The sequence below is a fragment of the Acinetobacter johnsonii genome, assembly GCF_048551975.1.
In the GTDB taxonomy this organism is placed as follows: domain Bacteria; phylum Pseudomonadota; class Gammaproteobacteria; order Pseudomonadales; family Moraxellaceae; genus Acinetobacter; species Acinetobacter johnsonii_A.
In genome coordinates this window covers 1-57,671 of the sequence record NZ_JBIMCF010000011.1, presented here as the reverse complement: position 1 = coordinate 57,671, position 57,671 = coordinate 1, and the positions used below count along the sequence as shown (strand labels likewise).

The 57,671-nt window shown below is 43.2% G+C and carries 43 protein-coding genes and 1 pseudogene; 20 read left to right on the top strand and 24 right to left on the bottom strand.

Annotation, left to right across the window (positions count from 1 at the left end; genetic code table 11):
- The first annotated feature begins 51 nt into the window (after positions 1-51).
- The 4 genes from ACG9ZB_RS10245 (at position 52) to ACG9ZB_RS10230 (ending at position 3,106) form a co-directional block, all read left to right on the top strand.
- Positions 52-837 (top strand): ABC transporter substrate-binding protein, encoded by a 786-nt coding sequence (locus tag ACG9ZB_RS10245; RefSeq protein ID WP_004691819.1) that lies wholly within the window; start codon positions 52-54, stop codon positions 835-837.
- An 84-nt stretch (positions 838-921) separates the two neighbouring features.
- The gene (locus ACG9ZB_RS10240) at positions 922-1,611 is read left to right on the top strand and encodes an ABC transporter permease (RefSeq protein WP_419325639.1); all 690 of its coding nucleotides are present in this window, start codon (positions 922-924) and stop codon (positions 1,609-1,611) included.
- The gene (locus ACG9ZB_RS10235) at positions 1,608-2,321 is read left to right on the top strand and encodes an ABC transporter permease (RefSeq protein WP_004691821.1); all 714 of its coding nucleotides are present in this window, start codon (positions 1,608-1,610) and stop codon (positions 2,319-2,321) included. Before ACG9ZB_RS10240 ends, ACG9ZB_RS10235 begins: the two co-directional genes overlap by 4 nt.
- Before the next feature lie 8 nt (positions 2,322-2,329).
- Positions 2,330-3,106 carry an ABC transporter ATP-binding protein gene (locus ACG9ZB_RS10230; RefSeq protein WP_184117883.1) on the top strand — a complete coding sequence of 259 codons (777 nt, stop codon included), beginning with the start codon at positions 2,330-2,332 and terminating at the stop codon, positions 3,104-3,106.
- Between the two features lie 159 nt (positions 3,107-3,265).
- Here the strand turns inward: ACG9ZB_RS10230 and ACG9ZB_RS10225 are convergent, their stop codons facing one another.
- From ACG9ZB_RS10225 to ACG9ZB_RS10215, 3 genes are all read right to left on the bottom strand, one after another.
- Positions 3,266-3,616 (bottom strand): Lrp/AsnC ligand binding domain-containing protein, encoded by a 351-nt coding sequence (locus ACG9ZB_RS10225; RefSeq protein WP_419325637.1) that lies wholly within the window; start codon positions 3,614-3,616, stop codon positions 3,266-3,268.
- A 107-nt stretch (positions 3,617-3,723) separates the two neighbouring features.
- Positions 3,724-5,001: a replication-associated recombination protein A gene (locus ACG9ZB_RS10220; RefSeq protein ID WP_419325636.1), complete on the bottom strand. Its 1,278-nt coding sequence runs from the start codon at positions 4,999-5,001 to the stop codon at positions 3,724-3,726.
- Between the two features lie 99 nt (positions 5,002-5,100).
- On the bottom strand, positions 5,101-5,553 hold the full coding sequence (locus tag ACG9ZB_RS10215; RefSeq protein WP_419325635.1) for a YcgN family cysteine cluster protein: 453 nt from the start codon (positions 5,551-5,553) through the stop codon (positions 5,101-5,103).
- Positions 5,554-5,768: 215 nt separating this feature from the next.
- Here ACG9ZB_RS10215 and ACG9ZB_RS10210 point away from each other — a divergent pair, with 215 nt between their 5' ends.
- The 8 genes from ACG9ZB_RS10210 (at position 5,769) to ahr (ending at position 10,935) form a co-directional block, all read left to right on the top strand.
- Positions 5,769-5,927: a DUF1328 domain-containing protein gene (locus ACG9ZB_RS10210; RefSeq protein WP_004647174.1), complete on the top strand. Its 159-nt coding sequence runs from the start codon at positions 5,769-5,771 to the stop codon at positions 5,925-5,927.
- Between the two features lie 165 nt (positions 5,928-6,092).
- Positions 6,093-6,833: a dienelactone hydrolase family protein gene (locus ACG9ZB_RS10205; protein ID WP_419325634.1), complete on the top strand. Its 741-nt coding sequence runs from the start codon at positions 6,093-6,095 to the stop codon at positions 6,831-6,833.
- 74 nt (positions 6,834-6,907) lie between these two features.
- Positions 6,908-7,270 (top strand): HIT family protein, encoded by a 363-nt coding sequence (locus ACG9ZB_RS10200; RefSeq protein WP_004691832.1) that lies wholly within the window; start codon positions 6,908-6,910, stop codon positions 7,268-7,270.
- Positions 7,271-7,378: 108 nt separating this feature from the next.
- Positions 7,379-8,413, top strand: coding sequence for an A/G-specific adenine glycosylase (gene mutY, locus ACG9ZB_RS10195; RefSeq protein ID WP_419325632.1), 1,035 nt, complete (start codon positions 7,379-7,381; stop codon positions 8,411-8,413).
- An 84-nt stretch (positions 8,414-8,497) separates the two neighbouring features.
- Positions 8,498-9,040 carry a M23 family metallopeptidase gene (locus ACG9ZB_RS10190; RefSeq protein ID WP_279687109.1) on the top strand — a complete coding sequence of 181 codons (543 nt, stop codon included), beginning with the start codon at positions 8,498-8,500 and terminating at the stop codon, positions 9,038-9,040.
- A 15-nt stretch (positions 9,041-9,055) separates the two neighbouring features.
- Entirely contained in the window at positions 9,056-9,301 is a 246-nt protein-coding gene (locus tag ACG9ZB_RS10185) for a hypothetical protein (RefSeq protein WP_004691836.1), read from the top strand.
- Between the two features lie 19 nt (positions 9,302-9,320).
- Positions 9,321-9,875, top strand: coding sequence for a DNA-3-methyladenine glycosylase I (locus tag ACG9ZB_RS10180; RefSeq protein WP_419325630.1), 555 nt, complete (start codon positions 9,321-9,323; stop codon positions 9,873-9,875).
- Between the two features lie 37 nt (positions 9,876-9,912).
- Complete coding sequence (gene ahr / locus ACG9ZB_RS10175; protein WP_419325628.1) at positions 9,913-10,935, top strand: NADPH-dependent aldehyde reductase Ahr; 1,023 nt, start codon at positions 9,913-9,915, stop codon at positions 10,933-10,935.
- 29 nt (positions 10,936-10,964) lie between these two features.
- Here the strand turns inward: ahr and ACG9ZB_RS10170 are convergent, their stop codons facing one another.
- A complete protein-coding gene (locus ACG9ZB_RS10170; protein WP_419325626.1) occupies positions 10,965-12,416 on the bottom strand; it encodes a PLP-dependent aminotransferase family protein in 1,452 nt (483 codons plus the stop codon).
- Positions 12,417-12,515: 99 nt separating this feature from the next.
- On the opposite strand from ACG9ZB_RS10170, the gene ACG9ZB_RS10165 reads away from it, so the two are divergent.
- Positions 12,516-12,917 (top strand): hypothetical protein, encoded by a 402-nt coding sequence (locus tag ACG9ZB_RS10165; protein WP_419325625.1) that lies wholly within the window; start codon positions 12,516-12,518, stop codon positions 12,915-12,917.
- A gap of 49 nt (positions 12,918-12,966) precedes the next feature.
- On the opposite strand, the gene ACG9ZB_RS10160 is transcribed toward ACG9ZB_RS10165, so the two are convergent.
- Positions 12,967-13,614, bottom strand: coding sequence for an START domain-containing protein (locus ACG9ZB_RS10160; RefSeq protein ID WP_419325624.1), 648 nt, complete (start codon positions 13,612-13,614; stop codon positions 12,967-12,969).
- Positions 13,615-13,673: 59 nt separating this feature from the next.
- On the bottom strand, positions 13,674-14,495 hold the full coding sequence (gene dapB, locus ACG9ZB_RS10155; RefSeq protein ID WP_419325623.1) for a 4-hydroxy-tetrahydrodipicolinate reductase: 822 nt from the start codon (positions 14,493-14,495) through the stop codon (positions 13,674-13,676).
- A 197-nt stretch (positions 14,496-14,692) separates the two neighbouring features.
- On the opposite strand from dapB, the gene ACG9ZB_RS10150 reads away from it, so the two are divergent.
- Positions 14,693-14,932, top strand: a complete 240-nt coding sequence (locus ACG9ZB_RS10150; RefSeq protein WP_218288663.1) for a hypothetical protein — start codon at positions 14,693-14,695, stop codon at positions 14,930-14,932.
- 63 nt (positions 14,933-14,995) lie between these two features.
- Here the strand turns inward: ACG9ZB_RS10150 and dnaJ are convergent, their stop codons facing one another.
- The 4 genes from dnaJ to ACG9ZB_RS10130 all read right to left on the bottom strand — a co-directional run bounded on the left by dnaJ (position 14,996) and on the right by ACG9ZB_RS10130 (position 20,967).
- A complete protein-coding gene (dnaJ, locus tag ACG9ZB_RS10145; protein WP_178904873.1) occupies positions 14,996-16,114 on the bottom strand; it encodes a molecular chaperone DnaJ in 1,119 nt (372 codons plus the stop codon).
- Positions 16,115-16,218: 104 nt separating this feature from the next.
- A complete protein-coding gene (locus tag ACG9ZB_RS10140) occupies positions 16,219-16,596 on the bottom strand; it encodes a hypothetical protein (RefSeq protein ID WP_004691852.1) in 378 nt (125 codons plus the stop codon).
- Positions 16,597-16,726: 130 nt separating this feature from the next.
- Positions 16,727-19,864, bottom strand: coding sequence for an efflux RND transporter permease subunit (locus ACG9ZB_RS10135; RefSeq protein ID WP_419325621.1), 3,138 nt, complete (start codon positions 19,862-19,864; stop codon positions 16,727-16,729).
- A gap of 2 nt (positions 19,865-19,866) precedes the next feature.
- A complete protein-coding gene (locus tag ACG9ZB_RS10130) occupies positions 19,867-20,967 on the bottom strand; it encodes an efflux RND transporter periplasmic adaptor subunit (RefSeq protein WP_419325620.1) in 1,101 nt (366 codons plus the stop codon).
- A 149-nt stretch (positions 20,968-21,116) separates the two neighbouring features.
- Here ACG9ZB_RS10130 and ACG9ZB_RS10125 point away from each other — a divergent pair, with 149 nt between their 5' ends.
- From ACG9ZB_RS10125 to ACG9ZB_RS10110, 4 genes are all read left to right on the top strand, one after another.
- A complete protein-coding gene (locus ACG9ZB_RS10125; protein ID WP_419325619.1) occupies positions 21,117-21,743 on the top strand; it encodes a TetR/AcrR family transcriptional regulator in 627 nt (208 codons plus the stop codon).
- A gap of 205 nt (positions 21,744-21,948) precedes the next feature.
- On the top strand, positions 21,949-24,633 hold the full coding sequence (ppc, locus tag ACG9ZB_RS10120) for a phosphoenolpyruvate carboxylase (RefSeq protein WP_419325618.1): 2,685 nt from the start codon (positions 21,949-21,951) through the stop codon (positions 24,631-24,633).
- 300 nt (positions 24,634-24,933) lie between these two features.
- A complete protein-coding gene (locus tag ACG9ZB_RS10115; RefSeq protein WP_419325617.1) occupies positions 24,934-26,235 on the top strand; it encodes a solute carrier family 23 protein in 1,302 nt (433 codons plus the stop codon).
- Positions 26,236-26,384: 149 nt separating this feature from the next.
- Positions 26,385-27,290, top strand: a complete 906-nt coding sequence (locus ACG9ZB_RS10110) for a LysR family transcriptional regulator (RefSeq protein WP_419325615.1) — start codon at positions 26,385-26,387, stop codon at positions 27,288-27,290.
- On the opposite strand, the gene ACG9ZB_RS10105 is transcribed toward ACG9ZB_RS10110, so the two are convergent.
- The 5 genes from ACG9ZB_RS10105 to ilvD (ACG9ZB_RS10085) all read right to left on the bottom strand — a co-directional run bounded on the left by ACG9ZB_RS10105 (position 27,287) and on the right by ilvD (ACG9ZB_RS10085) (position 35,741).
- On the bottom strand, positions 27,287-28,024 hold the full coding sequence (locus ACG9ZB_RS10105; RefSeq protein WP_395474976.1) for a sulfite exporter TauE/SafE family protein: 738 nt from the start codon (positions 28,022-28,024) through the stop codon (positions 27,287-27,289). The two genes, ACG9ZB_RS10110 and ACG9ZB_RS10105, sit on opposite strands and share 4 nt — an antisense overlap.
- Positions 28,025-28,185: 161 nt before the next feature.
- The gene (locus tag ACG9ZB_RS10100) at positions 28,186-30,288 is read right to left on the bottom strand and encodes a TonB-dependent siderophore receptor (protein WP_419325614.1); all 2,103 of its coding nucleotides are present in this window, start codon (positions 30,286-30,288) and stop codon (positions 28,186-28,188) included.
- A gap of 130 nt (positions 30,289-30,418) precedes the next feature.
- The gene (locus tag ACG9ZB_RS10095) at positions 30,419-31,717 is read right to left on the bottom strand and encodes a hypothetical protein (protein WP_419325613.1); all 1,299 of its coding nucleotides are present in this window, start codon (positions 31,715-31,717) and stop codon (positions 30,419-30,421) included.
- 71 nt (positions 31,718-31,788) lie between these two features.
- Positions 31,789-33,474: a dihydroxy-acid dehydratase gene (gene ilvD / locus ACG9ZB_RS10090; RefSeq protein WP_419325612.1), complete on the bottom strand. Its 1,686-nt coding sequence runs from the start codon at positions 33,472-33,474 to the stop codon at positions 31,789-31,791.
- A gap of 437 nt (positions 33,475-33,911) precedes the next feature.
- Positions 33,912-35,741: a dihydroxy-acid dehydratase gene (gene ilvD / locus ACG9ZB_RS10085; RefSeq protein WP_419325611.1), complete on the bottom strand. Its 1,830-nt coding sequence runs from the start codon at positions 35,739-35,741 to the stop codon at positions 33,912-33,914.
- 471 nt (positions 35,742-36,212) lie between these two features.
- On the opposite strand from ilvD (ACG9ZB_RS10085), the gene fmt reads away from it, so the two are divergent.
- Both fmt and rsmB read left to right on the top strand, forming a co-directional pair.
- Positions 36,213-37,172: a methionyl-tRNA formyltransferase gene (gene fmt / locus ACG9ZB_RS10080; RefSeq protein WP_419325610.1), complete on the top strand. Its 960-nt coding sequence runs from the start codon at positions 36,213-36,215 to the stop codon at positions 37,170-37,172.
- The gene (gene rsmB / locus ACG9ZB_RS10075) at positions 37,172-38,476 is read left to right on the top strand and encodes a 16S rRNA (cytosine(967)-C(5))-methyltransferase RsmB (protein ID WP_419325608.1); all 1,305 of its coding nucleotides are present in this window, start codon (positions 37,172-37,174) and stop codon (positions 38,474-38,476) included. The genes fmt and rsmB overlap by 1 nt, the downstream gene beginning before the upstream one ends.
- Before the next feature lie 160 nt (positions 38,477-38,636).
- Here the strand turns inward: rsmB and ACG9ZB_RS10070 are convergent, their stop codons facing one another.
- The 9 genes and pseudogenes from ACG9ZB_RS10070 to ACG9ZB_RS10030 form a co-directional block, all read right to left on the bottom strand.
- Positions 38,637-41,531 (bottom strand): hypothetical protein, encoded by a 2,895-nt coding sequence (locus tag ACG9ZB_RS10070; RefSeq protein ID WP_419325606.1) that lies wholly within the window; start codon positions 41,529-41,531, stop codon positions 38,637-38,639.
- Complete coding sequence (locus ACG9ZB_RS10065; RefSeq protein WP_419325604.1) at positions 41,528-42,214, bottom strand: hypothetical protein; 687 nt, start codon at positions 42,212-42,214, stop codon at positions 41,528-41,530. The genes ACG9ZB_RS10070 and ACG9ZB_RS10065 overlap by 4 nt, the downstream gene beginning before the upstream one ends.
- A 1-nt stretch (position 42,215) precedes the next feature.
- Positions 42,216-48,236, bottom strand: a complete 6,021-nt coding sequence (locus ACG9ZB_RS10060) for an SdrD B-like domain-containing protein (RefSeq protein WP_419325602.1) — start codon at positions 48,234-48,236, stop codon at positions 42,216-42,218.
- 79 nt (positions 48,237-48,315) lie between these two features.
- Positions 48,316-51,084, bottom strand: coding sequence for a DUF7619 domain-containing protein (locus ACG9ZB_RS10055; protein WP_419325600.1), 2,769 nt, complete (start codon positions 51,082-51,084; stop codon positions 48,316-48,318).
- Between the two features lie 37 nt (positions 51,085-51,121).
- Positions 51,122-51,592 carry a hypothetical protein gene (locus ACG9ZB_RS10050; RefSeq protein WP_419325598.1) on the bottom strand — a complete coding sequence of 157 codons (471 nt, stop codon included), beginning with the start codon at positions 51,590-51,592 and terminating at the stop codon, positions 51,122-51,124.
- A gap of 989 nt (positions 51,593-52,581) precedes the next feature.
- A complete protein-coding gene (locus tag ACG9ZB_RS10045) occupies positions 52,582-52,725 on the bottom strand; it encodes a methionine/alanine import family NSS transporter small subunit (RefSeq protein ID WP_081313279.1) in 144 nt (47 codons plus the stop codon).
- A gap of 10 nt (positions 52,726-52,735) precedes the next feature.
- The gene (locus ACG9ZB_RS10040) at positions 52,736-54,214 is read right to left on the bottom strand and encodes a sodium-dependent transporter (protein WP_419325596.1); all 1,479 of its coding nucleotides are present in this window, start codon (positions 54,212-54,214) and stop codon (positions 52,736-52,738) included.
- Between the two features lie 951 nt (positions 54,215-55,165).
- Positions 55,166-55,726 (bottom strand): annotated as a pseudogene (locus ACG9ZB_RS10035) (DUF4256 domain-containing protein).
- A gap of 143 nt (positions 55,727-55,869) precedes the next feature.
- Positions 55,870-57,228: an MFS transporter gene (locus ACG9ZB_RS10030; protein ID WP_419325595.1), complete on the bottom strand. Its 1,359-nt coding sequence runs from the start codon at positions 57,226-57,228 to the stop codon at positions 55,870-55,872.
- Between the last annotated feature and the right edge of the window lie 443 nt (positions 57,229-57,671).

Here is a 57,671-nt window from a genome sequence, read left to right as displayed (position 1 = left end):
ATCTTCGTCTTATTTCCTAGATTTGATTTTTTATGGATGGCTATATTTAAAATGAAAAACTGGCAAAAAAAATTACTACTTTCCACTACATTCGTAGCCGTAGCACTAAGCAGTACTGTCCAAGCAAAAGAATGGAAAACCATTCGTTTTGGCACAGAATCTGCGTATGCGCCTTTTGAATATAAAACACCAGACAATAAGCTGGTCGGTTTTGACATCGACTTGGGCAATGCCATTTGTGCCAAATTAAAAGCTAAATGTGTCTGGGTAGAAAACTCCTTTGATGGGATGATTCCTGCACTCAAAGCGAAGAAATTTGATGGCATCTTGTCTTCAATGACGGTCACTACGGATCGCGCAAAACAAATCGCGTTTAGTAATAAAATTTACAACACGCCTACTCGCATGGTTGCAAAGAAAGGCTCTCCTTTACTCCCTACTCCTGCATCCCTAAAAGGCAAACGTGTGGGTGTACAACAAGGTACGATTCAAGAAGGCTATGCAAAAGCCTATTGGGCGCCTAAAGGTGTGAATGTGGTTCCTTATCCAAACCAAGACGTGCTTTACCAAGACATGGTTTCTGGGCGTCTAGATGCAACATTACAAGATGCGATTATGGTCGATGCTGGTTTCCTAAAATCGGCGAAAGGTAAAGGCTTTGCTTTTGCAGGCAATAATGTTGTCGATGCCAAAACACTTGGTGTAGGCGCTGCAATCGGCTTGCGTAAAGAAGATGTCGATCTTAAAAAGAATATTGATAAAGCGTTAGCTGAAATTATTGCCGACGGCACCTATAAGAAACTCGAGAAAAAATACTTCTCCTTCAGCATTTATTAATTTATAGCGTGTCGGTTCAACACCGACACTCTTTATATACTGCTGATTTATAAAATATTATATTTTTACTCGGAGAAACTGAGTATGTTTCTGTCTGGCTATGGTCCCGTATTACTCAGTGGCACTTGGATGACCATACAGCTTGCTTTGTTATCACTGCTACTTTCGATCATTATTGGATTGTTTGGAGCAAGTGCCAAACTCTCTCGTATTCAAATCTTACGTCATATTGCAACCCTCTATACCACGCTCATTCGTAGTGTTCCTGATCTGGTGATCATGTTGTTGTTGTTCTATAGCCTGCAACTTGGATTGAACTCTATTACCGAATCGATCCATATGGAGCAAATTGACATCAACCCCTTTGTGGCAGGGGTGATTACTTTAGCCTTTATTTATGGGGCCTATTTTACGGAAACCTTCCGTGGCGCATTTCAAGCCGTCCCCAAAGGTCAACTTGAAGCTGCATATGCTTATGGCATGACCCCATTTCAAGTCTTCAGGCGTATCCTCTTTCCACAAATGATGCGCTTTGCCTTACCTGGGATTGGTAACAACTGGCAAGTCCTCATCAAAGCTACTGCCTTGGTGTCCTTAATTGGTTTAACCGACATCGTCAAAATTACCCAAGATGCAGGTCGAAGCAGCATGCAAGTGTTCTATTTCAGTATTGTTGCAGCCGTCATTTATCTGGCCATCACCACCCTTTCGAATTTGATTCTCATGTGGTTGGAACGTCGTTATTCTGCTGGTGTGAAAAAGGGACAACTATGATTGAAATTATTCAACAATACTGGCAGTCCTATCTGTGGACCGATGGTTTTCAAATGACTGGGGTCGCCATGACCGCATGGCTACTGGTCTTATCGATTGCGATTGGTTTTGTTCTGGCTGTGCCTTTGTCAATTGCTCGAGTTTCTGAGCATGCTTTTGTACGTGGACCTGTTTGGTTTTTTACCTATATTTTCCGTGGTACGCCCTTATATGTGCAGCTACTGATTATTTATACCGGGATTTATAGTCTCGAATTTGTGCATGCCCATGAACGGCTCGATGAGTTTTTTAGAGAAGGGCTTAATTGCACCATTTTAGCGTTTGCACTCAATACAGCAGCTTATACCACTGAAATTTTTGCAGGGGCGATACGTTCGATTCCCTACGGCGAAATCGAGGCAGCAAAAGCCTTTGGAATGTCGCCTTGGAAACGCTATACCCGTATTATTATTCCCTCGATGCTACGCCGAGCATTGCCGTTTTATGGCAATGAAGTCATTTTGATGCTGCATGCAACCACCATTGCCTTCACTGCAACCGTGCCTGATATTCTCAAAATTGCACGAGATGTCAATGCTGCCACTTATGCCACGTTTGATGCCTTTGGCATTGCCGCTGTGCTGTATGCCTGTCTGGCATTTATCCTCATTTGGATCTTTCGTAAATTGGAACAACGCTGGTTGGCGTTTTTAAAACCATCGAATCATTAGGAGAAACAATGGAAAATTCAGCAAAACTGGTGATTCGAGATCTTTGTAAAAGTTTTGGTGATCATGAAGTCTTAAAAGGGGTTTCACTTGAGGCACATGCAGGTGATGTGATTAGTATTATTGGTTCCTCGGGTTCAGGTAAAAGCACCTTTCTTCGCTGCATCAATTTTCTAGAGCAACCGAGCCAGGGCAGCATTCAGCTCAATGGTGAACAGTTAGAGACTACTTTAGATAAAAATGGCAATCTCAAAGCGACAAACCCCAAACAACTGCAAAAAATGCGCACCCAACTGATGATGGTCTTTCAACATTTCAATTTATGGTCGCATATGACGGTATTAGAAAATATTATTGAAGGACCCATTCATGTCTTGGGGCTAAAGCGGAGTGAGGCGGAAGAGCGTGCACGAAAATATTTAAGGAAAGTGGGGCTCTCAGAAAGTGTCGAAAAAAAATATCCGTCTTTTTTGTCAGGAGGACAGCAACAGCGTGTTGCAATTGCCCGTGCCTTAGCAATGGAGCCGGAAGTGATGTTGTTTGATGAGCCGACCAGTGCTCTAGACCCTGAACTGGTGGGTGAGGTGTTGAAAGTGATGCAAAGTTTGGCTGAAGAAGGCCGAACCATGATTGTTGTCACCCATGAAATGGGCTTCGCACGCCATGTGTCCAATCATGTCATTTTCTTAGATCAAGGCAAAATTGAAGAACAAGGTGATCCAAAAGAAGTTTTAATTCATCCCAAAAGTGAACGCCTGCAACAGTTTTTAGAGGGTAACTTTAAATAATTGAATAGCCTTCAAGAGCGTGATGCAGCAATGATTCAACATTCAATGCTCTGTTGAAAAGATAAAGCGCCTCGTTTGATCTGATCCCTCGAAACTATATGCATTCAGATAAAAAACCGAGCAGTTTCGCTCGGTTTTTTTACCTTTCCACCTAAGCATTTATAGATTGGTGTATCGATTTTTAGTGGTATCCATCACTAAAAAACTGGTGATCGAGCTAATGGATGGAATCGTTCTTAAAACATCAGTATGAAACTTTTTATAAGACTTGATGTCTGCCACTTCAACCCTGAGCAAATACTGAACCGAGCCTGTAATGGTATGACACTCTGTGACTTCATCCGTGTTTAGTCCCGGCATTCCATGTGTCGAGGTTTGGGCTGTCGGTGGTCTTTTCTTACGCAAATATCTGATGAAACCACGCTTTGCCTTGAGCTTTAACATCACGATGGCAATCGCCTTATTGGTAGCTGTGTTACCTGCCGCATTAAAATTGATAAATACGCACATCGGAACATAAAAACGCTACAGTGCTTAGAGAAAATAGCGGTTCATGCTATGTGACTAAATCCTAAGCCCCAAAACAAAAAGCCTGATTTATTTATCAGGCTTTTTTATTACTGCTGCTGTTGCTGTTCTTGTTGCCAACGGCGTTGCTGTAAACGCTCACCCTCAACCTCACGCTTATTGCGTGCCGACTCATACAGTTTGGTTCCTTTGAGCTCAGGGGGTAAATATTCTTGCATCACAAAATGCTCTGGATAGTTGTGCGGATACAAGTAGTCGACGCCATAGCCCTGCTCTTTCATCAACTTGGTCGGAGCATTTCTTAAATGCAGCGGCACAGGTAAATTCGCTGTTTTCTCGGCTAAGTCCAATGCTTTGTTGATGGCAAGATAAGTACTGTTACTTTTGGCACTGGTCGCCAAATACACTGCACACTGTCCAAGAATAATTCGACACTCTGGCATGCCCACCGCTTGAACGGAACGGAAGCATTCTCCAGCAAGCAGCAGTGCATTGGGGTTTGAGTTACCAATGTCCTCAGAGGCAGCAATCAACATCCGACGGGCAATAAAAACAGGATCTTCACCACCTTTGAGCATGCGTGCCATCCAATATAACGTGGCATCAGGATCACTCCCTCGAATTGACTTAATAAAAGCTGACACTAAATCATAGTGCTGCTCACCCGATTTGTCATAACGGGCGATATTTTGCTGTGCAACTTTGACCACCATTGCATTGGTCACGATATTTTCAACGTCAGGCTCGAAGGTGCCCGCAATGAGTTCAATTAAATTCAAGGCTTTGCGGGCATCCCCTGCGGCAAACTGCACCAGTGCTTCAAATTCTTCGATCTGAATGTAACGCTCTTTTAAAAACTTATCGTTCTTAATCGCTTGCAGTAATAAAGTTTGAATCGCATCGGCATCAAGCGCATTTAAGGTATAGACCTGACAACGCGACAACAATGCACTGTTGACTTCAAAAGAAGGATTTTCGGTGGTGGCACCAATGAGGGTAATTTTGCCTTTCTCCACGGCATTGAGTAAGGCATCTTGCTGCGATTTGTTAAAACGATGAATTTCATCAATAAAAACCACAGGTGGCATTAAATCTCCGCCATCAGCAATGATCTCACGGAGCTCTTTAACCCCCGTATTGAGTGCAGATAGACTGATAAAAGGTCGATCAATCGCTTGCGCCAACAATAACGCAATCGTGGTTTTACCCACGCCTGGCGGGCCCCAAAAAATGATCGATGGCAAATGCCCTTGATCGATCATTTGGCGGAGCGGTGCCTGCTCACCCAATAAGTGATCCTGCCCAATAATTTCAGATAAATCACGCGGGCGTAAACGTTCAGGCAGTGGAATATTGCTATCAGACATAGGGCTAGGACTTATCATGCGTTCATCGAATGCTTATGTTATGGCAAATTAAGGCGAATGACACAAGCTTTTCATGCAATTTGATTGTGCTTTTATCGACTAGCGAACCCAACGCACAATATAGCCTTCGATGTCGTCATCCTGAATCTCTTCTTCAGAAATACAGCGTCCTGCAGCAGACTTTTTCGCTTTCAGAATACTTTGCCGTGAACCCGTGTTCAGATAGTGCCATCTGGGCAAATTTTTACCTTCATGCAGACGACGGTAAGCACAGCTCGATGGTAACCAATGAATCGTGTCTAAAAGTTCGGGCGTAAGCTGGATACAGTCGGGCACATGCTGCTTGCGGTTCGGATAATCCCGACAACTGGCTGTTTCACAGTCCAGCAGTTTACAAGCCACTTTGGTATAGGCGACTTCTTGGCTTTCTTCATCTTCAAGTTTCACCAAACAGCACAGACCACAACCATCACATAACGCTTCCCACTCCGCTGAGCGTAGCTCAGTGAGCATATAATGCTTCCAAAACTCTGGTCTTAATTCGTTGGACATAACCACTGCCAATAAAACTGAATGCACTATTATAACCTATAGTCACATGGCTTTCAGAGCTATCTAAAGTGTCAATATTTACATCATATTCATAAACTTAAAATACAAACATAAAATACAAACAGAACATTTTTTAAACAAAAGCAACACAGTGTGTCCGGACCTTTTTTCTATACTAATAGAGTAATAAATAAAAACATCTATGGAGAAAAATTATGTTTCGTTGGGCGATTATCTTTGCAGTGATTGCACTGATTGCAAGTTTACTTGGTTTTGGCGGTGTAGCAGGTTTATCCAAAGACTTTGCCATTATTTTATTAGTGATTGCTGTGATTCTTGCGATTGTCGGATTTTTATCCCGTGGCAAAGTCTAAAGCACATTACGCTTAATCACTAAAAAGAAGGATTCAGATCCTTCTTTTTTATATGTGCCTTTAAAAATAATTTCTCACACTTCTCATGTACATTGGAATATTTTTCAAATCCTTGTAAAAGTTTTTATGCTTTAATCAGAACAGATCATCTATCAGGATTTAAGCATGACAATCAGTATTCAAACTCGAGAAATTCAATATAACGCAGCCGATGGACAACGCTTAGTCGGTTATTTTGCATCACCAAGCGCTCAAACACCACATGCAGGTATCATCGTTGCACCCGAATGGTGGGGCCGAAATGAATATACTGAACAACGTGCTCGCGAACTGGCTGAACACGGTTATGCCGCACTAGCGATTGATATGTACGGCGACAAAAATGTCACCACAGATGCGAAACAAGCCTATGAATGGATGATGCAAACATTTGCCGATGTAGACACCATCGTCAACCGTGCACAAGCAGGTTTAGATACGCTTGCAGCCCAGCCTGAAGTGAATCCCACTCAACTGGCGGCGATTGGTTTTTGTTATGGCGGTAAAGTGGTTTTAGACTTAGCTCGCTCAGGTGCACCACTAAAAGCAGTGGCGACTTTCCACGCAACATTGGCACCCAAAGCCCCTGCGGTCGAAGGTCAAATTCAGGGTGAAATTTTAGTTTTACATGGTGAGTTAGACAGCATGGTCACTTTGGATGATGTTGCCAGCTTCCGTGAAGAAATGCATGCGGCAAAAGTGGACCATGAAGTGATCATTTTTGAAGATGCGAAGCACGGTTTTAGTAACCCATTGGCCGATGAGCGTGCCAAAGCCAATGGTGTAGACTTGGGCTATAACCCAGAAGCAGAAAGACAAGGGCTAGATGCAATGTATGACTTGCTAGAACGCAATCTCAGTGCTTAACTAGAGCTGAGAATTCAACTATTTGATTTTTCAGATCCAACAGGATACATAATTAGATTTTAGAGGAGATAACAATGACTGAGACCCACTGCCAATATTGTAATTTTGATGAATATGACGTGCTTGATAAAAATGACTTTGGGGTGATTTTGCCCGAACCCAATGCATTGTCTAAAGGTCACTGTGTCATTATCCCTCTACGTCATGTGAGCTCATTTTTTGACATTACCGACAAAGAACGTAAAAGCTTAATGTCTTTACTGGAACTGGCACGTAATGAACTCCAATTACGTCATCAACCTTCAGGCTTTCATATTGGTTTTAATGACGGTGAAATATTTGGGAATGTGTCTGAACACTTACATATCCATATTATTCCACGCTACAAAGACCAAGAGCTAAAACTTGATGCACGTTGGGGCATGACGAAAGACTAAATTTTTTAGGTTTTAAATGGCGCGTAAGCGCCATTTTTTATGCGCAAAAAATCAGGCTCAGAAAAGACATTCAGTTATACTAAGCCGAATTTCTTGCTTGTGCCTCAGATGTCTCCTTTCTCTTTTTCAGATGCGTTACTGACTTGGTTCGATGTTCATGGTCGACATGATCTGCCATGGCAAGTCGCCGATGATCCCTACAAAGTTTGGGTGTCTGAAATTATGCTGCAACAGACCCAAGTCAAAACCGTGCTGCAATACTTCGAGCGTTTTATCGAACGCTTCCCAACAGTTGACGCCTTAGGGACAGCATCATGGGATGAGGTCGCACCTTACTGGGCAGGTCTGGGCTACTATGCCCGTGCACGTAATCTACATAAAGCCGCAGGGGTTGTAGCACGTCAAGGACACTTTCCTCAAACGTTAGAGGATTGGATTGAACTACCAGGTATTGGTCCATCAACTGCAGGGGCGCTGATGTCTTTGGGTTTACGTAAGTACGGCGTCATTATGGATGGGAACGTGAAACGTGTGCTCGCGCGTTTTTTTGCCATTGAGGATGATCTAAGCAAACCTGTGCATGAACGCAGTATGTGGCAACTAGCCACTGAACTCTGTCCAACTGAACGTAACCACGACTATACCCAAGCCATCATGGATTTGGGGGCAACCGTCTGTACCCCTAAAAAACCGCTGTGTTTATACTGCCCAATGCAGCAACACTGTAAGGCTCATGCACAAGGGCTAGAAACTGAACTGCCTTTTAAAAAACCCAAGAAAGCTGTGCCTGTGAAGTCAGCCCAAGTTTTGGTACTGCGTCATCACAATCAATGGCTGTGGCAACAGCGTCCCAATAGTGGACTGTGGGGAGGTTTATGGTGTTTACCTATTTTTGAAAATCGTGATGAACTTACGCAACTGTGCCAAAGTCTAGGACTGAAACAAGTCTCGCAACACGCTGAAATTTCGCATAGTTTCACCCATTTCACTTGGCAACTGGAAGCACTTTGCTTTGAAGTGGATGCCGATCAACTCGAACATTTAAGTATAGAGTTGGCCAGCACATGGCTAGACATACAAAATGTCACAGAAATGGGCATCCCAACCGCGATGAAAAAATTGATCTCGGCAATTCAACTGTGACATAGTTGGGTGATCAATTGGGTTCACCCTGAGACTTTAAAATTAGATCACTGAAATAATAAAGGATTGTTCGTGCGTAATTGTTTGCCCCGCCTTTCTGCGCTTGCCAGTTTATGTTTTGTGATTCTGTTACTCGCAGCTTGCCGTACTACGCCGCCTGCGCCGAGTGGAAGCCATTTACCCGCCTCACAAGTCCAACAACTGAAAAACATGCGTTTAGCTAAACAGCTGCCTGTACCCGTTCAAGGCATTAAACGCAATGTCCTCACAGATACTTGGGGAGCGTCACGCAGTAGCGGACGGACGCATGAAGGCATCGACATTTTGGCTCCACGTGGAACAAAAGTTTTTTCTGCCACAGAAGGGCTCGTCGCAGACTTACGCAATAACAATTTGGGTGGTAAAGTGGTTTGGATTATGGGACCAGCAGGCACTTGGCATTACTATGCTCATCTTGATGACCATAAACGTGGCTTAAGTGTGGGCGACTATGTCAAAAAAGGCGACCTGATCGGCTATGTCGGCAATACAGGCAATGCACGGCACACCGCCCCACATTTGCATTATGGACTTTATTTACAAGGTAAAGGCCGTGGTGCAGTAAATCCCTATCCTTATTTACGTTAACTTTAGGAATTTTTCATGTCAGAAGCGTTGATCAACCGTCTGGTCGAATTTGCTGAATCAGGCAATCAACAAAAAATCATCTTGGCTGGACAAAACCACCAAGGTTGGATCATGGAAATTACCGAAGATGCACTTTTAATCAGCACTGGATTTGCTGAAAAAACAGGAAAAGATGTCTGGATTAACTTTTCCGACCTCGAACACGCACAATTGTTTTATTGGGACAATCAACACGACCAATGGGCACCTTTTACCCTATAAAAAGATCAGGAGCATGTTCATGACCACTCAACGCTGCGGATGGTGCTCCTCAGACCCACTTTACATCGACTACCATGATCATGAGTGGGGTAAACCACTACATGATGAAAAGCAATTATTTACAATGCTCTGCCTCGAAGGTCAACAAGCGGGGCTTTCATGGATTACTGTCCTGAAAAAGCGTGAACATTATCATCGCCAGTTTTTTCAATATTCCATTGAACAGATTGCGGCTTTAAGTGATATAGACTTAGCCGAAAAAGTCCAAGATATCGGCTTAATTCGCCATATCGGGAAGCTGACTGCCATTCGTGACAATGCGATTGCATGGCAAGCCCTAAAGCAACAAGGCATTAACCCCGTTGAGTGGCTCTGGAACTTTGTCGAGCAACACGCAATTAACAATGATGTCCCGGACTACCGCACAGCACCTGCACAGACATCTCAAAGCCAAAATATGTCTAAAACCCTAAAAAAACAGGGCTTTAAATTTGTCGGACCCACTACCTGCTATGCCTTTATGCAAGCGGTTGGTATGGTCAACGACCATGAAAATAACTGTCATTTTAAATAAAAGTACATTAAAAAACCGGAAAATAAGGATATAGAATATGACGGATAATACCATTCGTGCCTATGCGGCAATGCAAGCAGGCGCAGCGCTACAACCCTATCAATTCGATGCGGGTGAACTGCAACCCCATCAGGTCGAAGTCCAAGTCGAATATTGTGGACTGTGCCATTCCGATGTTTCAGTCATTAACAATGAATGGAACTCTTCGGTCTACCCCGTTGTCGCTGGTCATGAAATTATTGGCACCATCAGTCGCTTAGGCTCCGAAGCCAAAGGGCTTAAACTTGGACAGCGCGTCGGTATAGGCTGGACAGCAGAAAGCTGCCAACACTGTGACCCCTGTGTGTCGGGCCAACAAGTGCTCTGTACAGGTGGACCGATAGCAACCATCGTCGGTCATGCAGGTGGCTTTGCCGACAAAGTTCGCGCAGGTTGGCAGTGGATTATTCCTTTACCTGAAGAGCTGGATCCTGAGTCAGCGGGTCCTTTATTGTGTGGCGGTATTACCGTTTTTGATCCGATTCTAAAACACCAAATTCAAGCCATTCACCATGTTGGTGTGATTGGCATTGGCGGTTTAGGGCATATGGCTATTAAGTTACTTCGAGGATGGGGCTGTGAAATTACGGCGTTTACCTCGAACCTCGACAAAATGGAAGAACTCAAGGCTATGGGTGCAGATCATGTGGTGAATAGCCGTGATGTGGATGCGCTTAAAACCCAGCGAGGCAAATTCGATCTATTGCTCAGTACGGTGAATGTCACGCTCAATTGGCCTGCCTATATCAGTACACTGGCAGCGAATGGCACGATCCATCTGCTAGGCTTACCTCTAGAGCCCATCAAGTTAAATGCAGGTAGTCTGATTGGTGGAGCAAAATCTATCACGGGTTCACCCACTGGCTCACCTGCGGCATTACGTCAGCTACTCAAATTCGCTGCACGTAAAAACATTGCGCCACAAATTGAACTTTATCCTATGTCACAGTTGAATGAAGCACTGGAACGGTTACATTCTGGAAAAGCCCGTTATCGGATCGTTCTCAAAGCTGATTTTTAATCCATAAGCGCTTCAAAAGAGGCGCTTTTTTATACCGCTTGTTTGACCAACGTCGAACTGCTGAGTTGCGCTTTCACCCAATCGGCCAACAAAGTGACTGCCGCGTGAATATCTGTTGAAATTTCATGACCAGCATTGAGGCGGATACAGTTTTTATAACGCTGCCCTTCACCAAAGACTTCACCCGGCACTATATTGATGCCGTGCTGCTGAGCAAAATAGTACATATCCAAACCATCGATACACTCGGGTAGCTGTAACCACAGTGCATAGCCGCCTAAGGGCTGGTTGATACGTAACGCAACTCCGTTAAAGGCATGCTGAATCATGTGTCGGTATTGCTCAACTTGCTGTTTCAAAATCGGCTTTAACTGCTGTAAATGCTCCCGATAAGCACGACTATAAATGAGATCGGCCAGTGCCAACTGCAAGGGTGTATTCACTGTGATATTTTGCATCAGTAACGTAGCCTTCAAATGTGCTAAGCGCTGCGGAATGCAGAACCAACCTACCCGATACGCAGTTGAAAGTGACTTGGAAACCGAACCACAGAAAATCACATAACCCTGCTGATCCCAATACTTAATCGGCAGCGGACGACTTGAGCTGAAACTACATTCACCATAAATATCATCCTCAATTACATAACATTGATAGCGCGCTGCCAGTTGTGTAATTTTTTCTTTTTCTGCATTACTTAAACAAAACCCCAATGGATTTTGATAATTGGCCGTGAGTAAGCACGCTTTTGCGCCTGAACTTTGCATGACCTGCTCTAAACGTTCAAGATCAAAGCCTTGAGTATCGGCTGGAATTTCAATAATTTTTCGTTTTAACCCCGCCAACATTTGCAACTGACCATTAAAATTCGGGGTCGGCACAATCACGCTGTCGCCTTCCTTGCTGAGGTGTTGAATCATCACCGACAACGCAGGCATACAGCCATTACTGATGTAGATATCATCCTGCGAAATATAGAAGCCATCTTCAGCCCAATGCTCAGACAAGGCCTGCCGCAAGCGAATATGACCTTGCTTATCGCTATATAAAAAGTCTTCAGGTTGGCTGTGTTTTAAGGCACGTTGAATGGAACGGCGGAGTGCTTCTACAGGCACATGTTTTGGCGAAAGCTGAATTGCTCCCAAATGGATGAGACGGCTATTAATGGAAGACTGTTGAATTTCCAACTGTAGCTCTAAATTAGAAATATCACGGGCTTGAGACTGAAAATCAGGATGCTGTGGTACGGGAATAGATGGGCTGGTATTTTTCTGATAACTGACAAAATAGCCTGACTTATTTTTCACATGAATATACCCCTGCGACTCGAGTAGCTCATAACAGCTCTTGGCGGTATTCAAGCTGACCTTTTGTAAGTTAGCAAACTGGCGTAACGACAACAGCTTTTGCCCTGCGGGTAATTCAGCATTTCGAATTTTTTCAAGCAACTGTGCAGCCAAGCTTTGATACTGGAATGCCATTCATCTGTACCCATTTTTCTAATTTTTATGTATCTGTATCCATTATGCCAACAGAATTATGCTTCTGTCATTCTTTCACAACCATAAATAGGCACTTTTATGAAAAAAATAATCATATCTCTGTTTTGCTTATTAAGCTTATCGGCTTGCCAACCGCCACATGTTTCACAGCAGGTACAACAGCAGCATTTTGTTTGTAAAGCCCTGATTGAAGGCTTTCTGAAAACGCAGAATTTAACTGATTATCAGTTTTTAAGTTTAGCACCGAGCTTAACTGAAACCTCGACTCAACGAACTTATCAATATCGGTTGAACAATGAACGTGAAATACAGATGAACTTGCCCCGCCAGAAAAATTTACAGTTCCAATGTGACCAAAGCAGTGCTGAAAACTTCAAGATCTCGCTCGCTGATGAAGGACATGCCATGCTCAGTTTAATCCAGTTAGACCTGCCTAAGGCTTCAACCTTAGAGCTGCTGAACGTTTATCAACAGCCTTAAGTTTTAAAACATAAAAAAGCCTGCATTGCAGGCTTCTTCGTGTTTGGATTTAACGCAAGGCAGTCGGTAAGTGGGCAGGTGTCCCCTCTTGTTCCAACAATTGATTTTTCATTTTTTGCAGCATTTGATAGGGTTGTTGTTGCACAAACATATTTACAAACTTCAGTGGTATCGACCCCTCAGGGTTAGCATAACCCGAGGTCGAAACTTTGACTTTATTTGATCCCAGTTTCTGAAAGGTCCAATCGCCCTCATAATGATTTAGGCGCACATAATCTTGATTTTTAAGGATGTTTTTATCAATCGCTTTATTTTTAATGCTAATGATGCCCTGACTGTCCTTGATCATTTTCCCCTGCACCACCAAGTCGCGGTCTTTTAAAGGAAAAGGAAAATCGAGCACCATATACAGCTGAAACTCGCCTTTTTTATCATCGCGCGACAAGACTTTTGCACTGCCCATATACGGCACCCATTTCACCGCATGGTCAACATCTAAGATCAGTGACACTGCTTTTTCAATCGGTACATCAAACGTGGTTTCGGCCTTATATAACAAGACTGGGTTTTGCGCATTTTGATAGGTCCAAACTTTAATATTATTTTTATGAATACTGAGTTTGGCTTGATCCATAGGTTTGGCCTGTGCTGTCGTCATCACGGCAACAACACAAGCCCTATACATGACTTTTTTCATTCTATTCTTCGTCTTATTTTAGTTTTTTATCTTGTTTTTATGGCGAATGAAGCAGGTTTTTAAACTTGAATGTCGTTAAAACCCAGTACATCTTTCATGTCATATTTACGTGCTTCACGTCCTACCACCCAAGCCGCAGCACGTACCGCACCCGAAGCAAAGTTCATCCGGTTGGTCGCTTTATGAGTAATTTCAACACGCTCACCATCAGCAATAAACATCGCCGTATGTTCACCGACAATGTCGCCGCCACGAATGGTTTGGAAACCAATACTTTGACGCTCACGAGGTCCTGTATGACCTTCACGGCAATACACTGCATCAGTTTTCAAGTCACGCCCTAAAGCACCCGCAATAGCCTCACCCATCATCAACGCTGTGCCTGATGGTGCATCGACTTTATGACGGTGATGCGCTTCAATCACTTCAATATCCACTGTGTCGCCAAAGACTTTAGACGCCAATTCCAATAGCTTAATCGAAACATTGACCCCCACAGAATAGTTGGCTGCATAGACCACAGGAGTCTGTGTCGCCGAATCATCCAAATAGGCTTTTTGTTCGTCATTCAAGCCCGTGGTGCCAATGACAATGGCCACCCCAGCTTCACGACAAATTTTTAAATGCTGAACGGTCGCTACTGGTGCAGTGAAATCAATGATCACATCACAATCTTTCACTATCGCTTCCAGACTACCCACCACCTTCACGCCGAGGCTGCCAATACCTGCAAGCTCACCTGCATCTGTACCAACCAGTGAGCTTTCAGGGCGTTCCACTGCCGCAGCCAGTTGATAGCCTGCTTCGTGTACCGCTTGAATAAGGATGCGACCCATACGGCCGCCGGCACCTAAGACACCAATGCATGGAGCTGCTGACATAACATATTCCTAATCTAGCTTCAAAATTGCTCTTACTATAGCAAAACTGATTGCCCAGACTAAGGTTTGTTGGCCATTTTCATCGAAAAAATCGCTTTATTTTCAAACATGATTTCGCAAGCTTTTCACAAATTTGCAATCAATCTTACGCAGACTAGGTTCGCGTTTAAAAACAACTTTAAAATGAGGAAAATAGAATGAAAGCAAAGGTACTTTTTCTAGCGATGGCATTTGGGGGCAGTTGGGCACAAGTTCAGGCTGAACCCGCTGTTCAAGCGGGCGACACCTTAGAAAGTTTGTCACAGGTAAAGATCACCACCAGCACACATCCCAAAGCACAGGCCGAGCAACAAGTACCAACTGCTGCACCTATGGCTGAAGAAATGGTGTCGGTTGAAGAGATCGATCAACCTGAGCTGCCAACAGAAGCGCAATAACATAAAAAAAGCGGGAAAATCTTCCCGCTCTTTTCAACACCAATTCAGACGTGCCGTATTCAATTAATCAAACAGTCGGTCAAAGAAAGACTTCTTCTTCGGTGAAGATTTGTGATCATCTCCATCCAAGGTCTCTTGTAACTCTTTCAACAATTCACGTTGACGTGCTGTTAAGTTGACTGGCGTTTCAATCACGATACGGCAGAGTAAGTCACCTTGCATGCTGGTGCGTACAGGTTTAACCCCTTTGCCACGTAAACGGAACATTTTACCCGTTTGTGTGCCTTCAGGAATTTTCAAACTCACACGACCTTCGAGTGTCGGGATTTCAATTTCTTTACCCAAAGCAGCATCGGCAATGCTCACAGGGACATCCATATACAGGTCTGCACCATCACGTTGGAAGACTTCGTGCTCACGTACTACTACTTCTACGTACAAGTCGCCTGACTGACCATCACGAATCGCTTCGCCTTTACCCGTTAAACGAACGCGATCACCGTTGTCGACGCCCGCAGGAATCGTCACTTCTAAGGTTTGTTGACGGTCTTTAACGCCTGAACCATGACAGGTGTTACATGGGTTTTTAATGATCTTGCCCTGACCACGACAAGTGCTACAAGTCTGCTGCACAGAGAAGAAACCTTGCTGCATGCGAACCTGACCTGCACCATGACAAGTTTTACAGGTTTCAACATCATTCGGATTTTTAGAGCCTTTACCGTCACAAGTTTCACACGGCGCTGGTGCGGTAAAAGTAATGGTTTTTTTCACCCCTCTTACTGCTTCTTCCAACGTCAGTTCCATCACATAACGTAAGTCAGAACCACGACGTGCACGCTGTTGACCACGACCGCCGCCGCCGCCAAATGCACCACCGAAAATGTCACCGAATTGACTGAAAATGTCTTCTGCGCTGAAACCACCACCGAAGCCGCCTCCCCCGCCCATACCACCTTCAAAGGCTTGATGCCCCATACGGTCATACATGCTGCGCTTTTCGCTATCCGATAAAATTTCATAAGCTTCAGCCGCTTCTTTAAACTTCTCTTCAGCTTCAGCATTGTCAGGGTTGCGGTCCGGATGATATTTCATCGCCAACTTACGGTAGGCTTTTTTAATTTCATCATCACTAGCGGTTTTAGCAACACCTAAAACCTCATAATAATCACGTTTAGCCATGTCTGGCGATGCTCCTCACGGAATTTATTTAATACTCAACTGTGGTCTGAAATTGGGTTCAAACCAAGTTTTACAAGGGGTTGTTTGAAAAAAAATCAGTAGAATTAGAAAACTGCTTTATTTTTCAAAAATTTAGAAAGGCCTTTAAACCATGCATTTAGAAGGAAGAGAAATGCAATACAGCTAAAAACCACACCTGCAACCGTGCATCCAGTCACCCATAATGCGCTGTCCCAAGTGAAGAAAATAAGAGGAATAAACCACAACGCTGCAAATAACGCCAAAATGCTATAAATTACGATATTACGCATGACCCAAAGTGCTTGCGCTTGTAACCACACTTCGGCATGATCAATTTGCGTGACTTTTCGGGCATACCAGTAGGAAAATGCGCCGCTAATCACAGTAAACAAAGCTAAAAACATGAAGACATAAGAAATCGCGATAGAGCGGCGATACTTGGTTACATTGTCTTGCATCATGCGTTTAACCCCATTTGCCACATCGTTTATTTTTTAATGTGTAGCAAAAACTGCTTTATAAAAATGCCATAAATTTCAGGTGCTACTATATTGAAATTTTCAACGTTTCGCACCTGATATTGGCATAAATTTACAGCTTATGGCTAATTTTTTTTACTTTAAACCACTGCGCATACAAGGCCGGTAAAAAGAACAGGGTTAATAGCGTCGCCACAATCAATCCACCCATGATCGCAACGGCCATAGGTCCAAAGAAAATACTTCTAGACAATGGGATCATCGCCAGAACTGCTGCCAATGCCGTCAGCACAATTGGACGACAACGTCGCACCGTCGCATCGATGATCGCATCCCATGATTCATGCCCTGCTTGAATATCTTGCTCAATCTGATCAATCAAGATCAGCGAGTTACGCATGATCATGCCCGACAAGGCAATAGTGCCCAACATCGCAACAAAGCCAAAAGGTTTGTTGAATAGTAGCAAGAACAACACTACGCCGATCAAACCTAAAGGTGCAGTGAGCAAGACAATCGTAGCACGAGACATACTGCGCAGTTGAATCATCAGCAAAGTCATGACCACGGCCAAGAACAAAGGCATGCCCGCTGCAACCGATTTACCCCCACGTGCAGACTCTTCCACTGTGCCGCCGACTTCAACCAAATAACCATTCGGCAGTTCCGCACGCAGCCGATTCATCTGTTCGGCCATTTCATCCACCACAGTGGCTGGCTGTAACTTGGTCCGAATATCTGCACGTACCGTAATAGTCGGTAGGCGGTTACGATGCCAAATCAAACCTTCTTCGAAGCTATACTCAATTTTTGCAATTTGTGCCAACGGTACTGTTCCGCCATTTGAAGTTGGAACGGCAAGACTCGCCAGTGATGCTACTTCAACCCGCTCGGCTTGATCACCGCGTAAACGGATTTCAATCAGCTCACGTTTCTCACGGTACTGGTTAATGGCGGCACCCGAAATTGAGCTGTTCAAGAAATTAGCCAAATCTAAACTCGATACCCCCATTTGGCGGGCACGGTCTTGGTCAATCTCTAAATTGATCATCTTGCTTGGTTCACCCCAGTCCAAATGCACATTGGTGGTGTTAGGATTAGCACTTAGCATCGCCGCGACTTTATCCGCCCAAGCACGCACTTGGGTTAGGTCTTCACCCGACACGCGATATTGAAGTGGATAACCGACAGGGGGACCGTTTTCAAGTAAAGAGACGCGAGTACGCACATCGGGCAATAACTGACGGATTTGGGTGTCTAAGGATTTACGAATTTCATTGCGATCATCTAGTGAAGAAGCCAAGACCACAAACTGTGCAAAGCTGGCCTGTGGTAGCTGCTGATCGAGCGGTAAATAAAAGCGCGGCGAGCCTGTGCCAACATATGCCACATAATTATCTATGCCTTCTTGCTTCGACAGGAACTGTTCAACTTTTTTCACCGCATTTTCAGTTGCCGTTAAAGATGCACCTTCTTCAAGCTTTAAGTCGACCAAAATTTCGGCACGATTCGAGGGTGGGAAAAACTGCTGCGGTACTAACTTAAACATCAACACCGAGAGCACAAAAATAGCAACCGTCGTCGCAATGACCGTTTTACGATAGGTCACACACAGATCGACCCAACGGCGAAAACCTTGATAGAACTTGGTTTGATAAGGATCATGATGCTCACCTGCATGATGCACCATCGGCTGAGGTTCTGGCTGTTTGCGCAAACGTGCCCACAGACGGCTATACCACGGCGCTTTTTGAATCAGCTCTTTATTAAAATCGGGCAGGAGTTTGTCACCCAAATAAGGCACAAAAAGCACCGCTGCAAACCATGACACAATTAAGGCAATGGTCACCACTTGGAAAATAGAGCGAGTGTATTCACCTGTACTTGACGCTGCTGTAGCAATTGGTAAAAAGCCCGCAGCTGTAATCAAGGTTCCCGTCAACATTGGGAAAGCCGTCGTTCGCCACGCATGCCCTGCTGCTTGTAGTCGACTGTAGCCTTGCTCCATTTTGATCGCCATCATTTCCACGGCAATAATGGCGTCATCGACCAAGAGGCCCAGCGCTAAAATGAGCGCACCCAAAGAAATTTTATGTAGACCGACATCAAAAATATTCATGCCTGCAAAGGTCATGGCCAAGACCAGTGGAATGGAAAATGCCACCACCAGTCCAGTCCGGAAACCCAGTGAGAAGAAGCTAACCAGCAAGACAATAATCACCGCTTCAGCCAAGACTTTCATGAACTCGTTGACACTACGCTTCACCGCAACAGGCTGATCTGAAACTTTTTTCAGCTCCATACCTAAAGGCAAAGTTTTTTGTAGCTTGGAAAACTCGGTTTCTAAGTTTTTACCCAAAGCCAAGATGTCGCCACCTTTACGCATCGACACCGCAATGCCAATGCCATTTTCCCCCATAAAGCGCATACGGGGTTGAGCAGGCTCACTAAAGCCACGATAGACATCAGCCACATCGCTCAGTTGGATGGTTTTTCCATTCACCAATAAAGGCATACGTTGCAGTTCTTCAACGCTCTTAATTTGCCCTGTAACTCGGAGTTGAATACGATCCGACTCTGTTTCAAAAAAGCCTGCACTGGCCATGGTATTTTGCTGTTGCAGGGCTTGTTGCACCGCTGTCAGAGGGATGCCTAGCTGCGCCGACTTGGTGTTGGAGATTTCAATCCAAATCTTTTGATCTTGCAACCCAACCAGGTTGACCTTGGCGACATCTTTGACGCGTTGCAGTTGTAACTGTAGACGGTCGGCATATTCTTTCATCACCGCATAATCAAAATCTTTACCCGTCAGCACATAAATGTTGCCGAAAGTATCGCCAAACTCATCATTAAAGAATGGTCCTTGTACCCCATTGGGCAGCTGATGTTTGATGTCTCCAACCTTCTTGCGTACGTCATACCACACATCCGGTATCTCACTGGAGCGCATGGCATCTCGTGCCACAAAAGTCACCATCGACTCGCCGGGTCTGGAGTAGGCCATAATGCGCTCATTCTTACCCGTGGTCATCAGCTCTTTTTCAATACGGTCGGTCACCTGTTCAGACACCTCACGCGCCGTTGCACCCGGCCAATAGGTCTGTACCACCATCACTTTAAAGGTAAAAGGTGGGTCTTCGCTTTGTGCAAGTTTGGAATAAGACACCACACCTACGATGCCCAGTAACAACATCAAATAAAGGACCAAGCCCTTATTCTTTAAGGCCCATTCCGACAGGTTATAGTTCATGCTTAACTCCCTGTCGCAATCTTGACCGTTTTATTGTCACGGCTAATTGGTTGAATTTTTTGTTTTTCACGCAGTAAATGCACCCCACCCACCACGACATAGTCCTTTGGCTGTAAACCTGAACGAATGGTAACGCTGTCTCGACCATACTCCCCCACACTGACAGGGACTTTACGAATGCTGTTATCAGCATTCACCACCCAGACATAAGCATTTTTACCTGCAGCGGAAACACTGGCTAACGGTACACTCAACACATTGCTTTCAGTTGAACTGAAAAACACCCGAGCACTCTGTCCCAGTTGAATCGTATTTTGTCCTTCACGCAAAGCCACTTTGACACTAAAAGTACGTGACTGATCTGCGGCAGGCGAAATTTCACGGACGTAGGCAGCAAAACGTTCATCGGGTTTCGACCACAAGATGACGATTGCATCCTGTCCAACTTTAATCTGAGCAATGGCTTGTTCAGGCACACCAATCACCACCTCACGATCACCTGAAATGGCCAGTTGAAATGCGGGTTGCCCTGCTGAAATCACCTGTCCAATTTCAATATTACGCTCGGTAATCACGCCGTTTTTATTGGCGATCAGTTGGTTATAACTGGTTTGGTTTTGCGTAACGTTATAATTGGCTTGTGCTTGTTTCAAGCTCGATAGTGCAGCTTTATATTGATTTTCAACGCTGTCGTACTGTGAACGACTCACTGCATTACTCGGTAACAATTGCTTAAATCGATTGAGTTCATCCTGCGCATTTTTTTCAGCCGCTTGAGCACTTTCTAACTGTGCTTTGGCTGCATTTAATTGTAGCTGGGCATCTTGCACATCTAAGCGCGCTAAAACTTGTCCGACTTTGACTTGGTCTCCCACATCGACCAGACGCTCCATGACTTGTCCCCCAACCCGAAAAGACAGTGCCGTTTGTTGGCGGGCTTGTACTTCGCCTGCATAGCTTTTTTGTTCTAGATGTGTGGTATTCGGCTGGCTCACCATTACCAAAGGCACCGACTCTGGTTCGGTCGTGTCTTTGCTACATCCCCACAAGGTGATACTACACACCACCATCATACTTGCCACAAGGGTCTGAATTTTGCTCATGAAGTCTGCTCTTCTTCCATAACCACCAATTAATCAGGCACAATATCCAGACTTAATTTGGTTATTTTTTAATTAATATACTACATAGTACACTAATTAAAGATATGCTCAGATGTAAATGACTTTTTGAACTTTTTTTAGGAAAATGTGTGCAAACTTCAGCAGGACGTCCCAAGGATTTAGAAAAACGGCAACGTATTTTGGAGGTGGCACGTCAGTTGTTTTTACAACATGGCTACCACGGCTCCAGCATGGACCATATTGCCAAGGAAGCGCACGTCACCAAACTCACGGTGTATAACCATTTTCAAGACAAAGCCAATCTGTTCAGTTGTGCGATTGAGGAAACCTGTGAAAAGCTGATGCTGGGTCGTTCATTTCAATTGCAACGTGCCGAAGACTTTGTGCCCATGCTCGAACAGATTTGTGCGCTATCGATGCATATTATTAACCTGCCTGAGGCCATCAAGCTGGAGCACCTACTATTACAGCTGGCCGCTGAACAAAACCCATTGCTAGAGAACTTCTATAAAGCCTCCCACCTCAAAATGCGGGCGATTTGGGAACAGTTCTTTGCCCAAGCTCAAGCCTTAGGCGTGCTTCAGTTTGAACAGGTCAATGAGGTCATCACCTTATTAATGTCTTTACTGTTTGGATATCGCCACCAAGAAATGTTGTTGGGAATGAATGAAGTGCCAAATGCCGAACAACGCAAGCAACTGATTCAAGAAGCCATTGCGATTTTTTTATTAAAATACCCCTTACAAAAACCTTAAGACTCGGTTAATTAAATTTATATTTTTTATAATTAATTCAAATGCTTGCAATTAAAAAATCTCTTTACTTTAAAACAATCGCTTGCCCTAAGTTGTTCATTTGATTCTAAAATCAGCAATTAATCCCCTACTTTTGTCTGCCCCTACTTGGATTGTCATCGAATCGGGGTATAGTCAAATTAAGAACAACGAGGGAATAATAATCATGATTCAACAAATTGATGCTCCACTACGTGAAGATGTCCGATTACTCGGCAACCTATTGGGTGAAACCCTCAAGGAGCATGCAGGACAAGATTTGTTTAATCAGGTCGAGCAAATTCGGGCCTTATCCAAAGGGGCGCGGGATGGTCAAGTTGAAGCCGAAAAGCAGCTGGAACAATTGTTTTTCAGCCTTGAAGACGATGAAATTCTGCCGCTGACACGTGCCTTTACCCACTTTTTGAACTTTGCCAATATTGCGGAGCAATACCATGTGGTCCGTAGCCGTCGTCAAAGTGAATTTGATGAGACCGCACCCTCTCCAAATCCGCTCGACCACCTCTTTGCTAAATTTAAAAATAACGACATTTCAACCGATACGCTGTTCCAGCAAATCTGTGATTTAACTATTGAACTGGTTCTGACCGCTCACCCCACTGAAGTCAGCCGCCGTACCCTGATCCAAAAATATGATGGTATTAACGATGCCTTATTTAAAATGGATCAGCAAAAACTAACCCCTCGTGAACGTCAGACAGTTCTTGAAGACTTAAAACAACTGATCTGTTCGGCGTGGCAGACCGATGAAATTCGTCAACACCGTCCAACCCCAGTCGATGAAGCAAAATGGGGGTTCACTACCATTGAGCAAACCTTATGGAATGCCGTACCGAAGTTCATGCGTGAACTAGACGACATGGTGATTGAACACTGTGGCCAACGTCTGCCTTTACATGTAGCTCCTGTTCGTTTCGCTTCATGGATGGGTGGTGACCGTGACGGCAACCCGAATGTGACTCACAATATTACTCAAGAAGTCCTGTGGCTATCGCGTTGGAAAGCGGCTGATCTTTACTTACGTGACATTGAAGACTTGCGTTGGGAACTGTCGATTCAAAGCTGTAGCGATGAACTGCGCCAAGCCTTGGGCCAAGATCATCCTGAACCGTACCGTGAATATTTACGCGATACCCGCGAACGGCTAAAAGCTACGCGCCATTGGCTCGCAGAAAAACTGCGCGGTGCCGATGCCGATGACAGCTTGGTGATTAAAGCCAAAGATGAACTGTTACAGCCTTTACTGCTGTGCTATCGCTCTTTGATTGCCAGCAACCTGCCTGAGATTGCCAATGGCAAATTGCTAGACTTTATCCATCGAGTGAACTGTTTCGGGATTGAACTGCTAAAACTGGATATTCGCCAAGAGTCAGGCCGTCATCGCCAAGCGATTTCAGCCATTACTGAATATTTGGGTCTGGGGAATTTTGAAACGTGGACCGAACAAGCACGTCAAAACTTCTTATTGCAAGAGCTACAAAGCAAACGTCCACTGTTGCCCAAACATTTAAATGAACCTGTGCAAAGTTTAATTGAGCAACCCGAAGTACAAGAAGTGTTTGCCACCATGCGTACTTTGGCAGCGCAGCCTCAAGAAAGTTTAGGTGCCTACATTATTTCGATGGCTGAATATCCAAGTGATGTGCTGGCGGTACTGCTTTTGCAAAAAGAAGCAGGCATCCAACATCCACTACGTGTGGTGCCATTGTTTGAAACATTGAAAGACTTAGATGGCGCGGCAGCCACCATGAATACCCTATTCAATATGCATTGGTATAAACAGCATATTCAGGGCAAACATGAAGTGATGATTGGCTACTCAGACTCGGCAAAAGATGCAGGTTTTATGTCAGCCAATTGGGCACAGTACCGTGCACAAGAAGAATTAACCGCGATTGCAAAAACGCATGGCGTACAACTGACCCTCTTTCATGGTCGTGGCGGTTCCATCAGCCGTGGCGGTGCACCAACGCAACAAGCCCTGTTTTCACAACCACCGGGCTCGATTTCAGGTGCAATCCGAGTCACTGAACAAGGTGAAATGATTCGCTTCAAGTTTGGTCTAGAAGGCATTGCGCTGCAAAACTTAGAGATTTACACCGCTGCCACTTTAGAAGCCACTTTACTGCCACCGCCCGTCCCAAAACCTGAGTGGCGCGAATTAATGCACAGCATGACCGATTTGTCGGTACAAGTGTATCGTCAGACTGTGCGAGAAAACCCGCACTTCGTAAAGTACTTACGTACAGTCACGCCAGAGCTTGAACTGCAAATGTTACCACTTGGCTCACGCCCTGCAAAACGTAAAGTCACTGGCGGCATTGAGTCCCTACGTGCCATTCCTTGGGTATTTGCATGGACCCAGATTCGTTTGATGCTACCCGCTTGGTTGGGTACAGGCGCGGCAATTAACCAAGTGATTGATCAAGGACATAAGACTACCTTAGATGAAATGCTGGTGGCCTGGCCGTATTTCCAAACCCTGATTGATATGTTGGAAATGGTGCTCTCAAAGTCTGATGCTCATGTGGCGCTGTATTATGAGTCGCACCTGACTGATGATGAGGACTTGAAAGTGCTCGGTGAACATCTGCGTCAGCGCTTAAAGTATGCAGTGCAAACCCTGTTAGCGCTTAAAGGTGAGTCTAAACTCCTCAGCAGTAACGAAGTTTTAGATCAGTCGATGAGAGTGCGCAAACCGTATTTATTGCCGCTGCATTTACTCCAAGCAGAGTTAATGAAACGTCGCCGCCGTTATCTAGAAGAGCGTCAGGAAACAAATACACCTGTAGATCATGCACTTATGGTGAGTATCGCAGGCATTGCAGCGGGTCTTCGTAACACAGGATAAAGTTTTAATCCCGCTCCATTTAAAGCACATCACTATGATGTGCTTTTTTATTGAACGCATAGTCAAACCTTTTATAATTTTTTTATCAATCCAATCATAAATATTTATGAATAAGCGATTGGCTAAATTTACCAATTAAACCTTGATTTATCATTGTTTTTGAAAATATAAATTTTTACCATGCGGTAAAAAGCTCTGAAAAGTCATAAGATTAGTTTGAACAATTTTTTGTATCACTGATTAAATCTTCTAAAAAACAAGAGTATGATGTGCACAATTTATCTTTAGAGTGCTCAAAAAATGTCCAATTGGTTTCCCAAATGGCGCTCGTACGAAGGCAATATCGATGCACGTCCTGTTGGCACAAGTGAATATCTCCCTGCTTCACAAAGTGCAATTTTAGGTGTGCAGCATGCCTTTGCCATGTTTGGAGCAACGGTTCTTGCACCTTTCTTGATGGGCTTCGATCCCAACCTTGCCATTTTAATGTCAGGGATTTGTACCATCTTGTTCTTTATTATGACGGGTGGACGTGTTCCAAGTTATTTAGGTTCAAGTTTTGCCTTTATTGGGGTCGTGATTGCAGCAACGGGCTATACCGCATCGGGCACAGGCGCACTCAATCCAAATTTAGCTATGGCGGGCGGTGGTATTATTGCCTGCGGCGTGCTCTATACCTTGTTTGGTTTTATGGTCATGGCAACGGGCACCAAGTGGATTGAAAAACTGATGCCACCTGTGGTGACAGGTGCTGTGGTGATGATTATTGGTCTCAACCTTGCTCCAGTAACGGTCAAAGGCGTTGCGGGCAATTCCTTTAATATGTGGATGGCACTGGTTACCGTATTATGTATGGGCTCGATTGCCGTCTTTACTCGTGGTTTATTACAACGTCTCTTATTATTAATTGGTTTGTTACTGTCTTACTTGGTCTATTTCATCGTGACCAATGTTATGGGCTATGGCACAGCGATTAATTTTGCCCCGATTCAACAAGCTGCTTGGTTTGGTTTACCGACTTTTCATGCGCCTGAATTTAATACCAATGCCATGATGATCATTGCACCAATTGCGTTAATTTTGGTGGCAGAAAACCTCGGTCACATTAAAGCCGTGAGTGCGATGACTGGTGAAAACCTTGATCCGCACATTGGTAAAGCGTTTGTTGCCGATGGTGTCGCAACGACATTAGCGGGCGGTGTAGGCGCTCCAGGCATGACCACCTATGGTGAAAATATTGGGGTCATGGCAGTCACACGAGTTTACTCGACCATCATTTTTGCCATTGCAGGTGTGTTTGCCATTTTCTTAGGTCTATCTCCGAAGTTTGGTGCCATCATCCATACCATTCCGACCGCGATTTTAACCGGTGCGTCGATTGTGGTGTTTGGTTTGATCACCATCGCAGGTGCAAAAATCTGGATTGAAAACAAAGTCGATTTTTCACAGAACAAAAACCTGATGGTCGCTGCAGTCACCATCATTTTAGGTACAGGTGATTTTGCCTTACAAATTGGCAACTTTAACTTGGGTGGTATTGGTACTGCTACGTTTGCAGCATTGTTCTTAAACTGGTTCTTCAGCTTAGGACGAAAAGATTAATCTGCCTGATATATTAATTATCCATTATTGATCGCAGCCTTCGGGCTGCTTTTTTTGGTCTAATGCTCTGACTCCTATTACACCTAAAGGGATGTCTCAAAACACAAAAAGGACTAAGATAAAGCAACATTTTCCGCTTTGACCCTGCCATGCGCCTTGATTTTTTTGATCTGCAATTGTTTATCAATATCCTGAGTACAGGCAGTCTAACCAAAGGTGCAGAACGTTCCGCCATTTCTTTACAGGCCGCCAGTGAACGGATTAAAAAATTAGAACAGCATTTTGAAGTCAGTTTATTTACCCGCCATGCAACCGGGGTAAAAGCGACCCTTGCTGGACAAACCTTTGCAGAACATGCGCAGTACTTGCTGCAACAACAGCAACAATTACAACAGGCTATGCTGCCCTTTGCGCACAGTGCAACGAGTAACATTATATTGTGGTGCAACTCATCGGCGCAGAGTGAGTACTTACCGAATTTATTGCCGCAGTATTTAATGGAAAATCCAAAGATTCATATTGAATTAAAGGAAGCCGAAACCAATGACATTATTCAGGCTCTCAGTACAGGTACGGCGCAGTTGGGACTGATCTCTGGTTTTTTTGATGCAGGGCAGCTTGAAACTCAAGAGTTTGCTGAAGACCCGTTGGTACTGATCTGCCCAAGCCAACATCCACTTGCAACTGCAGCTCAACTAGAACTGGGTGAATTATTGCAACATCCGTTTGTGGGCCTCATGCAATATCACTCCTTACAACAGTCAATAGAAGCGCAAGCCAAACGCTTAGGCTGTGACATCCACTATCGTCTACGGGTGCCGAACTTTGCTGCAATCGCCCAAGTCGTTGCCAATGGCGTCGGCATTGCGATTATTCCCAAACGGGCAGCACTGCGTTTAAAAGCACAGTATGATTTTCAGCAGGTTGAACTCTTAGGCAAATGGGCCAACCGCAAGTTGCTATTAGCAGCACGGTGTTTTGATCAGCTCCCCGCAGATTATCAACGCTTTAGTCAATTCCTCTTGAGCCAACATGACCAACTCATTGCGCATTAAAGCCAGCCCAGTTGATGTAAAACCATATAACTGCCAAATAAGACTAGGCCCACAAAGAACACCTTACGAAAGGCTTGCTCAGGGATGCGATAGCGAATTTTAGTGCCCAACCACATTCCGAGCAATGCAGGCAGCAGTGCGATCAACGACAGTTGATAGTCAATTGGAGTGTCTTCAACAGGATTTAGATGTAAATACACGGCAAGACATAAAGTTGAAACGGTAAAGGCAAGGCCGAGCGATTGTACCAAATCATCCCGTTTCAAATGCAAGGACTGCAAATACGGCACCACGGGAATCACCACCACTCCTGTCGCCACCGTCAAAGCACCGCCCAAATAGCCCATGATCGGTGATAAATATTTTTCATACGGAGCTAAGTGGGGCATGTTTTTGGCAAACAAACCATATAGACCATAAATGGCCAGCATCCCGCCCAACAGCGCTTCACTTTGAAATTCGCCATGTCCGAGCGTAGGAAAAACACTCCAAACTGAACCAATGATCATGCCCACCAGCAACGGCCAAAAGCGCTGTACCAGTCGCAGTACGCGCCCTTCTGCAAACAATTGCCAAAAGTTCGTGACCATGGAAGGGATAATCAGCAAAGTTGCCGCTTGAAATGGGCTAATCACCAAAGATAAAAGTCCCATCGACACGGCGGGCAAACCCAGACCAATGGTGCCCTTAATCATGCCTGCGACAGCAAAAACAAAAATAACAAAAGCAAGCATGACGCTTCTCTCTAAACACTTAGCGCCATGCTATAAAATTTAAATGTGGGCTCATATCATTGTTTTTAGAAGTAAGCCTCAACCAAAGATTGAGGCTTACTGGGAAGAATGGACTGGACTCAACTGTTATTGAATCCAGATGTGATGCAGTGCGATTCTGCTTAGTATTTGAAATTTAGGCTGAAGCGGAAAGTACGTGGATCGCCCCAATTGACCAATTGCGCATTTGGTGTGGTTCCGACTAAATACTCTTTATCAAACAGGTTTTTTACACTGAACTTTGCACCCCAATTTTTCGCTTCATAGCCTACACTGACGTCATACAGCGTATAGCTCGATAGTGGCACATAAGAAGTCCCACGTTGTGCTGTACGCTCGCCTTGATAATTCACAATGGCACCAATATTCCAGCCCAGTTGCTCATCCGCAAAAAAGTATTGGGTTGATAAAGAGGCTGCATTTTTAGGCACATGGTTAATTCGTTTGCCGATATCACTGCTGGTGGTACTTTCTGTCGTTTCCGCAGTAGGAATATAACTATAGGTTGCGGTCAAGTTCCATTGATCCGTCAACGCAGCGGATAACTCAGTCTCAAAACCTTTTGTTTTTTGTTCACCGATTTGCACAGAATAACCGAGGGTAGAATCCGACTCAGTCACGTTCTGACGGGTTAAATCATAATAAGCCACATAACCTTGCAGTCTTTGATTCAGCCCTTGGAACTTAACACCAACCTCAAACTGCTCTCCCTCTTCAGGGTCCAATAGTATTCCGCCAGCGCCAGTGTCGCTCACAGGAAAGAATGAGGTTGCATAACTCAAGTAAGGGGCAAACATATCATTGATTTGATACATCAAGGATGCATTACCCGTAAAAGCATTATCTGAATTTTTGGTCGTTGTATTCGTTAAAATATTATCAATTTCAACTTGCGTCCAATCATGACGACCCGATAAGCCTAAGATCCAATGATCATCAATTTTAAAATTATTACGCAGATATACGCCCATATATTGGGTATCTGTAATTTGATGCGATTTGGTCGTGGTCGCCTTTGCGATAGGCATATAGATCGGGTTATCCGCATCAAATGAAGTCTTCACTTTATCACTTTGACGTTCGTAATCACTGCGTTCATGCATCATGTCCAAACCGACCATCAAATCATATTGGGTTTTGCCCAAATCGAAATGACGCGACAGATTATGATCTAATGCAAAATTCACATCATCTTTAATCTGCCTTTCGACATTCCTAGAGATTTTCGGTAAAGAAGCGCCACTAGCTGCCAATACAGGATTATTATCTGCATCGGTTGTAGTGACTGCAAAATTTTGCTTAAAGGTCCAGCCATTATCAAAATAATGTGCATAGTTCGAACCTAAGCGCAAAACATCAACCGTATTGCTTAAATTCGGCGCGCCAAAAAATAAGGTCTGTGAATAGTTTTTATAAGCACCATTACTATAAGGAATCCCTTGCTGACGAATAAAATCACGATGTTGATAGCTCGCTATCACAGACAACTCATCTTTTTCGCCTAAATCAAAATTATAAGAGGGCGCAATATAATAATTTTTATAATAAACATAATCGGTTGGATCATCTTGGTCAGAGGCATGACCCACCACACGAAACGCCCCTTTTTCGCTGACATTTGGTGCATAGTTAATGTCAAATGTTCCATCAATCAAAGCATTACTACCATAGCTTACACTGCCACGATAAGAAGTCTTTGCCTCAGGACGTTTGGTGGTTAAGTTAACTAAGCCGCCCGGCAAGGCAAAGCCAAAACCAGTCGATGTCGGCCCTTTGACAACCTCAATAGACCGTAAACCACTGATGTCTTCTGAACGTAGGGCATTATCAGAAGTTTGAATACGCAAGCCATCGACATAGGTTTGTGCGCTGGAAACCTGACCACGGATAATAAAGTCATCCCAACCACGGCGACCATACTGTCCTGCGGTGACCCCCGCTACACCCTGCAAGGCTTCTGACAGTGTTTTTGGTTGTTTCTGTTCGAGTTGTTTTTCACTAATCACGCTGATTGATTGCGCAGTTTCAAACAGCGTTGCATCTGAACGCAAAACAGCTGATGCAGTTTTTGCTGCGTATGCTTTTTCATCTGCATCTTGGGCTTCAAATTGCAGAGTCGGTAAAACTTGGGATGATGCTGTTTCCTGTGTCTCGCCCTGAGCAAACGCTGCTGTAGTCATCACGGCCAGAATGGATAAGCTCAAAGAAGAAATATGAAAACGCATAACATCAATCAACATACAGAAAGAATGCCAATTATAATCATTTTCATTTGGAAGCCTATTTATTAATAAAATTTAACAATGAATTTAATTGTTAAACCTCATTAACATTATTAATAAGCACTTCAATGACTCAGCCTTCGCCTTCATCCACAGGGTCAGTTTTATATTGATCTTCCAGCACATTACTGAAAATACTTTCAATCATCCAGACGCGATACAGACTATTAAAGACATAGCTCTGCCCATCCACACGCAGTTCAATCACGGGGAAGTCAGGCTGGGACTTCATTTCACAGAGCATGTCATTTTCTTGAAGCTTGGCCTCTACATCTTCGGTGATCAATGCTGCAATTTCCAATTCTTGCATCAGTTGATCAAAATGCGATTTAAAGGATAAATCTTTGCCTTGGGTCCAAACGGCTTTCAAAATCCGATACATGGCATCAACGCGCTGCTCTTCAGGCACGCTATAAAATAACTGCGCCATCGCCAAAGTGGCTGCTTGCGTCGGACGGCAAAACGGTGTGAATTTGATTTCTGTCCGTTTGGATAAACGCGTTGCCAAACTCCAGTCAAACCCGTCTCGACCGTGATAACTGAGCGGGTAGACATTGAGCTGAATATTATAATAATCGGCCAGTTCTTCTTTAATATAAGCCAATAACAACCATGAAATTGGATCTTCCAGCGCAACGTATAGATCTAACTCTGGATCGAGCGCCTGAATTTCATTTAACTCTTCAGCATCACTAATCAAATGCTCACGCCAATCAATATGATTGATCAAAAAAATGGGGTTATCGGTAAATAGTTTTTGTTGTTTTAAACGGCGCGTTAAACGCAGCAGATCATCGACGGCATGATACTGACGGTCACCGAGCTGGAAGTAACTAGCCAGTACCGCATCATCATTAAAAATACGTTCTGGAAATTGTTGCTCTTGATGGTGACGGCTGGCCATCGCATATAAGGTGCGCAGCTTACCTTCTTGTTTTTGCCATAGCATGTGAAACACATCTTCCAGCAAATACAAAAAGTCCTGCCCACGCAGCGGCGTATGCCGCAAGATGGTTTCCGCTTGGCTCAGCGCCTCTGGACTGGGTTGTTCTGGCGTTTCGTGAAAACTAAAACGGTGCTGGCGCGACAGAATTTTGGCATCATTTAAACAATAAGTTTGCCACTCCAAAGCCGACATTTGATTCGGCGGTTCTGCAGCCTGACTGGAAATGACCACCTTCAATGGCTTCAGTTCGTCCGCTAAAATTTCTTCAATTTGTGGTAACTGCTGAACCGCTAAATAGCTATATACATCGTCGAGGCGTAAATGAATACTCAAGCCTTGTTCTGTAGATACGACCGTTTGACGAATCGGTTTTTGGTAAAACCAACGCGATCGAATCGGATCGAACCATCGACGCAACAGTGACATGAGCAAAGCCTCTAAATTAAACCCTTGAAAGTACTACAAGGGTTTATATCAATTCACAGCAAAATGATCAATTAGACATCTAAATTTAGATCAGTTACCGCGCCTTTTTCCGCACCAGTGGTCAGTTTTGCAAACTTGGCCAAAGCCCCATAACGATAATTCGGTTGCGGTTTCACCCACGCGGCTTGACGCGCTGCGATCTCTTCTGCCGAAACATGCCACGTCATTTCGCGGGTTTCTGCATTGATTGAGATTTTATCGCCATTTTGCACTAAACCAATTGGCCCACCTTCATAGGCTTCTGGGGTCACATGACCAATGACAAAACCATGACTGCCACCAGAGAAACGACCATCAGTGATCAGCGCCACAGATTTACCCAAACCTTTACCAATAATCGCTGAGGTCGGTTTCAGCATTTCTGGCATGCCCGGTCCACCTTTAGGCCCTTCACCACGAATCACCACCACTTCACCCGCTTGAACTTCGCCATCTAAGATGCCACGCATCGCACCGATTTCACCTTCAAAGACACGCGCTGGCCCTTCGAAATACAAACCTTCTTTGCCCGTGATTTTAGCCACAGCACCTGTTGGAGACAGGTTACCTTTAAGCACTACCAAGTGAGAGTCTTTTTTAATTGGTGCATCGAACGGTAAAATAATCTGCTGACCTGCTGGATAGTCTTCAACTTCAGCCAAATTTTCCGCCAAGGTCTTTCCAGTGACCGTTAAACATGAACCATCGAGCATGCCAGCATCCAACATGCGCTTCATCAACGGTTGAATGCCCCCAATCGCGATCAACTCAGACATTAAATATTTGCCAGATGGGCGCACATCGGCTACCACGGGAATCTCTTGCCCAATACGGACAAAATCATCCAAACTCAGTTCAACCCCAGCAGTATGTGCCATCGCCAGTAAGTGCAGCACCCCATTGGTCGAACCGCCCAAGGCAATCAGCACTTTAATTGAGTTTTCAAATGCGGCTTTGGTCATAATGTCGCGCGGCTTCAGGTCTAAGCGCAGCAAATTCATCACCGCTTCACCTGCTTTTTGGCAGTCGATCCGTTTGTCATCCGAAACCGCTTCTTGTGCAGAGGAACCCGGCAAACTCATGCCCAAGGCTTCAATCGCAGAGGCCATCGAGTTTGCAGTGTACATGCCACCACAGGAACCCGGCCCTGGCAGCGCCACTTCTTCAATCTGTTTAACTTGAATGGCACTGATTTCACCTTTGGCGTGCTGACCCACAGCTTCAAAGACTGAAATCATATCGGTATGCCCTGCACCCGGCTTAATGGTACCGCCATAGACAAACAAACCCGGACGGTTTAAACGCGCTAAGCCCATGATGCAACCCGGCATATTTTTGTCACAACCACCAATCGCAATCACCCCATCATAGGCCTGACAGCCCACCACGGCTTCAATCGAATCGGCAATAATTTCACGGCTCAGCAATGAATACTTCATGCCTTCGGTGCCGTTAGAAATGCCATCTGAAATGGTGATGGTGTTAAAAATAATGCCTTTGCCGCCAGCTTGATTGACCCCTTTTTCGGCCTCACTTGCCAGTTCATTAATATGCATATTACACGGCGTGACATTGGCCCAAGTAGATGCAATACCGACAAAGGGACGAGTAAAGTCTGAATCTTTAAAGCCTGTTGCACGCATCATGGAACGTGCGGGCGCATTTTCAATCCCTTCATAAACAGGAGCTGAATGTTCGCGGATATTGTCTTTACTCATTGTATTTGTCCTTAGCGGTGGCTGAGTATTGCTCTACAGTCTTGGCAATTTTTTCTGTTTTTATTGTATAGAAAGCAGGCTAGACATAAAAGTACAATGAGACTTTTGAGTCAATCCCCATCAAGCTCTTCACGGTCTTAACCTATTGACCTTGAATCCATCAGGTTGTCTGATACACGGAAACGTCGTCCGCAACCTGCGTAGCCGATTCAATGGGCGGTTTTTTTCAAGGCATTCTTTTAGATGCAGAAAATAAACAGGTTTTGCTGACGACCAATGGTTTTGCCTACTTTTGCCGAAACAAAAGTAGGTCGAACCGAAGGTTATCAACTGCAATTTGAGAAATCTATTTAAGACTCCATTGTGCTGAACCAATGACTTTTAAATAAAAAGCACCCGAAATGGAGTGCTTTTTTTAATCAGTCAAACACTACAGCTTAAATTTCACGTACCGCACCTTTAGACGCACTCGTGGTATGCATCGCATAGGCTTTTAAAGCTTTAGACACTTTACGTGGACGCTGTTCAGCAGGTTGCCAGCCTTTGGCTTCTTGCACTTCACGGCGCGCAGCCATGGTTGCTTCATCCACGGCCAAGTGAATGCTACGGTTTGGAATATCGATCTCGATACGGTCGCCATCTTCCACTAAACCAATCGCACCACCTTCAGCCGCTTCAGGAGACACGTGACCAATCGATAGACCTGATGAACCACCCGAGAAACGACCATCAGTGAGTAAAGCGCAATCCTTACCAAGCCCTTTCGATTTTAAGTAACTGGTTGGATACAACATTTCTTGCATACCCGGACCACCACGCGGACCTTCGTAGCGAATCACCACCACATCACCAGCAGTGATTTTTCCACCTAGAATCGCCTCTACCGCTGCATCTTGGCTTTCAAACACACGTGCGGTGCCGTTGAATTTCAAGATAGAGTCATCCACACCAGCTGTTTTCACAATACAGCCTTCTAGTGCGATGTTCCCGTACAGCACAGCCAAACCACCATCTTGAGAGAAGGCATGCGCAGCATTACGAATCACGCCATTGTCACGGTCACCATCTAATCGTGAGTAGTAACGGTCTTGTGAAAATGCGGTTTGCGTTGGTACACCACCCGGTGCTGAACGGAAGAATTGATACACTTCTTCGTCTTCAGTACGGATGATGTCCCATTTATCTAAAGCGTCTTTTAAGGTTTTTTCATGCACAGTGGGTACAGACGTATCCAGCAACCCAGCACGATCCAATTCCCCCAAGATCGACATGATGCCACCTGCACGGTGTACATCTTCCATGTGCACGTCTTGTTTTGCAGGTGCAACTTTACACAGCACAGGCACTTTACGTGACAAACGGTCAATGTCAGTCATGGTAAAATCAACTTCTGCTTCATTGGCAGCAGCCAATAAGTGAAGAACGGTATTGGTTGACCCCCCCATTGAAATATCAAGGGTCATGGCATTTTCAAAGGCTGCTTTGGTCGCGATAGAACGTGGAAGAATGCTGTAATCGTTTTGTTCGTAATGACGTTTGGTAATTTCAACAATCAACTGACCAGCACGCTCGAATAGTTTTTTACGATTCGCATGGGTCGCTAAGGTTGAACCATTGCCCGGAAGCGATAGTCCCAAAGCTTCGGTTAAACAGTTCATTGAGTTTGCAGTAAACATGCCTGAACATGAACCACAGGTTGGACAAGCTGAACGTTCGTATTCAGCCACTTCTTCATCAGTGAAGCTGTCATCTGCTGCGACAATCATGGCATCGACAAGATCAATTGCGTGCTCATTACCACGGATTTTCACTTTACCCGCTTCCATCGGCCCACCAGAGACGAACACCACAGGAATGTTCAGACGCATAGACGCCATCAACATGCCCGGGGTAATTTTGTCACAGTTTGAAATACAGACCATCGCATCAGCACAGTGCGCATTGACCATGTATTCCACCGAGTCCGCAATCAAGTCACGTGAAGGCAATGAATACAGCATGCCATCGTGTCCCATCGCGATCCCATCATCGACCGCAATGGTATTAAATTCTTTAGCTACGCCGCCTGCCGCCTCAATTTGACGTGCCACAAGTTGACCTAAGTCTTTTAAATGAACGTGACCCGGTACAAATTGAGTGAATGAGTTGACTACCGCAATAATCGGCTTACCAAAGTCTTCGTCTTTCATCCCCGTTGCGCGCCATAAGCCACGCGCACCCGCCATGTTTCTTCCGTGTGTTGATGTTTTTGAACGATAGTCAGGCATTGTACTTTTCCAACATAGTTGTGCTTGAGATGAATGTCCACATTCACTCTGGCTAAAATCTGAGTTCTGAGAGTGTCAAACTGTCAAAAATTTAAACATAGCATATTCGCATTCTGCGTAAATCTCGTTTTTAGGCATCTCGACCTAAATTACCGAAGGCAGTAAGTTTGCGAGCTACATTTTAACCGATAAGCTGACATTCAATTGCATATGGAAACTACTATAACCCGTTCAATCGCCTTGCAATACAAAACTTCTATGAATAATTTTTAAATTTTGCATGAGTTTTATTTATATGAAATACAAATTTTGAGCGATATGCGATCAAGGATCCTTGCGCTTTTCTTTGAATAAAACTCTCGCACATCATTCAGTTAGAACCGCTCTATCAGCTTTTTATGCAGGATAAATCTGTAGCTGCTCGAGTTTTGCTATAATTGTTTTAATCTTCTCCTTTTTTCCGAGTATTTCTTGAAAATCATCTTTGCAGGCACGCCCGAATTTGCGGCTGTGGCATTAGACGCTCTCCTAAAAACAGAACACGAAATTGTAGCCGTCTATACGCAACCTGACCGTAAAGCAGGTCGTGGGCAGAAACTTACCGCTTCAGCCGTGAAGCAGTTGGCTTTAGCACATGATATTCCTGTCTATCAACCACTGCATTTTAAGTCTTCAACCGAAGAAGGTCTGGCTGCTCAAGCTGAACTCAAGGCCTTAAATGCAGATGTGATGGTGGTGGCGGCTTATGGCCTGATCTTGCCGCAAGTGGTTTTGGATACGCCTAAATATGGCTGTTTGAACATTCACGGTTCACTGTTGCCCCGCTGGCGGGGTGCAGCGCCTATTCAACGCGCAATTTCTACTGGAGATACCGAAACTGGGGTCACCATTATGAAAATGGCCGCAGGTTTGGATACGGGCGATATGATGTATAAAACCTACTGCCCGATTGAAGCTACAGATACCTCTGCAAGTTTGCATGACAAATTGGCACAACAAGGGGCCGAGGCGACGGTCAAAGTTTTAGCTTCTGAAAGCGTATTGCAGCACTATTTAGACAACCGCGAAGTGCAAGATGAAGCTTTGACAGTCTATGCACACAAACTCTCTAAGGCTGAAGCGCAAATTGATTGGACTTCAACAGCGGTGCAAATCGACCGTAATATTCGTGCATTTAACCCATGGCCTGTCGCATTTATCGCACTGGATGAAAGCAATAATCTGCGCGTTTGGGGTTCGATGTTGTCTCAAGAAAATGCCCAAGCTCAAGCTGCAGGCACCATTTTAGCCATTGATAAACACGGTGTTCATGTGGCTTGTGGCGATGAACACGCGGTGTGTTTAAGCTCTCTGCAATGGCCGGGTGGTAAACCCCTAAATGCCGTACAAATTTTACAAACCCAAAAACTGAATATTGGACAAATTTTATAATGAAACAATCTCCCCACGCCTCAGGTAAGACTCTAAACTTACGTGCTCAGGTTGTTAAAACGTTATTGGCTGTCCAAAATGGTCAATCACTGGCATCGGTGCTTCAGCAACACATGGCGATTGTGTCTGACAAAGACCGTGCCTTGTACCATGAATTAGTTCTTGGCTGCTTACGTCAATGGCATGCACTTAAACAAGTGACTTTACCGTTGTTGACTAAGCCACTGGAAAACCAAGTCGTTGAAACCTGTTTATATGTAGGTTTATACCAATTGCTATGTACCCGCGTTGCAGCGCATGCCGCGATTTCTGAAACGGTAGAAGCAGCCAAACAATTGGGGATGGAAAGCTTAAGTGGTGTGGTGAATGCCATTTTACGCCGTGCAACACGTGAAACAGAACAATTCTACGATGTTTTGGAACAAGCCTCGAATCTGCCAAGTTGGTTATCAAAACGTTTGAAAAAAGACTGGGGCGAGCAACTGGCTGAAATCAGCTATGAGCTGAAACAAGTTGCACCCTTAACCTTGCGCGTAAACACCTTACAAGTCAGCCGTGACGAATATCTTGAAATTTTAGAAGATGAAGGCATTGAAGCCCATGCCTGTGAACTTTCAAATGTTGGCATTGTGCTGGATGACAGTCTGCATATCCCAAGCCTACCAGGTTTTGAAGTAGGTGGTTTTTCAGTACAAGATGAACATGCGCAACTCTGTGCAACATTGTTACCTGACTTAAATGGCAAATTCGTAATTGATGCCTGTGCAGCACCTGGCGGCAAGACAGCGCATATTTTAGAGATGTATCAGCCGAAAAAACTGATTGCGCTCGACCAAGATGAAAAACGCTTAAAACGTGTCTCTGAAAACTTAGAGCGTTTGGCTTTAAATGAAAAGTATGTCGACATTATCGCTGCCGATGCGGTGAAATGGACCTCGCCTGAGCTTGCAGATTGTATCGTACTGGATGCACCTTGCTCTGCCATTGGGGTAATCCGTCGCCATCCCGATATCCGTTTACTGCGTCAGTCAGGGGATATTGCCAAAACAGTACAGCTGCAAAAGCAGATTCTTGAAAATATGTGGCAACAGCTAAAAGTGGGTGGCACATTGTTATACATCACCTGCTCAATTTTAAAAGCCGAGAATGAACAGCAGATGGTCGACTTCTTTGCTGAACATACGGATGCGAAAGAAATTAAAATTGATGCCGATTGGGGCGTTGAGCAGATTCATGGTCGCCAACTACTCCCACAAGTAGGGCGTGGCGATGGTTTTTATTATTGTCGCATGGAAAAGATTTAAAAATAAAAGGAGCTGAAAGGCTCCTTTTTGTCATGAATGGAAATTAGAAAATAAATCTTGATGATCCCTGTTATCAAACCCCAAAATTAAACATTCATAAAAAAAACCGAGTGAATTTTACTCGGTTTTTTATTTAAAATTGAGGTCAGATTACAAGACCCTATGGCTGCAGACGAATTCCAAAATACAGACTCTTTTGCTGGTTCGGTAACAGCTCGGTGAAAATGGTTGAGACACTTTTACCTTGAGGGGTAACTTTTTCTCCAGACTCTTTCATAGGGAGCACATTATTCGAATTCCACGGTGTGGTGTACGCTGGGTACATATCGCTAACTTCAACATTGGTTAAAGGATGCTCCCCCATATTTTTCACCAAAATACGGTAGACAATACAATCATTACGACCAATTTGCGTGCTTCCAATTTGATACGCTGCATTCACCACTTGTAAAGCAGACATATCCGTACATCCCGTCTGTTTGAACTGTGTTTTATGTAAGGTGATTTGATTAATACCAATCGTGACCAAATCTTTGTTTGAGATTGGGCTTAAACTCAAACTTTGATTGGTATTGTCTGGTGTCGCAATCAACTCGACTTGACTCGTCAAACCATTCACAGCACTGGTGGGTGCTTCCACTTTGACCAAAATAGCTTTTTGTTCACCCACTTGTAACTGATAACGATCCGAATCTTTCACCATCACATCACCCCCATCTAAAAGACCATCACCATTTTGGTCAATAAATAAAGTGTATAAAAATCCATCATTCGGTTTGAGCAGATTAACACTGAGCTTAATGCCACTTTCAGTCACACGGCCCTGATTAGTTAAGCGATGTGCAAAGACAAAGGTTCCGCCTGTCCGAATCTGTGCTTGCTGATCATTCACTAAAATCAATTGACGCTGTTGCGCCTGTAGTGAACTGACCGCATCTAAAATAACATCACCAAAACCCGTTTGTACCGATTCAATAGCAAACCAAATGTTGGTGCTATTACTTGCTGAGGGTAATACGCTTACCACAGCACAAACCTGAGCTGTGGTTTTGGCAGAAATATTAAGTTGGCTAATACTCTGCCCTGTCATTCCAGCTTTACATTGCTCAGTGGTCAATGGATAAAACTCAACTCTAAGCCCTGAGGTAAATGGGTTAATGCCACTTTGTACTAAAGTTGAATAATCGGTGTTATTTAATGTCGGCTCAACAGATGTTCTAGACGCATATAACTTATAGTCTTGTGCAAAAGCACTGTCATTTTGAATATTTAAAGGAAAATAAACTTTCGCCGTGCTGTCTGCAGACTTGGTGAGTAAAGCAGCACCTGTTCGTCCACCTTGCGCAATATTAAAGATGCCCACACCTGTTTCTGTCGTAGGCGCATTCGCTTTGTTATTGGACAAATCACTCTTGCCGATAATCGGCTTTTGAACTGTCGAGATATTATTGGTTGGCTCAAAGTCAGACATCGCTGTGGTTTCAATGGTGGCTGTATTTACCGTCTGCCCATTGGTTGATGTGTCCGTATCTGTCACCAGTAGGTTCTTAATGGTGAATCGATACTTAGCCTTAGCAGGAATATCACCAAGGCTTAGGCCCGTACCCGCAGTATTGGAGAAGATTGCTGTGAGTGCGTTGGCATCCGTCCACTGCGTTGGACATGCTTTACTGGTTCCGTCTGTTAAGTCTTCACACATCAGAGTGGTCTGATTACTGCCAGTGGTTGTTATACGTTGTAAATTTTTAAAACTATCGCGTAAAAACACACTATCGGCTTGAACAGTAGTTTTATTTTCAACATCTAACGTATAAGAAACCAAACGATCTTTTATGGTCAGCGAATCGCTGGTCAGTGCTTTCACCACTGAAAGGTCAACATCATCTTCTTGAATTTTTAAATCAAACTTGATATCTGCCTGACTGCTACCACAAGAGCTCAAAGAGGTTGCTATGGCTTTACTCGTAGGATCCAGAGCAAAAGAAAAGGGAACGGTGATGTCTGCATTGACGGTGGTATTGCCTAAAATACCAATCACCAAACCGTTGACCTGTACGCCTTTGGTATAGTCTAAAGCACTATTGTAAACAGGCGTATAATTAAAAGTAATGGAGTTTGGGTTAGATGTATTTAAACCATCTGCGGTCGTTAGCTTGGTTAATGTACCATCCGCAGCTTGTTTATATAATACATAATTAACTCCATAAACCGCTTTAACACCACTATAGTTAGGAGGATATTCAACTTTAAAGTTAAGCACAGGCATATCCGAAGCGCTTAAAATCTGCCCGACGATATTAAAAGGCACAGACTGTTTTTTGCCCGTCGTACTATCATTGCCTTCATAATATTTATTTGAGCTTGCGCTAAATTCAACCGCAGGTTTTAAACCAATTTTGACATCATCCAAAAGGTTACCAAGAGTAGCACCATTGGTTGCTCTAAAAATAAAGGAATAAATCCCCCCCGATTCAGCCACTAGACTACCAACAGTCGCAGTTCCTGATCGAGTTGCCCAGCGACCTGATTCTGAACGTGTGACCGAACTTGTCGTGATTGACTGTAATGGCGTGACCACATAGGTTGCATTTCCAGCAACTTGATCAGCCACAGTCCCAATTAAAAACTCTGCGGTTTCTGTGACATTAGATTGTCTAGCAGCATGCTTAAATGACCAAGTAAAAGACTCACCTCTAAATAAACACACTTTTTGATAAAGTGCCGAAGGTTCTTCAGCATTCAGCTCGGCATATTGATCATTTGAAGCATTGGGTAAAGTACCTGCATCTGCATACCCAGCTCCACGCCATATTTCAATAATACGCCCCAGATTTCCCCAGTAGCGATGTGTCGTTCGCCATCCTGGTATTAAATCCTGTGATACCTGTCTATTAAGTTCTGTTTGTTGAGGCTGAGAAAAATCCAAATTGACAAAACTACGCTGAATTTGAACTTGATTGGCACTTGCAGCAACGTCAGCTGCAGCTACGGTTTGCAAAGTAGAAGTCACACATAATAAAGCAAGCAAAACACGAGTGAAATAATGCTTTTTCATTTTTGATTTCCTTCACTGCTGCGGCTACTCGGAACTTGAATTTGAGCGGTATTTAAAAGTGGCCAATATTGCGCATTCACACCCTGACAGCCGTGTCCATTCAGTTGCAGCAACGAGGGTAGGTCAAATGCATCAGAGGGTATCATTACCACATAAGGCAACTGCTGTTGGACTTGAAAAATCGTACGTTCTGCTGCTTGAAAGTGCTCGCGAGCATGGCGCCAGCCCAGTTCACAGTATTCAGCTGCTGCCCACACGAGAGTGACCTCGGCTTTCGCCAAACGCTCTGGGGCAACATGGATCGCACCCAGCCCCTTTAAATACTCTAACTGAACCCAAAGATCACGGCGCATGACCTGTGCCATACTTAAAACAGGGGTGGTGAGGGATAATTGAGCAGGCTGATTGAATCCATCTACTAAAATTTGAGCCTGCTGAAGTGCTTCCTGCCCTGCACTGCTTAGTCCTTGTACTGAAATTTCACTCTTCGCATAGCTCAACCACATTTTGGCTTTATAGGCATGATAGCGAAGTAATGGATCTGTCCCATGCAACTCAGCCTCGACCTGCTGAGCCAATTGTTGAACATGTGGGACTGAGTTGATTGATTGTTCTGCCATCGCACTCGATAGGCCATTGAACATGAACAAACCGACGACGATACCCTTCAAGGTCTTTGGCATCTTATCGCCCTCCTTGAGGTTCTAAGGCTGGGTTCATCATGCCATTACGGCGACCAAACAGGTCTTCATCAAACTTAAATCTAAAGCGTAAATATGCACCTTCACCTGTTGAGCTAGTATTGGCGAGCTCGGCGTCTTGATAGCCCATAAAATTATAGCCGGCAGATACCCAAAGATTCGTTGCCAATAAATACCCAATCTCAACACCTGCTAAGTAACGGGTACCAGCGCCTTGATTCGCCCACAATACTCCTGTTTGCAGACTCATATCCCAGCGTTCATTGAGGTTATAAATCATGCGACCACTGAGTAACTGGGTTAATGCATCACTTTCAACACGATCTTCATCAAACACTGACCATTTTGCTGCATACTGCCCAGACCATGTGAACTGGCGCTCAGGATGATAATTGACATGGGTTGATGTGACATATGCTTCTCGTTGAAAGGCTGCTTCTAAATCTGTTTCGTTATTTTCATAGAAGTATTCAACTTTTGATAAAACATCTAATTTATTTTGATCAAAATCACGCCACGCCAAACCCAATTGGAAACGGTTACGTAAGTGATCGCCCTGATCTATACCTTTGTTATCAATAAAGTTCAGGGTATTTTTAGTCAAAAAAGTCACATCATTCGAGAGCTTACGTGCATAACCAATCGTATTGATCAGGGTATCAGAGTCATCCGAACGACGCCCTTCTAAACGTGTTGTCGCTTTCCAGTTTTCATTGGCTAAATATTCAATTCCAATACTGGCAGCAGTCGAATCACTATTATTCTCCGTATCGGCAGATAAGCTCTTAATTTTCTCAAAACTACCACTCAAATAAACTTTTGATTGTACTTCCCAACGGTTTTTTAAACCAATCGCGGCTTCAGCCTCACGATTACTCATACCATCTGCAACACGATATTCACTAAAAACTGAGCCATCTTTCATATAGTTACTGCTGATACCAACTACAGTACTATTGGTCTCTTCAGTACTATTCATCGAGTAAAGGCCATCTATCGAAGAAATCAATTCATGGTGTGCGTAAAGTTCTGTATTCGCAGCAACCTGTACGCGGCCACCAATGGTCAGTACTTTTTTCTCAGCATCTGCTAGGTCTTGTTCATACTCGGTAAATACGCTTGCCCCTTTCCAAGGCAATTGTCCCGTAAATTTAATACGACCAGTAGTGCCGTTATAGGCATCAGTATGATCAGTGGCAAGTGTTGCACCGGCTTGGCTTTCATCATAAAGACGAACACCCAACTCCACAGCAAGCAATTTAAAAAAGTTGCGTTCTAAACTCGCAGATAATCCTGTGCGCACGCCTTGGTTCACCTGATCTTCCGTGCGAATCGCTTCAAGCCGTGCTAAACCGACGTGCGCAACCTGTGATGTCGCCTTAATTCCACTTTCCATGCGACCAGCACTGATGGTTGCCGCATCATTTTGAAAACCACGATCAGCTTGCTGATGATAGGCACGTAAATTATTGGTTCCCTTTGAATATTCAAATTCAATTCGTGCTGCATTGCCCTGCTGTTCAGCCGAAGAATCGGTTTGTCCTATTTGTGTCACTTGATCATCAGCAGAACTGGTATTTTCTGATTGCGCTACCTCAGCAATGAGCTTGCCATATTCCCCGACCTTCAAGACCGCATTCAAACTTGAAATCTGTTCCTTTTGCAGCGGATCATTACTCCGCACAAAAGAGCCGCCTATTTTTAAATGGCTTGGAAATACATAACTGAAGCTTAAGCCAGCAACTTCGTATTCTTCACCAATTTCATCAGCTTCAACTGTAATACGGATATAGTTCGGATTTAAGTCACTATCGACACTCGCCACTGCTTCTTTTAAATAGATACTATTACTATAGGTATCAATTTCATAATCCACAAAACGCGTTAACACTTGTCGATTGATAATCAGACCCGGATTGTTACGGTCTCGCGTCAAGACTTCAACTTTCTCACTATTTTCTAAAATCAGATCATTTGAAATCGCACCTAAACTATAAGGTCCTGTAATCCCCATAGCACGGTTTTCTGTCACCACTTGGCGTGATTTGGTTTGAGCACCAAAAGCGGACACTTGGAATTTGTCACCTTCATGCCCCAATTTGACACCTGTCAATGAACGGTTATATTGGCCTAAAGAAAGACCTTCATCTCGTTCAGTACGCGTGACATAGTCACCATACATAGCATAAGAACGGCCTTTGTCTAAACGAACATACAACTTACTGGTCGACTGAGCATCAAAACCTTTGGCTGCAGCATCACCATAAACTGGATAATATTCATCTGGCTGAATATCACGGAATAAACGCTGTTTTGAACTCTTATCTGAATCATAAGCAAGCGTCAGTAAATAATCCCCTTTGACTTTACCTTTTAAATAAACAGCAGCACGCCCATTAACGGTGGTGTCATCGCCCAAATCTGCAATTTCTTTCAGTTCATCTTCAAAGCCGTCATTGCTCGTTACACTATGCAATTTTTCACGGTCAAAATGATTAAAATTGATGCTACCTTCAATTAAACCTACTGCAATCAGTGGACGTAAGTCTGCTGTAAATTGAATATCGAGTTCTTGTTGAATTAAACCGCTACTAACCGTTAAAGTACCACGTCCCGGCATATTGGGCGCGAGTATTGGGATAATCAACTCACCATTTTCAATAAATGTTTGCAGCCCCGATTCATTTGGGTTGGCATCCGCTAAATCAATCACACCAATATCACTTGCAACAGTGATTGGAGTTCGAGTCAGAACGGAAACACCCTGTTCATCTTTGATCTTTACCGCAATACTCAAAACATCTTGACCATTCGCTACAGCTGACGCAACTGGTTGTTGTAACTCTAAATGATGTGCTTGCCCCGGTACAATGACCTGTAAAGTTTGAGCTTCACGGACATTTCCCATCAGATCCAACTGCTCAACTAAAAGGGTATTGGAACCTGTTTCTAAAGGTACACCGACATATTCCAAACCTTGCTTTTGCTGCTCCGCCAATATCGCACGCTTACCAATATGTTTGTCATCAATGATTTTTCCATTCACTGACAGACGTTGTGTTGCACCCGCAGTGCCTTGTAACTGAATGGTGATTTGATTGAACTTCAGCAATTGCCCTTCGTTCAAGTTTAAAATACGCAAAGCATTGTTATCCGCACGGCGTAAATATTCTTCTAAACTCACCACTCCCGGTTGAATTGGTTCTAAACTCAAGTCTTGTGATTTAGACTTAGTCACATATCCATTTTTACCGAGTAAGCAGTCTTGTTCACCCTCTGTAGCCAAACAACCCGTTGTCTGATCTGAACGTGTGCTTTTTTCAATAAAAGTTGGGGCATCTATTGATAACTGTTTATTAATGGCCTTTTCAAGGTTGAAATTACTTTGATTCACCTTTTCTTGACGCTGTTTGACTGCATCAAGTAATGGTGCAGAACATTGCTCTGCATCATTGGCAATTGCAAAATCCGCACGATGTAATTCACCACGTTTTACATCAACAAAAAGGCTCGATGGATCTCCCGCGTTTCGATTAGACTGAATAATCACTTCAGCACCAGCAGGTAAGGTCGTGCGGTCTAATTTTAAAACGTGAGTCTTCGGCGATACGCCATAAAAATCGTACTTACCTTCTCGATCCGTAATGATATAACTGCCATCTTCCATAAAGAGGCGAATACCCGGCACCCCCAACTCACCCTGATCTTGCATGCCGTTACGGTTACAGTCGGTATAGACCTTACCCACTACAAATGCATCAGAGCTAAAAACACCCGACTTTACTTTGACTTTTGCTTGCGCTTCATTTGAACTTAGACCATCAGCATCCACCGCTTTCGCACGATTGATGCCGTCACCATTTAAAGCATTCGGCCCAATTTGAACACGGTACTCAATTTTCGTACTCTTATTCACTGCTAAGTCACCCAAACCTAAGCTCAGGTACGGTCCTTTTCCACCTTTAGGATCGGCCACAGGTTGACCATTAACACGCATTGTATTGGCGACATAGCTAAACCCACGAGGCAAAGTATCTTGTAGCTGTACGTCTGCAGCAACGACATCACCTTGATTCGTCACCGTAATGCTATAACTGGTAAAATCGCCCAATTCAACCGAAGAGTCTCGCGCAGTCTTTTGAACCATCAGCCCTGTTTTTGAAAGTACGGGGTCAATTGGAATATCAATACTGAGTGCAGGACTATTTTCTGTCAGGGTGAAAGTCCCCCCGTACGACCATTCTGCATGGACATCCTTGCCATTAAAGGAATCAATCGGATAAACAACTTGATCACTAGCAAATGTATATTGCTGTCCTGAAATAGTCGACGTATCGACTAAAAGTTTATAACTGCCGCCCTTTACCAATGGTGAAACAAATTCACCCGATGCAGATGTTACTTGTTGCGTTGGAAATGGTTTTAATTCACCTGTATTACGATCAATTTCAAACGCTTCATTCTCTGCTACAGGCCTTCCAAATTCATTGACCAGCGTAACTGTTGCACCTGCAACAGGCTTTCCTGTTTTTGCATCAAAAACAATACCATAAGGATCTATTGAAACCTGAGTTTCAACATTATCCAGCTTTAAAGTTGATGCTCCATTTGCATCTAGGCAGTCCGTTAAACGGATCTGCGCTTGATCACGTTTTACGGTTTGTAAAATTTGATCAGCTAAGTTTTTATTTGTACTTTCTTCCGTTGCCAAATCAAACTGAAAAATACCTGTATTTTCACCACTTTCAACGGCATTGATATAAACCACGTCACCCGTTAATCGTGAGCTAATTTGCACGCGAATTTGATCACTTATGAAACGGTTGGCATTACAAATCGCGGCATTGGTTTTAATATAAAGCGGCTCATTCACTTTGCCCGTGTAAAGGCTGTGCGAAAAATCCGAAGTGGTACTTTCAATGATGGACTGCCCCAAAATTTGGGTTTTCACTTGATTTGAAAGTGTTTTCTTATGGGTAATATTCGACAAACCATGTAAAACATAAGCTTCATTTAAAAGTGTGGTATAGCTTAAGTTAGGGTTGGTTTTAACTGTTAAACGTATCGTACTTTTTTGTTGTGACTTAAAAATATCGGTAAACCCGACAACTGCATAACCCACCTTAGTTTTATTGGCAGGTAAACCACGCGTATATTCACCTTCTGCTAAACGATATAAAAGTTGAGCGTTTTGGTTTTTTTCAAGGACCTCTACGCTTTCAAAAACCGTATTGGCTGGAAGAGGATCTTCAACAATCACCAAAGATTCAGTTTGACCATCAACTTTTACTTGTGTTGGTAATACAGGTAAAAGCGCAGCATTCGATACATTTAAAGTGTACTGAATGGTCTGGGATTGCTGATTACTTTGTAAAATGGTTTGATCAACCGATTTTTCTATTTTTAATTTAGGCTGAATGACCTGTACAGGATTCTTCGCGACATCCTGAATATCAGGTTGTTCACGCATATGTGCCGTTAATGGCAAATCAACAAATGCCTGATCAGCTGTTTGTGTCGACGTATCAGCCACAATCCATAAGTGGACATTTTGATTGGGCTGTAACAGTAGACCATTGGTGATGAGGATTTCTGAAACATCAAAAACACCATCATCATTGGCATCTAAATACACTTTGATATTGGATAAATCAGCATTCGGAAGCGTTGTAAAATCAATCCAAGCTTCTGTATTACTCAGGTTCGCCAGTGAATTTAACCAAATCACCTTTGACCCAGCTTCGACCTGTTTTAACGTATCCGCACGTAACTGTACGCCATAAAACTCACTTACAGTGACGTTGACAGGGTTGGATTGGGTTTTTAACAGGAGTTGTCCACCATTTTCATCACTGATGGCATATGATGCATAAGCAATGTTTTGAATGGTTTCACCAGCCATCGGCATTGCTGCATAGCTTTGCTGTACACACAACAAAGCAGAAGCCAACGCCGAATATGATAGTGCATCCATTTTAAATGATGTCGTTTTTTTTACTGACATAACCCCAAACCCACAAAAAATACAGCAAAAAAACCGCTTCCCTTTTTAAAAAGAAACTAAAGGAAGCGGTTTATTTAAATTATTGGTCGACTTTTACGCCAAACTCCAATGTTGCTGATGCTGATGGTGTAAGCGTACCTACCGTATATTTCAATTCCTTGCTACCCGTTGTTGGTGCCGCAGTAGTAGGTTTCGCAGAGTTCGGCTGATATGTGGTGTAACTTGGAACCATATCCGAAATCACCACATTGGTTGCATTCACATTACCATCATTACTCGCTGTCACACGGTAATACACACATTGACCTGGCTTAGCTTCAATATTCGTACTATAGTAAGTAGTTGGTGCTGAACATTTTTCTGATAAGGCCTGCATTTTTGTTAAACGTACCTGACCTAAGTTAATCGTGGTCAAATCGGTTACAGAAACATTCGCTGGCGTGTTTGTCCCTGTCGGCTTAAAGGTTACGACTGTCGTATCCGTCACACCAGCTGTTGCAATCGCAGGAGCTTCTACTTTAACAATAATGTTAATCGACTCATTCTGAGATAAGCCAGCAACGGTATTTGTAGTTCCAGCAGTTGTCGTATTTGCTAAAAGTGTTGCTAAAGAAGCACTACGAGCAGCTTCCGTATCCCCTGTAATTAATTCATTGGTGTCAGCTTTACCATTGTTATTCAAATCCACATAAACAGACGTATTCGCACCTGACAGTGTAGATGACCAATTCACATCAATAAGATACCCGCTCACACCCTCTGTTACGTTGCCAGAGTTTGTTAAAACATGCACGTATTCAACCGTACCGCCTGGTGCAACTTGACCTTGACGATCAGGCGTAAAGCTGAGCCCACGCTTCTCTGCAACCTTGACCTCATAGGTAATATTATCTGACGTAGTTGTTGACGGTGAGACAATATTCACTTGAATATTTTTAGTGTCACCAGCTGGTGTACCTGCTGGCGGTGTCACCGTTACACAGAAACTTTTTGCGGCGCCAGCTGCGATGTTGCCAGAGTTTGTCACTTTAGTAGTTGTACAGTTACCACTACCATCTTTTTCAAAGATTTCTACTGTCCAACCAGCAGGCACATTCGGTACAGTAATCGTGTAATTATCAGCAACATTACCTGTGTTTTTAATGGTTGCATCAAAAGTTACAGGAACCGCAGGTGGTGTGATTTTACTTTCAACGGGTGCCGTTGTTCCCGCACCAGTACCATTTTCTGTAGTTGCATCTGGTTTATTCACCAAATCCACTGAGTTTCCAATGACGGGACCAGTAGATAACTTTAAAGTGTCTTTCACTTGATTTGTGATAGAAGTGCTTTCTAAAGTAAATGAATACCCTGAAGTATGAGCAGATGAACTTGGTAAAGTCACACGTACAACAAATTGTACTTTTTCACCAGGTTGGATTGGTCCAGAGTCCACAATACCATCACCATTAGTATCGGTAACGGGTGTCGCCCCATCTGCTTTTAAAATTTCAACAATGGTTCCCGTAGGCAAAGCAACCGTACCCGCAAATACAGCTAATGCTGCACGATTCACTGTTAGGTTGTAGCTGTCGACACGATCACCGCTATTGTGTACTACAACTTTATCGCCATCTGCTGTGCTTTGACCAAACACCACAGGAATACCAACCTTTGAACCCACTAATTGGATTTTGTCATCACCACTACCAGCAGCTGTGTCAGTATCGGTAAAAGCACTTGCAGCCGTATCGTTCAATGCGCCCTTATAGGTTCCAACCACAGGTACTTTCGACTCATTCGAAGGCGTAGTTCCTGTTGGTGTGGTTGTTGGCGGTGTCGTTGGTAAGTCAGTTATGGTATATGGTGTCCCATTTTTCCCATCTGGATCGACATATGCCGTGTTATTCACGCTATTCAGTGCTGAAGATTGAACCGTAACTTTAAACTTCAATGTACCCGTGGTATTGGCAGCTAAACTTGCAATATTAAATAAGAACCGTTTATTAGTCGTATCATATTGATAGTTATCAGTATCTGTAGACGCATCAGTTAAGTCAGTTGAGCTACCACTATATTTTGCTGAATTTGGCTTATAAGTCACATTGGCTGGCAAAACGTCAAAAATCGCAACATTGGTTGCTGCTGCATTACCAGTATTTTTAAATGTTAAGGTGTATTCAATTTCTTCACCTGCTTTTGCAGTACTAATACTTGCAGCTTTCGTAATCGTGACCACAGCTCCACTGGTGATGGTGACTGTATCTGTGTTACTGATCGAACTTGTCGTATATAAGCTTGCTTTTGCTGCAGAGGCGGTTGCAGTCAATTCGAGTTTGTCAAACTGACCAGTCGTTGCAGTCGATGGAGTAGTTGCTACCACGACTAGGCCAACATCTTCACCAGCTTGTAATTCAATCGTTTTGCCTGACGCATTTAAATTCACTGCGTCATCAGGTACGCCATCTTTATTCTTGTCGATATAAACAGCGAACTTATCTGAGGCGAAGTCAAAGGTCGACCCAGAAGCATGATTATCCAAATCTGCAAGTGAAATGGTAAATGTATCGGTACCATTACCTGTATTGGTCAAAATATGCGACATGGTGGCTTGACCATTCGGCACGGTCGTTATTGAACGATCTTGAACCAAGGTAAAACTACCCACTTGTGCAACAACAGTTTTAACTTCATTTGAGGTAACAGTACGTGTTGTCCCAGTATTATCTGTATACGATGCAGTCGCAACGTTACTAATATTGGTTCCAGCAACAGGTGTTGCAGCCATTGCTTGGCTACTCACAAACACTACCCCACTCATCACTGCAAGTGATGCAGCAATTTTACTTAATTGAAAGTTATGTTTCATAAAAGAATCCATAAAAGCGATTGATTTGAAGCGAAAATTATTCAGCCGCGTTTACACGTACTTGTGCTGCAACAGTAATTTTTTGTTTAGGTTTTAATTCATCCACCTGCCACTGCAAGGCGCGGTATTCACTCAAAGGCACATTCACTTTTTTCCCGTTTTCAACACGAGTTAATGGAGCTTTTGCAAAATGCACACTGTCTGTAGAAGCATAGGTATTTTTCGGCGTATTTTTTCCGGTGTAGCTAACATAAGCAGGAAGTGGCAAATTCAACTTCAAGGCTTTCAAGCTAGTGTTGGATTGATTGCTATACGTCACCTGATACTCAAGCACCTGATTTGGTTTAACCTGATCGGTGTTTTTCAACTCTTTCTGGGTATTTTTATCAACATTAACTTGAAAAACTTTCATCTGCGCAGATAAAGGGTTTTCATTTGCATACACCATGGACGACATGCCCATCGCCAATACAAGTGTTGTAAGCAAACCAAAATTTTTATTTTTCATCACTACCTCAATCATGCCAAGTATCAAATGCTGTACACAAAGACAATAAAATGGAATCAAATATCAATTTTAGTGTCACATGTCACACTAATTTTTGATTTTTGTTACTTGTTTTGCAGTTACCCAAATTTACAGTGTTTTTACACAAAATCAATATTGGGGTAAAAATAGCGCAAAATGAACATAAAATAAGCAAAAAATTGAGCGCAAGGTAAGACGACTCGTAGGTGATGGCCTACAAATATACAAAGCAAGAAATCTATTAGAAGAATTAAACAATGAACAATAAAAAATCTATTAAAACAATAAAATTCAAATACTTAATTAGATAAAATCTGTATAAAAAATGCTTTAAACAGGCTCAAACACATAGCCATAAAAACTAAAAAATATTACACTTTTTAATCTACTAATACAGTCAATAAAAACATAATTAAAGTGATACAAGTCACACTTCAACCCTATACCAGTCCGCCTAAAATCTTCCTTTTTAAACTAATTGAGTAAGATCACGATGACTCATCTAACTGCAAAATCTATATCTTCGAAAGAAAAACTATCAACATAAACATATGATATCAAAAAGATTATAAATATAATTCTGACCTAAATCAGGTACAGATACTCTATTTACTCACTAAATTTGGGCGGTTCGAAACTCAAAATGGATACATTTAAGCAATCTTCAAGAAAATATGACTCTTGGGTCTAAATAATGCTGTTTGAATATCGAAATAAATCAAGATCGATTATGTTTCATGCTGAATAATGCTCAGTAGAGTAATGATCGTGTAGTGACCATAAACAATAAGGCACTCTTAACTGTTCATACTTCTTCTAAAAAAGCCTGACAAGACTTCTTGGCTGAAGCTGTCACATTTTTACTTGAACTTGTTAAAAGTCCATAAAAAACCGAGTGACATTCACTCGGTTTTTTTATCATTCACTGATTACAAATGAAATCAATGAATTGCCTTTCTCATCCAATATTACAACGTATGCTGGTCTTTCACTTCTTCAAGAACCTCATCGAGTTCTTCAGGGTTTTTCATCAAGTGTAAAATAGACAACACAAGTCCACCCCATAAAAATACCATTGAAATGATCATCATCACGATTGCCGAAGTATTCATTTATGCTCTCCTAGCGATCTTTCATTTTACTGAGTACGATTGCAACGACACCACAGAAAATCACGCTGCCCCATCCGAATACACCTTGTAAACTCATACTATAACTATCGTAACCGTTTTTCACTAAGTTAAATACGGTCATGCTCAAGGTCGTTAATAAGATCAAGGAGGTGATTACCGTTAACGTGAAATCCCAGCCTTTGCCCAATTGAACAGTAGAAATACGGTTTACATGGTCACGAAGCTCACGTAAAGCAGCACGCTTAAACCAAGCCACACTGATAATCGATAATAATGCACCACCGATAATCCCTATGTTATTGATAAAGTGATCCACGATATCTACCAGTTTAATCGCATTCACACTTGAGAATAAGATCACTGAAACTAGTGCACTACCACCACCAATAATGGTAACTGCTTTTTTACGGCCCCATTTTAACTTATCTTGCATCGCTGCAATTGGTACTTCCAAGATACTTACCATGGAAGAAATACCGGCAACAAATAATGATGAAAAGAACAATAGACCGAATAAATCAGCACCCGCACCTAAACTTGAAATGATTTTCGGGAAAGCAATAAATGCCAGACCGATACCACCACTCACCACATCTTGAACTTCTTTTCCTGCGGTATGCGCCATAAAGCCTAATGCAGCAAAAATACCAATACCCGCCAAGATTTCAGTTGAAGCATTGGCAAAACCAACGATTAAACCTGAGCCTGTCAAATTGGTCTTTGGCTTTAAGTAAGATGCATAAGTCACCATGATCCCGAAACCCACAGAAAGCGAAAAGAAGGTATGACCATACGCCGCCAACCACACTTTATAGTCCATCATCGCAGACCAGTTCGGTGTAAAGAATGCATTTAAGCCTTCTGCTGCACCGGGTAAACGAAGTGATTGCACCACTAAAATGGTAAATAAAACAAATAACAAAGGCATGAAAATCTTATTCGATAATTCAACACCTTTTTTAACCCCACCAAACAGAATAATTAAGGTCAGTGCCCAAATTCCTACGATTGGCCAAAATAAATGGCTTACAAACTGTAAATCGAAACCTGTTGCTTTCGAAGTTTGTAAGTAGGTATTAAAGAAGAAACTTTCAGGGTCACTGCCCCAAGCCTGACCAATCGAGAAGTAAACATAGCTTCCCGCCCACGTCAGTACGCTGGCATAGTACAAACCAATGATGATACACACACAGACTTGCCACCAACCCAGCGTTTCACCGCCTTTAAACAAAGCCCGATAGGCTTTAGGTGGTGACCCCGAACTACGGTGTCCCGTTGCATAATCTAAAAATAACAGCGGTAAACCAGCGGTAATTAACGCCAATAAATAAGGAATAAGAAAGGCGCCGCCACCATTTTCATAGGCAACATAAGGGAAACGCCAAATATTACCTAAACCTACAGCCGAACCTACAGCTGCAATAATAAAACCAGATCGTGATGTCCAGTTTTCACGAGTTCCTGACATAAAACACCTAAACCTAGGTCCCTTTTAATTGCTTTTTATTTGGTTATATCGCAACAAAAAAGAACCATTTAATATTAATCTTGAGTGTTTGATTTAGCTTCGACCTTTTGGGTGCAAGGTTCTAAATGACAAACAGAGGAGTTTTCACAAAACCTTGGTTAAAGTGTGTCGATTAAACTTCCCTTTTATATGATTCAACAATACTCACTTTTATAAAAATATTCTGTAATTTCTGCTTCAAATATTCCATTTTTATAATGTGTACTGATTCAACCGTTCAATTAATCAGCTTATTTATTGTACAAAATTAGTTATAAATTAACAAACTTTTTGGAATGATTTATTGCACCTATCTTCCTGCATAAAATTTGAAGATCATGCATCGATACTCAACCTACTGAAAAAATCAATCTAAAGGACGCTAAAGCTATCAATCTCCCGTATAAAAACATTACTTTTCACATTTTTATTAAAATATTCACTCCTTCAGAAAACATTACCCATATTTCTGATGAACATCACATGCATGAATACAGCTTTTAATCTTGTTGTGTATTGATCGCGCAGTCGTATTTACAGTAATGCTCTCTATTTAACAGAGAAACCACCAAAGCCAGTCATTGCGTAGAACATCATCAGTTTCACTAGACCAATCCAGTATTCATCAGCCTATTTAAACGATACAAATTTAAAGCAGTAAGCAAAAATTATATAAGCTATTCACTTTTGTCAGCTTAGGCTTACAAATAGCGTGGTTAAAATGCTGTATCAACAAAAGTCGCCGCCATGTATATTTAAATCATCAGGAAACAGGATGTTTCCCAAACTTAAAACAACAATAATCAGTTTGAGCATCAGGATGTGAGATATGACAGGAGTTCTATCTAAACACTGAAATACAAAGAAACCTCGACAGGATGTCGGGGTTTCTTTTTATCTATATTTCCACAGTTAAAGCTGAATATAAGTCCGAAATCCTCGACTTGCATAGTACGAAGCAGCACCATTATGATAGGTAAACGTACGACCATAGCGCTGATCACAAAAGATTGCCCCGCCTTGCTGACGTAATTCAGTGGGAGGTTCAACCCAACTGGATGTTTTTAAGTCGAAATTAAAAATCTACTGTAAGGCATAATACTGTTGTTCTGTCATTAAGCTTAAGTCATAAGCCTGTACCCAATCTAGCACTGTATTTTCAGGCGGATGATCCTTGCGACTCAATAGTGCCTCTCGGTCATAACACATGCTTCGTCGCCCTTTTGCGGACTCAATTGAACAATCAAAAAAATACACATCTTATGTATTCGGTAAAGCCACGACATCGGGCTCACCACCACTTATTTCCATTTGTTGTAACGCATATAGTTTTTCAGGAGCCTGCAAAAGTTGTTCTCGGACAAATGCCCAACTAATTTGCATATGACGTTCAGTATGCTATTGAAACCGTTGTCCTAAGGTATTGAATAAATGTTTAGTTTGCTCAGGTTCGAGTTTTTTCTGCTGCTTAATCATTGTTATTGTACTGCCCTATTTAATGCTACCTTTAGCATAGCACTCTCCTTCAAACACGACCAAATATCACCCAACGGTACACCCATTTTGCAAAAATAAAGGCCCTCAAAATGAGAGCCTTTTATCTTTTTGAGATTTGATTAAGAAGATGCTTTGATTGAACTCGAAACTTTCACCTGAGTTTTAACTGCTTCTTCAGCACTATTTAAACGGATAAAAGAAACCGCTATCGCAGCAAGCACCGCAGGAATCGCCACAGCAATAAAATTCAACTTATGTGGTAATTCCATGCCCAACAATACACCAATGACAATTGGCCCCACGATTGCACCCACACGGCCAATCCCTGATGCCCAACCCAACCCGGTTGAACGAACAGCCAATGGATAATATTGCGCCACATAACTATATAGCAAAATACTACAACCAATCGAAGCCGCTCCTGCAAGTGCAACCAATAAATAAATTACAGGTTGTGGTGAATTAAAGCCTAAACCCACCAGTGCAAATGCCCCGACAGTCAACATGCTAATAATGACAGGTTTCAAGTGGAATCGATCCGCGAGCACACCACCACCAGCAGTGCCGATCACCGCGCCAATATTTAAAGAAAGGAGGAACATTAAACTGCTGCCCATCGAATAACCCGCAGCCATCATCAGTTTTGGTAACCAGCTTCCTAAGGCATAAACCATCAATAAGCACATGAAGAAGCAGCACCAAAATAAAACTGTACCCATACCACGACCATTTTTAAACAAGGCAGCGACAGATGCATCAGGGACTTTAGCTTCATTCAGCACTAGAACAGTATCTGAAGTTACAGTCTCTTCAGGTACCAGACGTTGAATAATGCTGCGTGCCTTTTCTGTTTGCTGGTCTTTCACTAAAAAAGTGACTGATTCAGGTAAGAATTTCCATAAAATAGGAATAAACAGTAATGGAATACCAGCAATGAAAAACATGATCTTCCAGCCAAAAGTTGGCGTAAACGCAACACCTAGTAGTGCTGCCATAATCCCACCCATCGCATAACCACTAAACATCGCGGTCACCAGAGTACTACGAAACTTCTGCGGGGCATATTCCGAAGTTAAAGCAACCAAGTTCGGTAATACACCACCAATTCCAAGACCAGCGATAAAGCGTAAAATTCCAAATTCAGTCGGGTTTGAAGCAAAGCCACCCGCAAAAGTAAATCCACTGAACAAAGTGACACAGATAATAATGACTTTTTTACGGCCAATTTTATCGGCCAGCATCCCAAATAACATTGCACCAAACATCATGCCTACTAAGGCAGTACTGGCTAACATTCCCGCTTGAACGGCCGTCATACCCCACTCTTTCATTAAGAGCGGTAAAGCCACACCGTTAATTGCTAAATCATAACCGTCAAACAAGACGACGAATAAGCACCACAAAACAACCGTTAAATGAAAAGGCTTAAACTTAGCCTGATCGATTACAGCATTTACATTCATTGTTGTCGCTGTCATTTTTCCCTCACCTCCAATTGTGAGCTTTATTATAAAAAGTGAATACAAATTCACTTTTATATAAAATGAATCATAATTCAGTTTTTGTCTATAAATAAAACAATTGAAACGTCTTTTTTTGAGAAAAATAGACTAAAGTTGTATGAAAATAATGCAAATCAATTTGCACTTCTTTGGATTCTTTGATAAATGATAGATGTTTCGCATAATTTTAATTTATATAAATCTACTTTTACATAATTTAGCGTGTATTCTCCGCTCTAATTCTCTTCTTTCCCCCATTCATAATTCTTTATTTATATTATTTCCCCTTATTTTCATCATAAAAAAATCCCCCTCTGCATTAAGCGGAGGGGGATTTAGAATTAATGAGCTGGCGATGACTTACTCTCACATGGATAACTCCACACTACCATCAGCGCTAAGAGGTTTCACTTCTGAGT

Bases quoted from the DNA above. Each gene is read 5' to 3' on its own strand.
- ilvD (WP_419325611.1), bottom strand. From the start codon at position 35,741: ATGCCTGACTATCGTTCAAAAACATCAACACACGGAAGAAACATGGCG.
- ACG9ZB_RS10060 (WP_419325602.1), bottom strand. From the start codon at position 48,236: ATGTCAGTAAAAAAAACGACATCATTTAAAATGGATGCACTATCATAT.
- ACG9ZB_RS10140 (WP_004691852.1), bottom strand. From the start codon at position 16,596: ATGATGCAAGACAATGTAACCAAGTATCGCCGCTCTATCGCGATTTCT.
- ahr (WP_419325628.1), top strand. From the start codon at position 9,913: ATGACGGATAATACCATTCGTGCCTATGCGGCAATGCAAGCAGGCGCA.
- ACG9ZB_RS10170 (WP_419325626.1), bottom strand. From the start codon at position 12,416: ATGGCATTCCAGTATCAAAGCTTGGCTGCACAGTTGCTTGAAAAAATT.
- ACG9ZB_RS10100 (WP_419325614.1), bottom strand. From the start codon at position 30,288: ATGCGTTTTCATATTTCTTCTTTGAGCTTATCCATTCTGGCCGTGATG.
- ACG9ZB_RS10220 (WP_419325636.1), bottom strand. From the start codon at position 5,001: ATGTCTGATAGCAATATTCCACTGCCTGAACGTTTACGCCCGCGTGAT.
- ACG9ZB_RS10210 (WP_004647174.1), top strand. From the start codon at position 5,769: ATGTTTCGTTGGGCGATTATCTTTGCAGTGATTGCACTGATTGCAAGT.
- rsmB (WP_419325608.1), top strand. From the start codon at position 37,172: ATGAAACAATCTCCCCACGCCTCAGGTAAGACTCTAAACTTACGTGCT.
- ACG9ZB_RS10200 (WP_004691832.1), top strand. From the start codon at position 6,908: ATGACTGAGACCCACTGCCAATATTGTAATTTTGATGAATATGACGTG.
- ACG9ZB_RS10235 (WP_004691821.1), top strand. From the start codon at position 1,608: ATGATTGAAATTATTCAACAATACTGGCAGTCCTATCTGTGGACCGAT.
- ACG9ZB_RS10245 (WP_004691819.1), top strand. From the start codon at position 52: ATGAAAAACTGGCAAAAAAAATTACTACTTTCCACTACATTCGTAGCC.
- ACG9ZB_RS10065 (WP_419325604.1), bottom strand. From the start codon at position 42,214: ATGCCAAAGACCTTGAAGGGTATCGTCGTCGGTTTGTTCATGTTCAAT.
- ACG9ZB_RS10185 (WP_004691836.1), top strand. From the start codon at position 9,056: ATGTCAGAAGCGTTGATCAACCGTCTGGTCGAATTTGCTGAATCAGGC.
- ACG9ZB_RS10135 (WP_419325621.1), bottom strand. From the start codon at position 19,864: ATGAACTATAACCTGTCGGAATGGGCCTTAAAGAATAAGGGCTTGGTC.
- ACG9ZB_RS10045 (WP_081313279.1), bottom strand. From the start codon at position 52,725: ATGAATACTTCGGCAATCGTGATGATGATCATTTCAATGGTATTTTTA.
- ACG9ZB_RS10110 (WP_419325615.1), top strand. From the start codon at position 26,385: ATGCGCCTTGATTTTTTTGATCTGCAATTGTTTATCAATATCCTGAGT.
- ACG9ZB_RS10215 (WP_419325635.1), bottom strand. From the start codon at position 5,553: ATGTCCAACGAATTAAGACCAGAGTTTTGGAAGCATTATATGCTCACT.
- dnaJ (WP_178904873.1), bottom strand. From the start codon at position 16,114: ATGGCTAAACGTGATTATTATGAGGTTTTAGGTGTTGCTAAAACCGCT.
- ACG9ZB_RS10225 (WP_419325637.1), bottom strand. From the start codon at position 3,616: ATGTGCGTATTTATCAATTTTAATGCGGCAGGTAACACAGCTACCAAT.
- ACG9ZB_RS10105 (WP_395474976.1), bottom strand. From the start codon at position 28,024: ATGCTTGCTTTTGTTATTTTTGTTTTTGCTGTCGCAGGCATGATTAAG.
- ACG9ZB_RS10165 (WP_419325625.1), top strand. From the start codon at position 12,516: ATGAAAAAAATAATCATATCTCTGTTTTGCTTATTAAGCTTATCGGCT.
- dapB (WP_419325623.1), bottom strand. From the start codon at position 14,495: ATGTCAGCAGCTCCATGCATTGGTGTCTTAGGTGCCGGCGGCCGTATG.
- ACG9ZB_RS10205 (WP_419325634.1), top strand. From the start codon at position 6,093: ATGACAATCAGTATTCAAACTCGAGAAATTCAATATAACGCAGCCGAT.
- ACG9ZB_RS10180 (WP_419325630.1), top strand. From the start codon at position 9,321: ATGACCACTCAACGCTGCGGATGGTGCTCCTCAGACCCACTTTACATC.
- ACG9ZB_RS10240 (WP_419325639.1), top strand. From the start codon at position 922: ATGTTTCTGTCTGGCTATGGTCCCGTATTACTCAGTGGCACTTGGATG.
- mutY (WP_419325632.1), top strand. From the start codon at position 7,379: ATGTCTCCTTTCTCTTTTTCAGATGCGTTACTGACTTGGTTCGATGTT.
- ilvD (WP_419325612.1), bottom strand. From the start codon at position 33,474: ATGAGTAAAGACAATATCCGCGAACATTCAGCTCCTGTTTATGAAGGG.
- ACG9ZB_RS10095 (WP_419325613.1), bottom strand. From the start codon at position 31,717: ATGTCACTGTTGCGTCGATGGTTCGATCCGATTCGATCGCGTTGGTTT.
- ACG9ZB_RS10130 (WP_419325620.1), bottom strand. From the start codon at position 20,967: ATGAGCAAAATTCAGACCCTTGTGGCAAGTATGATGGTGGTGTGTAGT.
- ACG9ZB_RS10070 (WP_419325606.1), bottom strand. From the start codon at position 41,531: ATGAAAAAGCATTATTTCACTCGTGTTTTGCTTGCTTTATTATGTGTG.
- ACG9ZB_RS10150 (WP_218288663.1), top strand. From the start codon at position 14,693: ATGAAAGCAAAGGTACTTTTTCTAGCGATGGCATTTGGGGGCAGTTGG.
- ACG9ZB_RS10030 (WP_419325595.1), bottom strand. From the start codon at position 57,228: ATGACAGCGACAACAATGAATGTAAATGCTGTAATCGATCAGGCTAAG.
- ACG9ZB_RS10230 (WP_184117883.1), top strand. From the start codon at position 2,330: ATGGAAAATTCAGCAAAACTGGTGATTCGAGATCTTTGTAAAAGTTTT.
- ppc (WP_419325618.1), top strand. From the start codon at position 21,949: ATGATTCAACAAATTGATGCTCCACTACGTGAAGATGTCCGATTACTC.
- ACG9ZB_RS10050 (WP_419325598.1), bottom strand. From the start codon at position 51,592: ATGAAAAATAAAAATTTTGGTTTGCTTACAACACTTGTATTGGCGATG.
- ACG9ZB_RS10055 (WP_419325600.1), bottom strand. From the start codon at position 51,084: ATGAAACATAACTTTCAATTAAGTAAAATTGCTGCATCACTTGCAGTG.
- ACG9ZB_RS10115 (WP_419325617.1), top strand. From the start codon at position 24,934: ATGTCCAATTGGTTTCCCAAATGGCGCTCGTACGAAGGCAATATCGAT.
- ACG9ZB_RS10160 (WP_419325624.1), bottom strand. From the start codon at position 13,614: ATGAAAAAAGTCATGTATAGGGCTTGTGTTGTTGCCGTGATGACGACA.
- ACG9ZB_RS10040 (WP_419325596.1), bottom strand. From the start codon at position 54,214: ATGTCAGGAACTCGTGAAAACTGGACATCACGATCTGGTTTTATTATT.